The 56,685-nt window shown below is 74.2% G+C and carries 52 protein-coding genes (1 of these 52 running past the window's edge); 27 read left to right on the plus strand and 25 right to left on the minus strand.

Annotation, left to right across the window (positions count from 1 at the left end; translation table 11 throughout):
- Positions 1-169: 169 nt before the first annotated feature.
- Positions 170-826, plus strand: coding sequence for a response regulator (locus ACH436_RS13550; RefSeq protein WP_430560716.1), 657 nt, complete (start codon positions 170-172; stop codon positions 824-826).
- 80 nt (positions 827-906) lie between these two features.
- Entirely contained in the window at positions 907-1,557 is a 651-nt protein-coding gene (locus ACH436_RS13555) for a dihydrofolate reductase family protein (RefSeq protein ID WP_430560717.1), read from the plus strand.
- Here the strand turns inward: ACH436_RS13555 and ACH436_RS13560 are convergent.
- On the minus strand, positions 1,518-2,171 hold the full coding sequence (locus ACH436_RS13560; RefSeq protein ID WP_430560718.1) for a DNA-binding response regulator: 654 nt from the start codon (positions 2,169-2,171) through the stop codon (positions 1,518-1,520). The genes ACH436_RS13555 and ACH436_RS13560 overlap by 40 nt on opposite strands.
- 97 nt (positions 2,172-2,268) lie before the next feature.
- Here ACH436_RS13560 and ACH436_RS13565 point away from each other — a divergent pair, with 97 nt between their 5' ends.
- The 8 genes from ACH436_RS13565 (at position 2,269) to ACH436_RS13600 (ending at position 9,394) form a co-directional block, all read left to right on the plus strand.
- Positions 2,269-3,225, plus strand: a complete 957-nt coding sequence (locus ACH436_RS13565) for an aldo/keto reductase (RefSeq protein ID WP_430560719.1) — start codon at positions 2,269-2,271, stop codon at positions 3,223-3,225.
- 132 nt (positions 3,226-3,357) lie between these two features.
- On the plus strand, positions 3,358-3,723 hold the full coding sequence (locus ACH436_RS13570) for an ArsR/SmtB family transcription factor (protein ID WP_430560720.1): 366 nt from the start codon (positions 3,358-3,360) through the stop codon (positions 3,721-3,723).
- Positions 3,720-4,637: a cation diffusion facilitator family transporter gene (locus ACH436_RS13575; RefSeq protein WP_430560721.1), complete on the plus strand. Its 918-nt coding sequence runs from the start codon at positions 3,720-3,722 to the stop codon at positions 4,635-4,637. Before ACH436_RS13570 ends, ACH436_RS13575 begins: the two co-directional genes overlap by 4 nt.
- An 87-nt stretch (positions 4,638-4,724) precedes the next feature.
- Positions 4,725-5,342 (plus strand): helix-turn-helix domain-containing protein, encoded by a 618-nt coding sequence (locus ACH436_RS13580; RefSeq protein WP_430560722.1) that lies wholly within the window; start codon positions 4,725-4,727, stop codon positions 5,340-5,342.
- Positions 5,339-6,583: an MFS transporter gene (locus ACH436_RS13585; RefSeq protein ID WP_430560723.1), complete on the plus strand. Its 1,245-nt coding sequence runs from the start codon at positions 5,339-5,341 to the stop codon at positions 6,581-6,583. Before ACH436_RS13580 ends, ACH436_RS13585 begins: the two co-directional genes overlap by 4 nt.
- A gap of 61 nt (positions 6,584-6,644) precedes the next feature.
- Positions 6,645-7,379 carry a VIT family protein gene (locus tag ACH436_RS13590; protein ID WP_430560724.1) on the plus strand — a complete coding sequence of 245 codons (735 nt, stop codon included), beginning with the start codon at positions 6,645-6,647 and terminating at the stop codon, positions 7,377-7,379.
- A gap of 41 nt (positions 7,380-7,420) precedes the next feature.
- Positions 7,421-9,037, plus strand: coding sequence for an alpha-amylase family glycosyl hydrolase (locus ACH436_RS13595; protein WP_430560725.1), 1,617 nt, complete (start codon positions 7,421-7,423; stop codon positions 9,035-9,037).
- A 69-nt stretch (positions 9,038-9,106) separates the two neighbouring features.
- Positions 9,107-9,394, plus strand: coding sequence for a DUF1905 domain-containing protein (locus ACH436_RS13600; protein WP_430560726.1), 288 nt, complete (start codon positions 9,107-9,109; stop codon positions 9,392-9,394).
- Between the two features lie 184 nt (positions 9,395-9,578).
- Here the strand turns inward: ACH436_RS13600 and ACH436_RS13605 are convergent, their stop codons facing one another.
- From ACH436_RS13605 to ACH436_RS13630, 6 genes are all read right to left on the minus strand, one after another.
- Positions 9,579-10,565: an alpha/beta hydrolase gene (locus ACH436_RS13605; protein ID WP_430560727.1), complete on the minus strand. Its 987-nt coding sequence runs from the start codon at positions 10,563-10,565 to the stop codon at positions 9,579-9,581.
- A gap of 27 nt (positions 10,566-10,592) precedes the next feature.
- Positions 10,593-11,327 (minus strand): aspartate/glutamate racemase family protein, encoded by a 735-nt coding sequence (locus ACH436_RS13610; protein ID WP_430560728.1) that lies wholly within the window; start codon positions 11,325-11,327, stop codon positions 10,593-10,595.
- On the minus strand, positions 11,324-12,757 hold the full coding sequence (locus ACH436_RS13615) for an amidohydrolase family protein (RefSeq protein WP_430560729.1): 1,434 nt from the start codon (positions 12,755-12,757) through the stop codon (positions 11,324-11,326). Before ACH436_RS13615 ends, ACH436_RS13610 begins: the two co-directional genes overlap by 4 nt.
- Positions 12,754-13,545, minus strand: a complete 792-nt coding sequence (locus tag ACH436_RS13620) for an aspartate/glutamate racemase family protein (RefSeq protein ID WP_430560730.1) — start codon at positions 13,543-13,545, stop codon at positions 12,754-12,756. The genes ACH436_RS13615 and ACH436_RS13620 overlap by 4 nt, the downstream gene beginning before the upstream one ends.
- Positions 13,546-13,556: 11 nt before the next feature.
- Positions 13,557-14,909: an MFS transporter gene (locus tag ACH436_RS13625; protein ID WP_430560731.1), complete on the minus strand. Its 1,353-nt coding sequence runs from the start codon at positions 14,907-14,909 to the stop codon at positions 13,557-13,559.
- 161 nt (positions 14,910-15,070) lie between these two features.
- Positions 15,071-15,748, minus strand: a complete 678-nt coding sequence (locus ACH436_RS13630) for a GntR family transcriptional regulator (RefSeq protein WP_430560732.1) — start codon at positions 15,746-15,748, stop codon at positions 15,071-15,073.
- 123 nt (positions 15,749-15,871) lie between these two features.
- On the opposite strand from ACH436_RS13630, the gene ACH436_RS13635 reads away from it, so the two are divergent.
- The 3 genes from ACH436_RS13635 (at position 15,872) to ACH436_RS13645 (ending at position 21,519) form a co-directional block, all read left to right on the plus strand.
- Positions 15,872-17,416, plus strand: a complete 1,545-nt coding sequence (locus ACH436_RS13635; protein ID WP_430560733.1) for an alpha-N-arabinofuranosidase — start codon at positions 15,872-15,874, stop codon at positions 17,414-17,416.
- A 133-nt stretch (positions 17,417-17,549) separates the two neighbouring features.
- Positions 17,550-18,776 carry an MFS transporter gene (locus ACH436_RS13640; protein ID WP_430560734.1) on the plus strand — a complete coding sequence of 409 codons (1,227 nt, stop codon included), beginning with the start codon at positions 17,550-17,552 and terminating at the stop codon, positions 18,774-18,776.
- A 127-nt stretch (positions 18,777-18,903) separates the two neighbouring features.
- Positions 18,904-21,519: a polysaccharide lyase family protein gene (locus ACH436_RS13645; RefSeq protein WP_430560735.1), complete on the plus strand. Its 2,616-nt coding sequence runs from the start codon at positions 18,904-18,906 to the stop codon at positions 21,517-21,519.
- A 55-nt stretch (positions 21,520-21,574) separates the two neighbouring features.
- Here the strand turns inward: ACH436_RS13645 and ACH436_RS13650 are convergent, their stop codons facing one another.
- On the minus strand, positions 21,575-23,785 hold the full coding sequence (locus ACH436_RS13650) for a heavy metal translocating P-type ATPase (protein WP_430560736.1): 2,211 nt from the start codon (positions 23,783-23,785) through the stop codon (positions 21,575-21,577).
- Between the two features lie 182 nt (positions 23,786-23,967).
- Here ACH436_RS13650 and ACH436_RS13655 point away from each other — a divergent pair, with 182 nt between their 5' ends.
- From ACH436_RS13655 to galE, 3 genes are all read left to right on the plus strand, one after another.
- Complete coding sequence (locus ACH436_RS13655) at positions 23,968-24,963, plus strand: arabinan endo-1,5-alpha-L-arabinosidase (protein WP_430560737.1); 996 nt, start codon at positions 23,968-23,970, stop codon at positions 24,961-24,963.
- A 165-nt stretch (positions 24,964-25,128) separates the two neighbouring features.
- Positions 25,129-27,345 carry a HelD family protein gene (locus ACH436_RS13660; protein ID WP_430560738.1) on the plus strand — a complete coding sequence of 739 codons (2,217 nt, stop codon included), beginning with the start codon at positions 25,129-25,131 and terminating at the stop codon, positions 27,343-27,345.
- A gap of 108 nt (positions 27,346-27,453) precedes the next feature.
- The gene (gene galE, locus ACH436_RS13665; RefSeq protein ID WP_430560739.1) at positions 27,454-28,557 is read left to right on the plus strand and encodes a UDP-glucose 4-epimerase GalE; all 1,104 of its coding nucleotides are present in this window, start codon (positions 27,454-27,456) and stop codon (positions 28,555-28,557) included.
- A 17-nt stretch (positions 28,558-28,574) separates the two neighbouring features.
- Here the strand turns inward: galE and ACH436_RS13670 are convergent, their stop codons facing one another.
- The 5 genes from ACH436_RS13670 to ACH436_RS13690 form a co-directional block, all read right to left on the minus strand.
- Positions 28,575-29,564 carry a TAXI family TRAP transporter solute-binding subunit gene (locus ACH436_RS13670; protein WP_430560740.1) on the minus strand — a complete coding sequence of 330 codons (990 nt, stop codon included), beginning with the start codon at positions 29,562-29,564 and terminating at the stop codon, positions 28,575-28,577.
- Positions 29,561-30,952: an ATP-binding protein gene (locus ACH436_RS13675; protein WP_430560741.1), complete on the minus strand. Its 1,392-nt coding sequence runs from the start codon at positions 30,950-30,952 to the stop codon at positions 29,561-29,563. The genes ACH436_RS13670 and ACH436_RS13675 overlap by 4 nt, the downstream gene beginning before the upstream one ends.
- Before the next feature lie 36 nt (positions 30,953-30,988).
- Entirely contained in the window at positions 30,989-31,726 is a 738-nt protein-coding gene (locus ACH436_RS13680) for a response regulator transcription factor (protein WP_430560742.1), read from the minus strand.
- A 59-nt stretch (positions 31,727-31,785) separates the two neighbouring features.
- Positions 31,786-32,754 (minus strand): CorA family divalent cation transporter, encoded by a 969-nt coding sequence (locus tag ACH436_RS13685; RefSeq protein WP_430560743.1) that lies wholly within the window; start codon positions 32,752-32,754, stop codon positions 31,786-31,788.
- 198 nt (positions 32,755-32,952) lie between these two features.
- Entirely contained in the window at positions 32,953-34,233 is a 1,281-nt protein-coding gene (locus ACH436_RS13690) for an MFS transporter (protein WP_430560744.1), read from the minus strand.
- 79 nt (positions 34,234-34,312) lie between these two features.
- On the opposite strand from ACH436_RS13690, the gene ACH436_RS13695 reads away from it, so the two are divergent.
- A complete protein-coding gene (locus ACH436_RS13695; protein WP_430561025.1) occupies positions 34,313-35,275 on the plus strand; it encodes a DUF5937 family protein in 963 nt (320 codons plus the stop codon).
- Between the two features lie 4 nt (positions 35,276-35,279).
- On the opposite strand, the gene ACH436_RS13700 is transcribed toward ACH436_RS13695, so the two are convergent.
- On the minus strand, positions 35,280-35,852 hold the full coding sequence (locus tag ACH436_RS13700) for a TetR/AcrR family transcriptional regulator (protein WP_430560745.1): 573 nt from the start codon (positions 35,850-35,852) through the stop codon (positions 35,280-35,282).
- A 99-nt stretch (positions 35,853-35,951) separates the two neighbouring features.
- On the opposite strand from ACH436_RS13700, the gene ACH436_RS13705 reads away from it, so the two are divergent.
- Both ACH436_RS13705 and ACH436_RS13710 read left to right on the plus strand, forming a co-directional pair.
- On the plus strand, positions 35,952-36,266 hold the full coding sequence (locus ACH436_RS13705; protein ID WP_430560746.1) for a DMT family transporter: 315 nt from the start codon (positions 35,952-35,954) through the stop codon (positions 36,264-36,266).
- Position 36,267: 1 nt separating this feature from the next.
- A complete protein-coding gene (locus ACH436_RS13710; RefSeq protein ID WP_430560747.1) occupies positions 36,268-36,708 on the plus strand; it encodes a DMT family transporter in 441 nt (146 codons plus the stop codon).
- Here the strand turns inward: ACH436_RS13710 and ACH436_RS13715 are convergent.
- The 3 genes from ACH436_RS13715 to ACH436_RS13725 form a co-directional block, all read right to left on the minus strand.
- Entirely contained in the window at positions 36,662-37,411 is a 750-nt protein-coding gene (locus tag ACH436_RS13715; protein ID WP_430560748.1) for an SDR family NAD(P)-dependent oxidoreductase, read from the minus strand. The genes ACH436_RS13710 and ACH436_RS13715 overlap by 47 nt on opposite strands.
- A gap of 91 nt (positions 37,412-37,502) precedes the next feature.
- Positions 37,503-38,219: an aspartate/glutamate racemase family protein gene (locus tag ACH436_RS13720; RefSeq protein WP_430560749.1), complete on the minus strand. Its 717-nt coding sequence runs from the start codon at positions 38,217-38,219 to the stop codon at positions 37,503-37,505.
- A 29-nt stretch (positions 38,220-38,248) separates the two neighbouring features.
- The gene (locus ACH436_RS13725; protein WP_430560750.1) at positions 38,249-39,301 is read right to left on the minus strand and encodes a DUF6282 family protein; all 1,053 of its coding nucleotides are present in this window, start codon (positions 39,299-39,301) and stop codon (positions 38,249-38,251) included.
- Positions 39,302-39,542: 241 nt separating this feature from the next.
- On the opposite strand from ACH436_RS13725, the gene ACH436_RS13730 reads away from it, so the two are divergent.
- From ACH436_RS13730 to ACH436_RS13745, 4 genes are read left to right on the plus strand one after another with little or no spacing between them, the layout of a single operon-like run.
- The gene (locus tag ACH436_RS13730) at positions 39,543-40,886 is read left to right on the plus strand and encodes an ABC transporter substrate-binding protein (RefSeq protein WP_430560751.1); all 1,344 of its coding nucleotides are present in this window, start codon (positions 39,543-39,545) and stop codon (positions 40,884-40,886) included.
- Positions 40,876-41,820, plus strand: coding sequence for a carbohydrate ABC transporter permease (locus ACH436_RS13735; protein WP_430560752.1), 945 nt, complete (start codon positions 40,876-40,878; stop codon positions 41,818-41,820). Before ACH436_RS13730 ends, ACH436_RS13735 begins: the two co-directional genes overlap by 11 nt.
- A complete protein-coding gene (locus ACH436_RS13740) occupies positions 41,817-42,746 on the plus strand; it encodes a carbohydrate ABC transporter permease (RefSeq protein ID WP_430560753.1) in 930 nt (309 codons plus the stop codon). Before ACH436_RS13735 ends, ACH436_RS13740 begins: the two co-directional genes overlap by 4 nt.
- 21 nt (positions 42,747-42,767) lie before the next feature.
- Entirely contained in the window at positions 42,768-43,472 is a 705-nt protein-coding gene (locus ACH436_RS13745) for a GntR family transcriptional regulator (protein ID WP_430560754.1), read from the plus strand.
- Between the two features lie 110 nt (positions 43,473-43,582).
- Here the strand turns inward: ACH436_RS13745 and ACH436_RS13750 are convergent, their stop codons facing one another.
- On the minus strand, positions 43,583-44,236 hold the full coding sequence (locus ACH436_RS13750) for a transcriptional regulator (protein ID WP_430560755.1): 654 nt from the start codon (positions 44,234-44,236) through the stop codon (positions 43,583-43,585).
- Positions 44,233-44,643: a DNA-binding protein gene (locus ACH436_RS13755; RefSeq protein ID WP_430560756.1), complete on the minus strand. Its 411-nt coding sequence runs from the start codon at positions 44,641-44,643 to the stop codon at positions 44,233-44,235. The genes ACH436_RS13750 and ACH436_RS13755 overlap by 4 nt, the downstream gene beginning before the upstream one ends.
- 96 nt (positions 44,644-44,739) lie before the next feature.
- Between ACH436_RS13755 and ACH436_RS13760 the strand changes: the two genes are divergently transcribed.
- Positions 44,740-45,954 carry a PEP/pyruvate-binding domain-containing protein gene (locus tag ACH436_RS13760; protein ID WP_430560757.1) on the plus strand — a complete coding sequence of 405 codons (1,215 nt, stop codon included), beginning with the start codon at positions 44,740-44,742 and terminating at the stop codon, positions 45,952-45,954.
- Positions 45,955-46,013: 59 nt separating this feature from the next.
- On the plus strand, positions 46,014-47,108 hold the full coding sequence (locus ACH436_RS13765; protein WP_430560758.1) for an RDD family protein: 1,095 nt from the start codon (positions 46,014-46,016) through the stop codon (positions 47,106-47,108).
- Positions 47,109-47,114: 6 nt separating this feature from the next.
- Here the strand turns inward: ACH436_RS13765 and ACH436_RS13770 are convergent, their stop codons facing one another.
- The 5 genes from ACH436_RS13770 to ACH436_RS13790 form a co-directional block, all read right to left on the minus strand.
- A complete protein-coding gene (locus ACH436_RS13770; RefSeq protein ID WP_430560759.1) occupies positions 47,115-47,609 on the minus strand; it encodes a pyridoxamine 5'-phosphate oxidase family protein in 495 nt (164 codons plus the stop codon).
- 68 nt (positions 47,610-47,677) lie between these two features.
- Positions 47,678-49,846, minus strand: a complete 2,169-nt coding sequence (locus tag ACH436_RS13775; protein ID WP_430560760.1) for a catalase — start codon at positions 49,844-49,846, stop codon at positions 47,678-47,680.
- Between the two features lie 118 nt (positions 49,847-49,964).
- Positions 49,965-50,840, minus strand: a complete 876-nt coding sequence (locus ACH436_RS13780; protein WP_430560761.1) for a carbohydrate ABC transporter permease — start codon at positions 50,838-50,840, stop codon at positions 49,965-49,967.
- 2 nt (positions 50,841-50,842) lie between these two features.
- The gene (locus ACH436_RS13785; protein ID WP_430560762.1) at positions 50,843-51,796 is read right to left on the minus strand and encodes a carbohydrate ABC transporter permease; all 954 of its coding nucleotides are present in this window, start codon (positions 51,794-51,796) and stop codon (positions 50,843-50,845) included.
- On the minus strand, positions 51,793-53,214 hold the full coding sequence (locus tag ACH436_RS13790; RefSeq protein ID WP_430560763.1) for an ABC transporter substrate-binding protein: 1,422 nt from the start codon (positions 53,212-53,214) through the stop codon (positions 51,793-51,795). The genes ACH436_RS13785 and ACH436_RS13790 overlap by 4 nt, the downstream gene beginning before the upstream one ends.
- Positions 53,215-53,402: 188 nt before the next feature.
- On the opposite strand from ACH436_RS13790, the gene ACH436_RS13795 reads away from it, so the two are divergent.
- Positions 53,403-54,362: a sugar-binding transcriptional regulator gene (locus ACH436_RS13795; protein WP_430560764.1), complete on the plus strand. Its 960-nt coding sequence runs from the start codon at positions 53,403-53,405 to the stop codon at positions 54,360-54,362.
- Positions 54,363-54,445: 83 nt separating this feature from the next.
- Entirely contained in the window at positions 54,446-55,492 is a 1,047-nt protein-coding gene (locus ACH436_RS13800) for a YihY/virulence factor BrkB family protein (protein ID WP_430560765.1), read from the plus strand.
- 3 nt (positions 55,493-55,495) lie between these two features.
- On the opposite strand, the gene ACH436_RS13805 is transcribed toward ACH436_RS13800, so the two are convergent.
- A protein-coding gene (locus ACH436_RS13805) for a mannitol dehydrogenase family protein (RefSeq protein WP_430560766.1) crosses the window boundary here: on the minus strand, positions 55,496-56,685 show its 3' portion. 298 nt of this gene lie beyond the right edge of the window; the window shows 1,190 of its 1,488 coding nt (coding positions 299-1,488); the start codon falls outside the window, past its right edge — the gene reads right to left on this strand; its stop codon occupies positions 55,496-55,498.

Raw genomic sequence — 56,685 nt, forward strand, 5'->3', positions numbered from 1 at the left:
GCGGCCGCCCCCCCCGCGCCGCGCCCCGGCGCCGCCCGGGGCGGGCGGGGCCGCGGGGGGGGGGGCGGGGGGGGGCGGGGGGGGCGGGGGGCGGGGGGCGGGGGGGCCCCCCCGCCCCCCCCCCCCCGAAACTGCCGACGCGACGGGGCCGACCGGACAGACTGGGGCCATGATCCGGGTGGTGCTGGTCGACGACCAGGAGCTGGTGCGCGCCGGGCTGCGCCCGCTGGCGGAGCTCGACGGCGACATCACGGTGGTGGGCGAGGCTGCCGACGGCCGCGCCGGACTGTCGCGGGTGCGCGAGCTGCGCCCCGACGTCGTGCTCATGGACGTGCGGATGCCCGGACTGGACGGCCTGGAGGCCACCCGGGCGATCGTCGCCGACCCGGCGCTGCGCGACGTCCGGGTCCTCGTGCTCACCACGTTCGACGAGGACGAGCACGTGGTCGAGGCGATCCGCGCCGGCGCGGCCGGCTACCTGCTCAAGGACGTCTCCCCCGGCGACCTCCGCGCCGCGGTCCGCACGGTGGCCGCCGGCGACTCCCTGCTCTCCCCCGCCGTGACCGCCGCCGCGATGCGCGCCGTCGCCGCCGCGCCGCACCGGCTCGACGACGCCGCCGTCGCCGGCCTCACCGAGCGTGAGCGCGAGGTGCTCACGCTCGTGGGGCGCGGGCTCACCAACGACGAGATCGCCGCCGCGCTGCACCTCAGCCCGGCGACGGCACGCACGTACGTGAGCCGGCTGCTCACGCGGCTCGACGCGCGTGACCGTGCCGCGCTCGTCGTCCTGGCCTACGAGACGGGGCTGGTGCGACCGGGCGGGTAGGGGTTGTCGGCCTCCGAACAGAACTCGTACAGTGGTGTACGAGAAAACAGGGGGCGGCCCACCGACCGAGGGAGCTCACCATGGCCACGACCTACACGTTCGACGTCTTCTCCAGCCTCGACGGGTACGGCGCCGCCCGCGGCGACTGGACCGGCTACTGGGGCAAGCAGGGCCCCGAGCTGCTCGAGCACCGGCTCCACCTGTTCGACACCGCGCAGCACCTGGTCCTCGGGGCGACCACCTACCGGGCGTTCGTGGACATGCTCGCCGCGAGCACGGCGGACTCCGACGTGCGCGACCCGTGGGTCACCCGCATGGTCAGCACCCCCGCGACGGTGGTGTCGAGCACCCTGCGCGAGCCCCTGCGCTGGCTCGGCGGGGCGACCGTCGCGACCGGCGACGCCGTCGACGTCGTGGCCCGGCTCAAGGAGGAGTCGCCCGTGCCGCTGCGGTCGCACGGCAGCCTGTCGCTGAACCGGGCGCTGATGGCCGCCGGGCTCGTCGACCAGCTGCGCGTGACCGTGTTCCCCGTGATCACCGGCGAGACCGGCATGGACCCGCTGTTCCACGGCGCGGCCGACTTCGACCTCGAGCTGGTCGAGACGCGGACCCTCGACGGCCGCACCCAGGAGCTCGTCTACGTGCCGACGCGGCACCCCCAGCGCGGACGCGCCGCGCCGGTGCGCCGCGGTCAGACCAGGCCGAGCTCCCGCGCCCGCACGCCCGCCTGAAAGCGCGACTCCGCCCCGAGGGCGGCCATCAGCTCCGCCACGCGACGGCGGTAGGTGCGCACCCCCATCCCCATCGCGCGCGCCGCGCTCTCGTCCTTGACCCCCTGGGAGAGCAGGTCGAGCACCTGGGGCGCCATCGCGCGGATCTCGGCGAGGCGGGCGTCGAACACGGCGAGGTCCGTGGCCGACCGCCAGGCCGCGTCGAACAACGAGGTGACGCCCTGCACCGCCTCGGGCTGCGTGATCACGCTGTACGAGCGCCGGCCGGCCTGGACGTCGCCCGCGAGGATCACGAGCCGGCGGTCCAGCACGATCGTCTCGTTGATCTCGTCGGTGGTGATGCGCACCTGCGCGCCGTACCGGTCGCGGAGCAGCTTGATGTGGCGGGCGGCGACGGGGTCGAGGAGGACGCCGGACCGGTAGACCTTGCGGACGGTCGCGGCGCCCCGCGGCGGGCGCTCCGCCGCGAGCCCCTCCGCACGGTGCGCCGCCTGCCAGGTGAACAGGTCGTTGGCGGCGCACGCCACGTCGGTCGCCGTGGCGAACAGGTGCGACGTGCGGGCGAGGAGCTCCTCCTCGCCCCGGACGATCGTGACGGCCTCTCCGGTCTGCATGCCCTCGATCCTCCACCCGGTGGCAGGGTCCTGCCAGGGTCGGCAACAACCTGCCATCACCGTGGGCCGGGGGCGCAGCGCGCGGAGGCTGGACCGCATGACCACCACGACCAGCACGTCCGTCCCGCCCACCACCCCGTCCACCGGGTCCACCACCCCCGACGCCGGCGCGGCGGGCACGTGGCAGCTCGGCGACCGCACCGTGAACCGCCTGGGCTTCGGCGCCATGCGGCTCGTCGGCACCCTGGGCAACCCCGTGCCCCGCCCCCGCGAGGACTCGATCGCCGTCCTGCGGCGCGCCGTCGAGCTCGGGGTGAACCACGTCGACACCGCCGCGTTCTACTTCTTCCCCACCCGGTCGGCGAACGAGCTGATCGGGGCCGCCCTCCAGCCGTACGCCGACGACCTGGTGATCACCACGAAGATCGGCGCCTCCCAGTCGCGCGACGGCGCGTTCGAGCCCTACGCCCGGCCCGACCAGCTGCGCAGCCAGGTCGAGGAGAACATCCGGCAGCTCGGCCGCGACCACCTGGACGTCGTGAACCTGCGCTGGGGCAACGGCCTGGTGCGGGAGGCCGGGTCCGTCGCCGAGCACGTCGGCGCCCTGGCCGACCTGCGCGACGCCGGGCTGGTGCGGCACGTCGGCGTCTCCAACGTGCTGCCGGAGCAGCTCGAGGAGGCCCTGTCGGTCACGCCCGTCGTGTGCGTGCAGAACCGGTACGGCCTCACCGAGCGCGACGACGACGGCCTGCTCGCGCGGTGCGGCGAGCTCGGCATCGCGTTCGTGCCGTTCTTCTCCATGGGGGCGGCGATGCCCGGGGCGGTCCCGGGAGGCACCGCGGACGAGACCGGGGCGGCACAGGTGGCCGCCGTCGCGGCGCGGCACGGCGCGACGCCGGCCCAGGTGCGCCTGGCGTGGACCCTGCACCGCGGGCCGCACGTGCTCGCCATCCCGGGCACGGGCGACGTCGCGCACCTGGAGCAGAACGTCGCCGCGGCGGCCCTGGTGCTCGACGACGCCGACCTCGCCGTCCTCGACGCGATCGCCCCCTGAGCCCGACCGCCGAACAGGCGGTTGACACCGTTATCGCGCCGGAATCGGCCCGATAACGGTGTCAACCGCCTGTTCGGCACCTCGTTGTTCCGCTCCTGGCATGAGTACAGGAGGGCATGTACCGTCGCGGTCATGGAGACCGCGACGCTCACGCACACCGCCGCCCTGGCCCGGCTCGGGCACGCCCTGTCGGACGGCACCCGCGCGCGCATCCTGCTCGCGCTGCGCGACGCGCCCGCCTACCCGTCCGACCTGGCCGCGACGCTGGGCGTCTCCAAGCAGGTGATGAGCAACCAGCTCGCGTGCCTGCGGGGCTGCGGCCTCGTCGTGGGCCGCCAGGACGGCCGGCGCACCGAGTACCGGCTCTCCGACCCGCACCTCGCGCACGCGCTCGGCGACATGCTGCGGCTCGCGCTCGTCGTCGACCCCGACTGCTGCGGCCCGGACTGCACGTGCGCGACGCCGGCCGGCGGGACGAGTCCGGCGGACGCCGCATGACCCACGACCACGGCCACGCGCACGCGGGCGCCGACCACCGGGGCCGGCTCGCGATCGCGTTCGGCATCACGGCCACGATCCTCGTCGCGCAGGCCGTCGGGGCGCTGCTCACCGGCAGCCTCGCGCTGCTCGTCGACACCGCCCACATGCTCACCGACGCCGGCGGCCTCGCGCTGGCCCTGTTCGCCGCGCACCTGTCGCTGCGGCCGGCGTCGCCGCAACGCACCTGGGGCTACCGGCGCGCCGAGATCCTGGCCGCGCTGGCGCAGGCCGCCGTGCTGCTCGTCGTCGGCGTGTACGTGCTGGTGGAGGCGGTGCTGCGCCTCGCCGACCCGCCCGAGATCCCGTCCACGCAGCTCGTCGTCTTCGGCGTCATCGGGCTCGCGGGCAACCTGGCGTCGATGGCGGTCCTGGCGAGCCGCCGCGACGCCAACCTCAACCTGCGGGCCGCGTTCCTCGAGGTGCTCAACGACGCGCTGGGGTCGGTGGGCGTCATCGTCGCCGCGATCGTCATCGCCACCACGGGCTGGCAGCGGGCCGACGCCGTCGCCGCGCTGCTCATCGGGGCGCTCATCCTGCCGCGGGCGGTGCGGCTGCTGCGTGCCGCGCTGTCGGTGCTGCTGGAGTCCGCCCCGCCCGGCCTGGACCTCGAGGAGGTGCGCGCGCACCTGCTGCGCGTGGAGCACGTCCGCGACGTGCACGACGTGCACGCCTCCCTCATCGCGACCGGCCTGCCGATCCTGTCCGCGCACGTCGTGGTCGACTCGGGCTGCTTCACGGACGGCCACGCCGGCCGCATCCTCGACGAGCTGCAGGAGTGCGTGGCCACCCACTTCGACGTCGCCGTCGAGCACTCCACCTTCCAGGTGGAGCCGGACACGCACCCGGAGCACGAGCACCCCACGCACGCCTGAGCCCCCGCATCCGGCGGAGAATCCGCATGATTCCGGGGTATACAAGGAACCTTGTACTCCTCGCAGCGCCCGCCTAGCGTCGTCGGCATGGAGCGGATCGAGGCGATCACCGCCGTGCACCACCCGGTGCGGCGGCGCATCTACGACTACCTGAGCCTGCACGGCACCACCCAGGTGACGACCCTGGCGCGCGAGCTCGGGCTGCAGGTGGGCAGCGTCAGCCACCACCTGCGGATGCTGAAGCGGGCCGGCGTCGTGGAGCAGGCGCCGGACCGCACCGGGGACCGCCGCACCAGCTGGTGGCGCTCGTCGCGGCAGGGTCTGAGCTGGTCGGCCGACGATTTCTCCGACTCCCCCGCCGACGCGCTGCTCGCCCGCGAGGCGGAGCGCGCGAACGTCGAGACGCACGTCGGCCGGCTGCGCGCGTGGCACCGTCGCACCGTCCCGCTGCCGGAGTGGTCGCGCGCCGCGTTCAGCATCGACACCGTCGCGTGGGCCACGCCCGACGAGCTGGCGGCGCTCTCGGCGGCGATGCGGGAGACGGTCGCCGCCTGGCAGGCGGGTCTCGCCCAGGGCGACTCCCCCGGCGCCGACGACACCCCGCCCACCCACGACGCCGCGCACACCGACTCCGTCGGCACCGCGACGCGGAACCAGCGCATGCCGGTCTTCGTGTTCGCCCACGGCTTCCCCACCGTGCCGTGACCCCGCGCGCCCCGCAGCCCGTCCTGCTGCGCGAGCCGCCGGCGTTCTCCCGCGACCGCGCCGTGCACGCGTGGATCGGCGTCAAGGCGCTGTCCGACGCCGGGGACGCGATCTGGTCCGTCGCGCTGGCCTGGACGGCGGTGCAGATCACCACGCCCGCCGCGGCAGGCCTCGTCGTGGCCGCCGGCACGGCGCCGCGTGCCCTGGTGCTGCTCTTCGGGGGCGTGCTCGCCGACCGGGCCGACGCGCGCCGCGTGATGATCGTGTGCAACCTGCTGCGGGTGGCCGTGCTGGTCGGGGCGGCGCTGTGGGTCCTGGCCTCGCCTCCGACGGCGCTGCTCCTCACGCTCGCCGCCGTCGCATTCGGCGTGTGCGACGCGTTCTACGAACCGTCCGCGAGCACGATCGCGCGCCAGCTCGTGCGCACGGAGGACCTGCCCTCGTACACGGCGGTCGCCCAGACCGCGTCCCGGTTGGCGGCCATGGCGGGCTCCGCGGTGGGCGGCTTCCTGGTCGCCCGGGCGGGGCTGCTCGGGAGCGCGAGCGCCAACGCGGTCACCTTCGCCCTCGTCGTCGCGTTCGTCGCCATCTGGTTGCGCCCGCGCTTCGCCCTGCCGCGCGCCGACAAGGAGCCGGCGACCCGCGGGATCCGTCGCGGGTTCGCCCACCTGCGGGAGGTGCCCACCACCCGCACGCTCGTCCTCGCGCTCTCGGGGCTCAACCTCGCCGTCGGGCCCGCCGTCGGCATCGGCATCGCCCTGCGCGCTCACGACGCCGGGTGGGGCGCCCACGCCGTCGGCATCCTCGAGGCGTGCATCGGGCTGGGTGCCGCGCTCGGCGCGCTGTCGGTGGCTCGCTGGCGGCCCATGCACGAGGCGCGCGCCGGGTTCGTCGCCCTGGCCGTGCAGGGTGCGGCCGTCGTGGCGCTCGGCTCCGGCCCGGTCGGCGTCGCCGGAGCCGCGTGCCTCGTCGTCGGCCTCACCGCCGGCTACGCGTCCGCGCTCCTCGGCGCGACGTTCGCCGGCACGGTCGACCCGTCGTACCTGGGGCGGATGGCGTCGATCACCCGCCTGGGCGACGACGTCCTCATGCCTCTGGCGATGGCTGCCTTCGGGGCGCTGGCCTCGGCCACGGCGCTGTGGGTGCCGTTCGCCGTCTTCGGCGCCGCGATGGCCCTGCTGATGACGGTGCCGCTGCGCACCCCGTTGTTCCGCGAGCTCTCGCTCGGCACGCGCAGGTGAGGCGTGCCACGGCGCCCCGTCTCCCGTGGCGCCCCCTGACCGGCGGTGCTGTGCTGGGCACATGTCCACCCGCGCCGACACCACCGCAGCCGGCCACCCCGACGAGCCCCACGCCGGCAGCCTGGCCCAGCGGCTGAACTGGCTGCGGGCGGGCGTGCTGGGGGCCAACGACGGGATCGTCTCCGTGGCGGCCGTCGTCGTGGGCGTCGCCGGCGCGACGCCGGAGCGCGCGCCCGTGCTCACCGCCGGCCTCGCCGCCCTGGTGGGCGGCGCGATCTCGATGGCGCTGGGCGAGTACGTGTCGGTGTCCAGCCAGTCCGACAGCGAGAAGGCGCTCATCGCCAAGGAGAAGCACGAGCTCGCCACGATGCCGGACGAGGAGCTCGACGAGCTCGTCGGCCTCTACCGCGAGCGCGGCCTCAGCGAGGGCACCGCCCGCCAGGTCGCCACCGAGCTCACCCACCACGACGCGCTCGGCGCACACCTGTCCGCCGAGCTGAACATCGACCCTGACGACGTCGTCAGCCCCTGGCACGCCGCGTGGGCGTCGCTGCTCGCGTTCCTGTGCGGCGGCGTGCTGCCGATGCTGGCCGTGCTGTTCATCCCCGAGCCGTGGAAGGTCGCCGGCACGTTCGTCGTCGTCCTCGCCGCCCTCGGCGCCGCCGGCTCGATCGCCGCCTGGATCGGCGGGTCCTCGCGCGCACGCTCCGTCACGCGTGTCGTCGTCGGCGGCGCGCTGGCGCTCGGCGTCACCTTCGGCCTGGGCTCGCTGCTCGGCACCACCGGCGTCGTGTGACCCGCCCACCGTCCTCCGTCCCGACCCCGCAAGGAGCCTCCGTGCCGCACCCCGTGCCCGCGTCCCCGCACGCCGCCGCCGACCTCGCCCCGCGCCTCGGGCGCACCGTCCTGTACCAGCTGTACCCGCAGAGCTTCGCCGACGGGAACGGCGACGGGATGGGCGACCTGGCGGGGATCACCGCCAGGCTCGACTACCTGCAGTGGCTCGGCGTGGGGGCCGTGTGGCTCGACCCGTGCTTCGTGTCCCCGTTCGCCGACGCCGGGTACGACGTCGCGGACTTCCTGACCATCGCGCCGCGCTACGGCACGAACGACGACCTGGCGGAGCTCACCGAGCAGGCCGGGCGCCGCGGCATCGCCGTGCTGCTCGACCTCGTGGCGGGGCACACGTCCGACCAGCACCCGTGGTTCGCCGCGTCGGCGGACGACCCCGCCGACGACCGGTACGTGTGGAGCGACGCGCCCGTCGACGGCTTCGAGCCCGGCCCGGGCCGTCGCGGCGGGTTCTACCTGCCGAACTTCTTCCCCGTGCAGCCGGCGCTCAACTTCGGGTACGCGCGCCCCGACCCGGCACAGCCGTGGCGCAGCCCGGTCGACGCCGAGGGCCCGCGCGCCAACCGGGCCGCGCTGCGCGAGATCATGGCGCACTGGTTCGACCTCGGCGTCGCGGGCTTCCGCGTCGACATGGCGGCGTCGCTCGTCAAGGACGACCCGGGCCTCGTGGAGACCGGAAGGCTGTGGCGCGAGAACCGCGAGTGGCTGGACGCCACCTACCCCGGGCGGGTGCTGATCAGCGAGTGGGGCGACCCGCGCGTCTCCGTGCCGTCCGGCTTCCACGCCGACTTCTTCCTGCAGTTCGGGGGCGACGACGACGGCCTGCCGCTGCGCTCGCTGTGGAACAACGGCGCGGGCACGGTGCAGCCGTCGTGGGGCGAGGTGCCGAGCTGGGCCGACGCCGAGGCGCAGGGCGACGCCGGCACCTTCGTCCGCGCCTGGCAGGAGGCCACCGGGGCCATCGAGGCGGCCGGCCGCGGCGGCCTCACCGGGCTGCCGACGTCGAACCACGACTTCACGAGGCTCGTGGCCGGGGCGCGTGACGCCGAGCAGGCGCGGGCCGCCCTGGTCCTCACGCTCACCTGGCCGTCCATGCCGTCGGTCTACTACGGCGACGAGATCGGGATGCGGTTCGTCCCCGAGACCCCGACCCTCGAGGGCTCCCGCCTCAACCCGACCTACGACCGGGCGGGCTCGCGCACCCCGATGCAGTGGGGCGACGTGCCCGCCGGGCGTCTCGGCCCGGACGTCGCGGAGTCCCGGTACCTGCCGCAGGACCCGGACCCCGACCGCCCCACCGTGGCGGCCCAGCTCGACGACGAGGGGTCGCTGCTGCACCTCGTACGCCGCCTCGCGCACCTGCGCACCTCCGACCCGCGGCTGGACGCCGCCGCCGACGTCTCCGTGCTGGCCACCGGCTACCCGTTCGCGTACCTGCGCGGCGGCACCCTCGCCGTCGTCCTCAACCCCGGGCGGGACGCCGTGTCGGTCGCGGTGCCCGGGGCGGCCACGGCCCGCGAGGTCGAGGTGCGCGGGCTGCGCACCGAGGGCGACGTCGTGCACCTCGCCGGCCACGGGTACGCCGTCCTCGACCTCGCGTGAGCGCCTGCTCCCCTGCCGACGGCGTCCGCCCGGCGGGCCGCCGTCAGCGGCGAGGGGCACCCTGGGCGCATGGAGCTCGAGGTGCGCGGTGAGGTCTTCCAGTGGCGCGGCCCTGCGCCGTACTACTACGTCGCGGTGCCGGACGCGGAGGCCGAGCGGATCGCGGCGGTCGCGGCCCTGGTGTCCTACGGCTGGGGCGTCATCCCCGTGACGGGCCGCCTCGGCGGCACGACGTTCACCACCTCCCTGTTCCCCAAGGACGGCGGCTACCTCGTCCCGCTCAAGGACGCCGTCCGCCGGCCCGAGGGTGTGACCGACGGCGACGAGGTCGTCGTGCGGCTCACCCTCGAGGTGTGACCCGGCGAGCAGCGCGGCCACGAGCGCGGTGCCGTGCCCCCTGCCGAGGTAGTTCGGATCCTGCCGAGGTAGTTCCGATCGCGCCGAGGTAGTTCCGATCGCGCCGAGGTAGTTCCGATCGCGCCGAGGTAGTTCCGATCGTGCCGAGGTAGTGGTCTGGTCCACTACCTCGGCAGGGCTGGAACTACCTCGCGGAGGAGAGGCGGTCGACGAACGCGACGGCGGCGGCGGAGATCTGCGCGCGGGCGTCGTCGTGGGAGATCGTCGGGGTGCCGTCGCCGGGCTGCGGCCCGTAGTCGCCGAACTGGGCGTGGGCGGCGCCCTCGACGACGGTGAACGTGCTGTCCGCGGGCAGGTCGGCCCGCGACGCGTCGATCTTCGCGGGGGTCGACAGCCCGTCCCGGCTGCCGGAGACGGACTCGACGGCGGCGGTGAGCGTGCCGCTGACGTCGCCCGCGGGGTACGACGCGAACAGCAGCAGGCCCGCCACGGGGGCGTCCCCGTCGTCGGCGGCGTCGGCCTCCATCGCCGCGACGGTGCCGCCGAGCGAGTGCCCGCCGACCACCCAGCGCTCCTCCTCGGGGAACGCGGCACGCGCGTCGTCGAGCGCGCCCACGGCGAGGAACCCGATCCCCAGAGGCTGCTTCCCGACGACGACGGTGTGCCCCGCCTCGGCGATCGGGCGCAGCACGGCCGCGTACGCGCGGGCGTCGACCCGGGCGCCGGGCTGGAAGAACACCGCCGTCCCGTCGCCGCCGCCCGCGGGCGCCAGCACGTACCGGGTGGCGCTCTCGCTCACGGTCACGGCGTCGTCGGGACGCATCGCGGCGAGCGCCGGCTCGACGGCGACGAACGGGCGCAGCCACGCGAGCAGCACCACCCACGCCGCACCGCCGACGAGCAGCACCACGCGCCCCGCCCGCCGCCAGCCCGGCCGCGCGGGACGGGCCCGCAGCGCGCGGACGCCGGCGAGCACCGCGCCCGCGAGCGTCAGCACCAGCAGCACCGCGTACGCGGGGTGGCCGTGCACGACGGCGCCCCAGGCGGTCGCGCAGGCCCACGCGACGACGAGCACGGCGCCCGCGACGACGACGAGCGTGGCCGCGCGGAGCCACGGCGGGGCGGCGGGCGGCGTGACGGGGTCGGCGGGCGGGACCAGGGCGTTCGGCACGCGAAGAGTCTGGCACCCGCACCCCGGTCACGCCGCCGCCGGACCGCCCAGCAGCCGGCCCCAGCGCGGGTCGAGCAACGGCGCCCCCACCATGTCGAGGCACCTCCACAGCGTGACCGCCACGGAGTCGAGCACCGGCGTCGCGGTCTCCGCCTCCACCCGCTCCACCACCGGCGCGCCGTACAGGTTGGTGCACAGGTAGGCGACCGCCTGGGCGCGGCCGCCCTCGACGACGTCGTGGGCAAGCGGCACCAGGTCCTCCGGCGGCACGCGGGCGAACTCCTCGTTCACGTGCAGCCCGACGTGCCGCTCGGCCACGACCTCGATGCCCTCCGTCGCCCACGCCGTCGCCACCGCCTGGTTGACGTCGGCGGTGTACGGCGTGACGAGGCCGATCCGCTCGAGCCCGAACCTGGCGAAGGCGTCCAGGTACGCCAGGGTCGACGTGGTGGCCGGCACGCCGGTCGCGGCGGTGATCTGCCGGACCATCTCCCGGTCGTGCCCCGCGCCGAGCCACGACCCGGCGGTGCCGTTCCACGCGACGACGTCCACGTCGGCCGTCCGCAGCAGGCGTGCCGCGTCCACCATCGCGGCGTGGTCGAACTGGGTGTCGGAGTCCGCGTCGAGCACGATGCGCGTCACCTCGATCCGCGTCGAGTGCACGGTCACGTCCTCGCGGGCGCCGAGGATCCTGGCCGTCTGCGGCTCCAGGCACGTGTTGGACGACGGGACGATCATCCCGATCCGCACGGGCCGCGTCACCGCGCCGCTCCCACGACCGCGCCGAGCACGGGGTCGGCCGACCGCCGCGCCGGGTCCCGGAACGCTGTCCGCTCCCGGTACCGGCCCACCGGTCCGGGGTCGTGGAACGTCCCTTCGTCGAGCACCACGCTGCCCCCCGCCACGACCGTGCTCGGCCAGCCGCGCAGCTCCATGCCGTCGAAGGGCGAGAAGTCGGTGCCCTGGTGCAGGCGCGAGCCGTCCACCACCCGGGACTCGTCCGGGTCGAGCAGCACGAGGTCCGCGTCGTACCCCACCGCGACCGCGCCCTTGGTGGGCAGCCCGTGCACCCGCGCGGGTGCGGTCGAGAACGCCTCCACGAACCGCTCGACCGGCAGGCCGGCCCGGGTCACCATCGCCGTGTAGGCGGCGGGCATGCGCGTCTCGACCCCGGGGAGGCCGTGCGGCATGCGGCGCACGTCGTGGCGGTGCTCGCGCTTCTGGGCGAGGTCGTAGCAGGAGTGGTCGGACGAGACCACGTCGACGGCGCCACGCCCCAGCCGGGCGAGCAGCCCGTCCGCCGCGGCGCGCGGCCTCACCGGGGGGCAGCACGCGTACTTCTCCGGCGTGGCCGACGAGTAGACCGCGTCGTCGAGCAGCAGGTAGTGCGGACAGGTCTCGCTGAGGACGACCTGCCCCCGGGCGCGGGCCTCCGCGACGGCGTCGACCGCGCCCGGCGTGGTCTGGTGGACGAAGTAGACCGGGGCGCCCGTGTACGACGCGACGGCCAGGATCTCGCGGACGGACGCGTCCTCGGAGATCTCGGGCCGGGTGCGGTGCAGGTCCTCGATGCCGACGTGGTCGTCCGCCGCGCACGCGGCCGTGCGGTCGACCACGATCGCGTCGTGCTCCGAGTGCACGATCGCGAGCCCCCCGAGCCGCACCATCTCGCGCATGACGCGCAGGATCGTGTCGTCGTCGGCCATGGTCGTGCCGCGGTTGGTCGTGTACAGCTTGACCGACCGCACCCCGAGCCCGGCCATCTCGTCGAGCTGGCCCGGCACGGTGTCGTCCCAGGTCACGACGGAGCCGTGCAGCCCGACGTCGCACCGGGCGCCCCGGGTGAGGTCGAGCTTGCGGCGCAGCGCGTCGATCGGCCGTTCCCCGGCGTCGGCGGGGATGCCGAAGTCGAGGATCGTCGTCGTGCCGCCGTGCAGCGCCCCGACGGTCGCGATCTCGTACGTGTCGAGCGACGCGTACGCGCCGGTCACCTGGTCGACGTGGCAGTGTCCGTCGACCCCGCCCGGCAGCAGCAGCCGGCCGGCGGCGTCCAGGGTGCGCACGGCGGCGGGCGGCGCCGAGCAGGCCGACAGCAGGGCCGTGACGACGCCGTCGGTGACGCCGACGTGCGCGCGGGTCCGGCCGTCCGCGTTGACGACGGTGGCGTCGGTGACGAGCAGGTCGAAGGTCATCGGGCGGCTCCAGCGGTGCGGTGGTCGTGGTCGTGGTTCTCCGACGGGCGGTCGGCGAGGCGCGCGGCGAGCGCCGGCGACAGCCCGGCGTGATCCTTGGCGGGTGGCCGGGCGCAGCTCCCGGCGCGTGCGACGCCGGGCGCGAGACGCACCAGGGCCTCGGCCTGCGCGACGCCCGCGGAGATCCCGTCGACGACGGGGACCGGGAGCCGGTGCGCGACGTCGCGGGCCATGCCGGCGAGCGGCGCGCCCGCGAGGATCACGACGTCGGCGCCGTCCCGCTCGACGACCTCGTGGGCCAGGCGCACGAGGTCCTCGCGGAAGTCCTCCTGCACCGTCCCGATGGCCCGCAGCGGGTCCCGCAGGGAACGGATCGACGCCAGCCGCGACGTCAGGCCGGCCCGGTCCACGCAGTCGCGGTACCAGGCGGTGATGCGCTCGGAGATCGCGACGATCGAGAAGCGCACGCCGAGCAGCGACGCCGTCGCGAGGGCGGCCTCGGTGATGCCGACGACGGGCACGTCGACGAGCTCCTTGAGCCCGGGGAGCCCGGGGTCGCCGAACGCGGCGACCACGACGGCGTCCGCTGCGGCCCCCTCCGCGGCGACGATCTCCGCCACCGCCGGGGCGGCGAGACCCGCCTCGAGGCGGGTCTCGATGTAGGCCACGCCGGAGGCCGCCGTCCGCGTCGTGACGGTGGTGCCCGGCGACGCGGCCCGGCGCGCCTCGGCGTCGATGAGCGTCGTGACGGACTCGCTGATGTTGGGGTTGATGACGAGCAGGTGCACGGTTCCTCCGATCAGACCGGCAGGCGGCGGCCGTAGTCGAGGCAGAGGACGGAGATCAGCATGACGGCACCGGCTCCGACGAAGTAGGCCAGCGCCCACGCGTACCCGCCGGTGGCACCGACGATGAAGCCGACGGCCATCGGGGTGATGAAGCCGTTGATGTTGCCGAACAGGTTCATCGCGCCGCCGAGGAGCCCGGCGTTCGCCCGCCCGCCGAGCTGGGCGGGGACGGCCCAGAACAGCCCGACCCAGCGCAGGAAGAACAGCACCACGGACAGGAGGGCGACGGCCATGATCGAGCCGTCCACGAAGATGACGGCGACGAGACCGGCCACGACGATCACGCCGGCCGTGCCGAGCATCGTGCGCATGACGAGGTTGGCGGAGGCGCCGGCGGCCTTCCACCGGTCGGAGAGCGCGCCGCCGAGCAGCTCGCCCACGAAGCCTGCGCCGAAGATGACGAAGGTGCCCCAGCCGACCTCGGCGAGGTCGAAGCCCTTAGCCTCGGAGAGGTACAGCGGGCCCCAGGTGAGCAGGCCGTAGAAGACCCCGTTGAACCCGAACCAGCCGAAGCACATCGCCCAGAACGACCGGAACCGCAGGTAGTCCAGGAGCCCGCGCCAGCCCTGGTGGCGGCGCCCCTTGGCGGCGTGCATCTCGGCGGCTCGCGCGGCCGCGGCGTCCTCCTCCTCGAGCGCCTTCTCGATGGCGGCGGCCTCGGCCTCGTTCACCTTCGGGTGCTGGCGGGGCGAGTCACGGATGTACCACCACGCCAGGATGCCGAAGAGCGCGGTCACGACGCCCGCGATGACGAAGGCCGCACGCCAGCCACCGCTGACGGCGATGAGCCAGGCGATCGCGACGCCGCCGATGCCGGCGCCGAGCGGGGCGCCGGCGTCGAGGATGGTCGCTCCCCGGCCGCGCTCCTTGGGTGCCATCCAGGCGGCGTTGAGCTTGCCGCCGGCGGGCATGATCGGTGCCTCCGTGATGCCGATCGCGGCGCGCGCGACGAACAGGCCGGCGAAGCTGCCCGCGAGGCCCGTGGCGGCCGTGGCGGCGCCCCACCCGACGGTGGCGGCGGTGGCCATCTTCCGGGGGCCGAACCGGTCGATGAGCAGGCCGCCGGGGATCTGCATGAGCGCGTAGGCGAAGAAGAAGGCGGAGAGCAGCAGGCCGGTGGCCTCGGACGAGAGGCCGAACTCCTCGCGGATCATCGGCATCGCGACGGAGATCGAGCCGCGGTCGATGTAGTTCAGCGTGACGAGGGCGAGGAGGAGCGCGAAGAGCTTCCAGCGCACCCGCGTCGGCTTCTCGTCGAGATCGTGGGCGAGCGGTACCCCGCTCGAGGTACGGGAGAGGGTCATGGCGTCCTCGGATTCGGTAGTCGGCGTTCCAGCGGCGCTGCTGGTCGGCGTCGACGCGTCGTCGCGTCTTGGGATCCCACCGAGGAAGGTATTGGGATCCCAAGTCGCTGTCAACAGGTGCCCCGGGCCCGACGACGGGCGCACGGCCGCGGATCCCCGGCCTATGCCTCCGTGGCGCCGTCGCCCTCGAAGAGGTACGCGAGCGTGTGGGAGCGGTACGCCAGCACGTGGGCCCGGGCCAGCGCGGCGGCACGCTCCGGGTCCCCCGAGACGATCGCGTCCCGGAGCCGCTCGTGCTCCTGCACCACGACGTCGACGTCGAGGATCTGGCGGAACAGCCAGTGCAGGCGCCCCAGCAGGGGCTCGAGGATCCCCTGCAACAGCTCGTTGCCCGTGAGCACGATGATCTCGTCGTGGAACCGGGCGTTCGCCTCGTGGGCCGCGCCGACGTCGCCCGCCTCGATCGCGGCCCTGGCCTGGGCGAGCGTGCGGTCCAGGTCGTGCGGCGCGCCGGCCGCCACCTGCTCGGTCGCCTCGCGGACCGCGAGGACCTCGAGCGCCTCGCGGATGCCGAACAGGTTGACCACCTGGCGCCGGTCGAGCGTCGTCACGACGACGCCGCGGGACGGGAGGCTCTCCACCAGCCCCTCGCGCTGCAGCTCCCGCAGGGCCTCGCGGACCGGGTGCCGCGACGCGGCGAACTTCTCGGCGAGGTCACGCTCGACGAGCCGGTCGCCCGGCTGGAACCTGCCGTCGAAGATCCGGGCACGGATCTCGTCGCCGACGATCTCCCGCAGCGGCTTGTCGTTCCTGTACAACCGGCTCGACGACTGCTTCATCGACCGACCAGCTCCGCTCTCGCACGCACGGTGATCGCGCCGGACGGCGCGGAACGACAGGCTAACCACACGGCCGCCGCTATCGTGTCACCGCTCGCCCCCTACAACGATGCAGGAGTCTCCGTGCCCGACCCGTCCGCGACCTCGACCGTTCTCGCCCTCGACGCCGTCGTCGACATCGACGTCCCCGGCCCCACGATCAGCCGCCACCTGTACGGGCACTTCGCCGAGCACCTCGGCCGGTGCATCTACGAGGGCTTCTGGGTGGGCGAGGACTCCGACATCCCGAACGTCGGCGGCATCCGCACCGACGTGGTGGAGGCGCTCCGCGAGCTCGCCATCCCCAACCTGCGCTGGCCGGGCGGCTGCTTCGCCGACACGTACCACTGGCGCGACGGCGTGGGCCCGGCGGCCGACCGCCCCCGCATCGTCAACACGCACTGGGGCGACGTCGTCGAGGACAACTCCTTCGGCACGCACGAGTTCATGGCGCTGTGCGACCTGCTCGGCACGGCCCCGTACATCTCGGGGAACGTCGGCTCCGGCACGGTGCAGGAGACCGCGGACTGGGTCGAGTACCTGACGCGCGGCGACGACTCGCCGATGGCGCGGCTGCGCCGGGAGCACGGTCGTGACGAGCCGTGGGGCGTGTCGTTCTTCGGCATCGGCAACGAGCCGTGGGGCTGCGGCGGCAACCTGCGCGCCGACCAGTTCGCGTCGCTCGCACGCCAGCACGCCACGTACGCGCGCGACCACGGCGGCAACCGCCTGGTGCGGGTCGCGGCGGGCGCCTCGGACGACGACTACGCGTGGACCGAGACGCTCATGCAGCAGGTGGCGAAGCTCGGCGACGCGGAGCCGCGCGACCTGTGGCAGATGGTGTCGTTCCACTTCTACACGTTCGCCGGGACCTGGGGGGACAAGGGCGCCGCCACCGAGTTCACGCGCGACGAGTACTGGGCCACGATGCGCAAGGCGCTCGACGTGCGCCGCATCATCGCGGGCCACTCGGCCGTGATGGACGCCTACGACCCCGAGGCCAAGCTCGGCCTGGCCCTCGACGAGTGGGGCACCTGGTGGAACGTGGAGCCCGGCACCAACCCCGGGTTCCTGTACCAGCAGAACGCGATGCGCGACGCCCTCGTCGCGTCGGTGCACTTCGACGCCTTCCACGACCACGCCCGCCGCCTGCGCCTGGCGAACATCGCCCAGACGGTCAACGTGCTCCAGTCGATGCTGCTCACCGACGGCGCGAAGATGATCAAGACGCCCACGTTCCACGCCTTCGCGATGAGCGCCGGCCACCACGACGCGGCGAGCCTGCCGGTGCGCGAGCGGTCGCCGCGGGCCACGCACGACGTCGACGGCACCGCCGTCGGCACCGTGTCGGCGTCGGCGTCCACGAAGGACGGCGCGGTGCTGGTGTCGCTGACCAACCTCGACCCGGACGCCCCCGCCACCGTGCGCGTGGACCTGCGCGGGCGCTCGGTGAGCGACCCCGTCGCCACGGTGCTCGCCGCCGACGACCCGGCCGCGCACAACACCTTCGACGCGCCGGACGCCGTCGCGCCGCGCCCGCTCGACGGCGTGCGCCTGGAGGGCGGCGTCCTCACGGCGGAGCTGCCGCCCGCGGCGTTCGCGACGGTGCGCCTCTCGCTCGCGTCGTAGGCCCGCGCGCCGACGTAGCGGTGCGTCGTCGTCCCGGTCCAGGACGGCGACGCACCGCTACGTCGGCCACTCACCTGACCATCATATGAGACACATGGTCCCATTGACCGGACAGCGGGTGTAGACCTGGGCCATGACCACCACCGCCGTCGAGGGCACGGACACCGAGCACCGGTACTGGCGGCGCAACCTCGCCGTCGGCACGGCCGGGTCGTTCACCACCCTCGTGGCGATGACCCTGCTGGTGCCGTTCCTGCCCGAGTACGTACGGCAGCTCGGCGTGGACGACCCGGCCGCCGTGGTGCGCTGGTCGGGCGTCGCGTACGGGGCCACGTTCCTCACCGCGGCGCTCACCGCGCCGCTGTGGGGGGCGCTCGGCGACCGGTTCGGCCGCAAGTCGATGCTGGTGCGCGCGAGCCTGGGCATGGCGGTCGCGATGACCCTGCTGGGGTTCGTGCAGAGCGTCGAGCAGCTCGTCGCCGTGCGGCTCCTGGTGGGCCTGCTCGGCGGCTACTCCTCGGGCGCCACGATCCTCGTCGCGGCCCAGACGCCGAAGGGCCGCAGCGCCTGGGCGCTCGGGGTGCTGTCGTCCGGCATCCTGGCCGGCAACGTCGTCGGACCGCTGGTCGGCGGGTTCGTGCCCGCCTGGGTGGGGATCCGTCCGACGTTCGTCGCGTGCGGTGCGGTGATCTTTCTGGCGTTCCTCGCGACGACGTTCCTGCTGCGCGAGCCGCGGACCGGGCCACCGCCGCCCCGGGTGGCCGCCCGACGCCGCGGCGTGTGGGCGCAGGTCCAGCGCCCGGGCGCCGTCGTGGCGCTCCTGGCGACGTCGAGCCTGCTGCTGTTCTCCACGATGTCGATCGAGCCGATCGTCACCGTCTACGTCGAGGACCTGGGGCAGCTCTCGCACGCGGCCGGCGTCGCGGGGATCCTCGTGGCGCTGACCGCGGTCGGCAGCGTCGTCGCGGCGCCCCGGGTCGGGCGGCTCGCCGACCGGGTCGGCCCCACCCGGGTGGTGGTCACGTGCCTCGCCGCGGCGGGTGTGCTGGCCCTCGCGCAGGCCCTCGTCACGAACGTCTGGCAGCTCGGCGTCCTGCGCGTGCTGCTCGGGCTCAGCCTCGGCGGCCTGCTGCCGTCGATCACGGCGGCCGTGCGCCACCTCGCCCCGCCCGACGCCGTCGGCAGGGTCCTCGGGCTCGGCGTCTCGGCGCAGTACGTGGGCCAGGTCGCCGGGCCGGTGCTCGGCGGGCTGGTGGCCGCGCAGGCGGGGGTGCGCGCCGTCTTCGTCGCCACCGCCGTCGTGCTGCTCGCGGCGGCCGCCCTGAACCTCGTGATGCTGCGCCGCGGCCCCGCGCTCTGAGTTCGGTCATCTGGTACGAGATCGGTCCACATCCGTACCGACTTCGTACCGGATGACCGACCTCAAGCGTCCAGTCGTCGGATGAATCCTTCCAATCGGCGATTGAATCGTGCTAATTTCCCGTGGCATGACCACATCGGCCGCAATGACGCGGCGCACGTTCGGGAAGCTGGCCGGGATCACCGCAACGGCGTTGCTGCCGTGGGCACAGGCGCCGCGCGCCGCCGCCTCGGGTCCGCCTGAGGTCGTCGAGTCGGCGACGCACGTCGTCGTCGACAACGGGCTCGTGCGGCTCACGGTGGACAAGTCGAATGGTCGGACCACCTCGCTCGTCTACGACGGCGTGAACCTGGTCGGCCGCGGCAACTACGACATGAACACCGTCCGTGAGGGCGGGGGCCTGCCGCTCCCGCCGGCGGACAACCACCTCACCGTCCGGGTCGAGCAGGACTTCGTCGACGTCGCCTACCACCACAGCCCGTCGGGCGACATGCCCTGCTGGCTGGTCCGCCACCACGTCGTGCGTTCCGGCGAGGCGGGCATCCACCTCGCCTACAGCTACGACCACCCGGCCGCGCTGCACGGCTTCCGCACCGACCAGCACCGGTACGTCTTCTACACGGCCGGCGGCGTCTTCACGCACGCGTCGGTGGAGGACGACGCCGACGCCGTCCGGTGGCGCGAGTCCGCGGCCCGCATGCCCACCGGCGCCGAGATCTCGCGCGCCGAGATGGTGATGGACGCGACCTACGACCTCGAGGGCACCGGCTCCGCCTACCCGCGCCGCTACTACACGAAGTACGACTGGGCCGTGTCCATGAAGGACCACAGCCTGCACGGGCTGTACGGCGGCGGCTTCGGCATGTGGGCGGCCCTGCCGAACCTCGAGGGGTTCAGCGGGGGCCCGGTGCGCCAGGACCTGATCCTGCACCAGACCGGCGACACCCCGGTGCTGCTCGTCGAGCCGCAGGCCACCCACTACGGCGCCCCGCCGGTGCGCGTCGCGGCCGGGCAGGCGTGGCAGAAGACGTACGGCCCGTACTTCGTCTACCTCAACCGGGGCGACGACCCGCGGGCGATGCGCCGGGACGCGGCCCGCCAGGCGCGGTTCGAGCGGCACGCGGAGTTCTACGACCGGCTCGCGATCGAGGGCTGGTCGCCCTCCACCGAGCGGTCCCGCGTGCGCGGCACCGTGCGGGTCCCGGGGGTGCCGAACCTCGACGGCGCCGTCGTGGTGCTGTCCGACAACGGCACGGCCATGCAGGACTCCGTGCTCGGGTACAACTACTGGGCGGACGTCGCCGAGGGCGGCCGCTTCGTCCTCGACCACGTGCGGCCCGGCACGTACCGCCTCACCGTCTACGGCGGCGGCCTGTGGGGCGAGTACGTGATCGACGACGTCGAGGTCGGCGCCGGCCAGGAGGTGACCCTCGGCCGCATGCTGTGGGAACCCACGAGCCACGGGCGCACGGTGTTCCAGCTCGGCACGCCCACGCGGGACTCCAGGGAGTTCCGCCACGGTCGCGAGTTCCGACGCTACGGCCTGTTCGAGTCGTTCCAGGACGACTTCCCCGACGGGGTCACCTACACGGTCGGCAGGAGCGGTCCGCAGGACTGGAACTACCTCCAGTACCAGCGGTCGTACCCGGTGCAGGCGCCCGAGGGCACCGTGCTGCCGGAGGGCGCCGAGGGCGTCTGGCTGTTCGACTTCGGCACCGCGTCGAGCCCCGTCGCCGACGGGTACCAGCGGGTCGCCCAGAACACCCTCTACGCCGCGGGCGGCGGGTTCGGTCTCGACCGCTCCGTCGACTCCCGGGACCGCGGCGCCGACGGCGACCTCCAGCGGGACTTCGTCGTCGGGTCCGGCTACACGTTCTCGGTGGACCTCCCCGACGGCGTGTACGAGGTCACGGTGCTCTCGGGCGACGACATCGCGGCGAACAGGTCGACGGTGTCGTTCGCCGGCGGCGACCCCGTGGCCCTCGACTCGGGGCGCGGCGAGTACGCGGTGCACACCGCGGAGGTGACCGTCACCGGCGGCCGGCTCGACCTGCTGGCGGGCGGCGACGGCCGCCTCAACGCCGTCGAGATCCTGGCCGCGGACGCCGCGCTGCCGGTGCTGGGAAGCCTGACGGTCGACGGCGCGGACCTGGTGCCGGGCTTCAGCACGTTCCGCTCCGACTTCGCGGTCGACCTGCCGTGGGACCAGGAGTCGGTCACGGTCCGGGCCACCGGCCGGGGTGGGGCGCAGGTGACGATCGGGGGCGACGTCGTCCCCGAGGCCGGGCTCGCCGTGCCCCTGTCCGCGCAGCGCACCGTCCTCGAGGTCGGGGTGAGCGACGGCGAGGCGGCCACGACGTACCGGCTGCACGTCACCCGGCAGGAGAGCCCGTGGCGCATCCTGTTCGACCTCGACCGCGCGCCGGCGGCGGCTGCGCAGGCCACCCTGACGATCGCACTGGCGGCGTGGGCCATGGGCTCCGCGCTGCCGGTGCCGCCCGAGGACAGCAACCTCACGATCACCGTCAACGGGGAGCCGTTCGTGTGGACCTTCGGGCCCGAGGACGCGAAGGGGGCCACGTACCGCAGCGCGCGCGGCGGGCGGAACTACACCCGCGAGATCACCTTCGACGCCGCGCTGCTCCGGCCCACCGGCAACGAGATCACGCTGCAGATCAACGCCGGCGCCGAGCACCTGTGGAACGAGGCGGCCTACGACGCCATCCGGCTCGAGATCGGCTGATCGGGACGGGCCCGGCCTCCGGTCACGCGGACCGGGGGCCGGGCCCCGTCGTGCCTCAGCGGCCCAGCACGTCCCGCGTCGCGACGTCGGGCCGCAGGTCGAGCCGGCGGAGGAGCTGGGCGTTGAGCGCCACCACCACCGTCGACAGCGACATCAACAGCGCGCCGACGGACATCGGCAGCACGAACCCGACCGGCGCGAGCACGCCCGCCGCCAGCGGCACCGACAGCAGGTTGTAGCCCGCCGCCCACCACAGGTTCTGCGTCATCTTGCGGTAGCTCGCCCGCGACAGCTCGATCACGGACAGCACGGACCGGGGGTCGTCGCTGGCGAGGATGACCCCCGCCGACGCGATGGCGACGTCCGTGCCGGCGCCGATGGCGATACCGACGTCCGCCTGCGCGAGCGCCGGGGCGTCGTTGACGCCGTCACCGACCATCGCGACCCGCCTCCCCTCGGCCTGCAGCTCCGCGACCCGGGCCGCCTTGTCCTCGGGCCGCACGCCCGCGAAGAACCGGTCGACGCCGAGGTCGTCCGCCACGGACCGCGCCACGGCCTCCGCGTCGCCGGTGATCATCACGACCTGCACGCCCCGCCGGTGCAGCGCCTCGACCGCCTCGGCGGACTCCGGCCGCACCTCGTCCGCGAGCTTCAGCCCGCCGACGACGACGCCGTCGCGCAGCACGTGCAGGATGATCGCACCGTCGGCGCGCCACGCCTCGGCCTGCGGGACCTCGCCGGAGTGCAGCTCCCCGAGCTGCTCCTCGAGCAGCCGCGGCCCTCCGACGCGCAGCTCGTGCCCGTCGACGGTCGCGACGACGCCGACGGCGGGCGACGACGAGAAGTCGGTCGCGCGCGGGACGTCGAGCCCGCGCTCCCCGGCCGCCCGGACGATCGCCCGGGCCAGCGGGTGCTCGCTGTCCGCCTCGGCGGACGCGGCGAGAACGAGGACCGTGTCGGCGTCCACGTCGCCGACCGCCGCGACGTCCGCGACCGTCGGCTCGCCCTTGGTCAGCGTGCCGGTCTTGTCGAAGAGGACGGCGTCGACGGTGCGCATGCTCTCGAGCGCCAGGCGGTCCTTGACGAGGACCCCGCCGCGGGCGGCACGCTCGGTCGCGATGGAGACCACCAGCGGGATGGCGAGGCCCAGCGCGTGGGGGCAGGCGATCACGAGGACGGTGATAGTCCGGACGACGGCGTCGTCCGGCAGGCCGAGCGCGGTCCAGGCGATCGCCGTCACGACCGCGGCGCCCAGCGCGAACCAGAACAGCCAGCCCGCCGCGCGGTCGGCGAGCCGCTGGGCCCGCGACGACGACGCCTGCGCCTCCGCGACCAGGCGCTGGATACCGGCGAGCGCCGTGTCGTCGCCGGTCGCGGTGACCTCGACCCGCAGGGCGGAGTCGGTCGCGACGGTGCCGGCGGTGACGGCGTCACCCGGCTCGCGGGCCACCGTGCGCGACTCGCCGGTGACCATCGACTCGTCCATCTCCGCGCGGCCGTCCACCACGCGCCCGTCCGCGGGGACGCTGCCGCCGGGGCGGACGAGGACGACGTCGCCCACGCGCAGGTCCGACGGCGCGACGGTCACGACCTGATCGCCCTCGACCCGCTCGGCCTCGTCGGGCAGCAGCGCGGCCAGCGAGTCCAGCGCCGAGGTGGTCTGCGCCAGGGACCGCATCTCGATCCAGTGCCCCAGCAGCATGATGACGACCAGCAGGGCGAGCTCCCACCAGAAGTCGAGCTGGTGGTCGAGCACGCCGAGGCTGGCGCCCAGCGACGCGACGAACGCGACCGTGATCGCCAGGCCGATGAGCAGCATCATCCCGGGCTTGCGCGCCTTGAGCTCCGACACCGCCCCCGTGAGGAACGGCCGGCCGCCCCACACGTAGATCACCGTGCCGAGCACCGGCGAGACCCAGTCGACCCACGCCGCGGCGGGGAGCTCGTACCCGAGCACCATCGCGAACATCGGCGACAGCGCGACGGTCGGCACCGCCAGCACCAGCATGATCCAGAACAGCCGCCGGAACTGGCCCACGTGATCGGCGTGATCAGCATGGCCCGCATGACCTGCGTGCCCACCATGGCCGGCCATGTCGTGACCGGCCATGTCGTGACCGGCGTGGGCCGTCATGTCGTGCGCGTCGTGCTCGTGCTCCAGGACGGGCGCGCCGTCGGGGCGCCGGTGCCCCGCGTGCTGGTCGTGAGAGGAGTGGTCCACAGCTCGATCCTTGCCTCGAACGGTCGGTGTCGCGAGAGATCGCATACCCCACTGGGGTATCTCTCACTCCCCGGAACGTTATACCCCCACCCCGTATTTCGCGACCTCTGGCGCACCCGCCCCGCCCCGCGGGCCGCACCGCGATCCCTTGCGAGACTTCTACAACGATGGAAACATTCCCGGGGCACGCGATCGCTCACTGAGGACCCTCGACGAAGAGGAGCACCATGAACGCCCGCACCGTCTGGACCACCGCCATCTCCGCCGCGACAAGCGCCGTGACCGCCGCCGCGCTGGTGGTCGGCTCGGCCGCCGTGGCGACCGCCCCCGCAGGAGCCGCCGACTACCCCGGCCCCGGCGTCGTCACCGGCGACACCGGGGTGCACGACCCCGAGGTCGTCAAGAAGCCCGACGGCACCTACCTCGTCGCCAGCACCGGCGAGGGCATCCGTCTCAAGACGTCCACCGACCGCACCCACTTCACCGAGATCGGCGCCGCGTTCCCGGGCGGCACCCCCTGGGCCGACCCGTACACCGGCGGCAGCACGCACCTGTGGGCGCCGGAGATCCACCACGCGAACGGCCAGTACTACCTCTGGTACTCGGCGTCGTCGTTCGGCGTGAACACGTCGGCGATCTTCCTGGCCACGAGCCCGACCGGTGATCCGGGCACGTGGACGCACCGCGGCAAGGTCGTCGAGTCCTCAGGGTCGGACGACTTCAACGCCATCGACCCCGCGCTCGTGGTCGACGCCGACGGCCGGTGGTGGCTGAGCTTCGGCTCCTTCTGGTCGGGCATCAAGATGATCCGCCTCGACCCGCAGTCCGGCCTGCGCTCGGGCAGCGCGTTCCACTCCATCGCCGGGCGCGGGGGCGGCGCGATCGAGGCGCCCACCATCCATCGCCACGGCGGCTACTACTACCTCTACGTCTCGTTCGACTCCTGCTGCCAGGGCGCCGCCTCCACGTACCGCGTCATGGTCGGACGCTCGACGTCGGTCACGGGCCCGTACCTCGACCGCGCCGGCGTCCCCATGACCCAGGGCGGCGGCACGCAGGTGCTCGCCGGGCACGGGTCGATCCACGGGCCCGGTCACCAGACCGTCTTCTCCGACGTCGACGCGGACGTGCTGATGTACCACTACTACGCCGACTCGGGCGCGTCGTTCCTCGGCATCAACCTGCTCGGCTACGACAGCGCCGGCTGGCCGTACGTCTACTGACTCCCCCACCACCGCCGAACAGGCGGTTGACACCGTGATCGAGCTGCTCGCCGCCTCATAAGGGTGTCAACCGCCTGTTCGGCACACGGGGCGGGTGGGGGCGGGAACAATCGCGCGGGGCGGCGCGTTGCGGCAGGGCCCGTACACCGTACGAAACGAGGTTCCGTGCCCCAGCCCACCTCCCCGCACACCCCCGCCACGGCACTCGATCGCGTCGCCGCCGACGCGATCGAGGAGGAGCAGGCCGCCCTCGACGCCGCGTGGTCACGACGCGCCGCGATACTCGAGGACCTGGAGCACACGCTGGCCACCACGCGTCCCGAGGACGTCGCGGCCCGCGCGCGGGTCGCGCAACTGCGGACGCGACGCGCGGAGGTGCAGGCGGCGGACCACGGCCTGGTCTTCGGCCGGCTCGACGCCGACGACGGCGCGGTGCGACGCCTCGGTCGCGTCGGGCTGCCCGGCGCGACGGAGGACGACGAGCCGCTGGTCGTGGACTGGCGGGCCGCCGCCGCACGCCCGTTCTACACCGCCACCCCGGTGGACCCGCAGGGCGTGCGTCGCCGGCGCCACGTGCGCACCCGGGGGGCGCAGGTGGTCGGCGTCGACGACGAACCGCTCGACGGCGGTCTCGACGACTCCGGGCTGGTCGGCGAGGGCGCGCTGCTCGCCGCGCTCGACGAGCGCCGCACCGGCCGGATGGGCACCGCCGTCGCCACCCTGCAGCGCGAGCAGGACGACGTCGTGCGCGCGGACACCCGCACGCCCCTGGTGGTGCAGGGCGGCCCGGGCACCGGCAAGACCGTGGTGGCGCTGCACCGCGTCGCCTACCTGCTGTTCGCGCAGCCGCACCTGGCGGAGCGGGGCGTGCTCGTGCTGGGGCCGTCGACGCGCTTCCTCGACTACATCGCGCAGGTGCTCCCGGCGCTCGGCGAGACGGCGGTCGTCTCCGCCACGTGCGACACCCTCGTGCCGGGGGTGCGGCCCGCGCGCGCCGAGGGGCGCGCCGTCGCGGAGCTCAAGGGGCGGTCGTCCTGGCTCCCGGCGCTGCGCCGGTTCGTCGCGTCGCTCGAGCCTGCCGACGGACCGCTCGCCCTGGTGCTCGACGGCGAGGAGCACGTCCTGACGGCGGCCCAGGTGGCCACCGCGCGCCGCGGCGCGGCAGGGGCCGGCTCGTACCACCGCGCCCGCGACCGGGTGGTCGAGCGCCTGCACGACCTCCTCGTCGACGCCGTCGCCGACCGCCAGGCCGAGCTGCTCGCCCGCGCCGAGGAAGGGTTCGAGGACGTGCTGGGCCAGCTCGACGCACGGCTCGCCGCCGCCGACGACCGCGCGCTGCCCACCGGCGCGACCGGCTCCGACGTCGACGGCGTGCTGTCCGAGTCCGACCTCGAGGCGCTGCGCGACCGCGTCGCCGCCGACCGCGGGGTCGCCGCGTCGCTCGACGCCTGGTGGCCGCGCCGCGACCCGGCCGCGGAGCTCGCCCGGCTGCTGCACGACACCGAGCTCCTGGCCGGGCACGCCTCGGACCTCACGGCCGCCGAGGTGGCGCTCGTCGCCGCCGAGCCGGCCGGAGGCACGGACGGGTGGGCGAGCAGCGACGTCCCGCTCCTCGACGCCCTCGCCGACCTGCTCGGCGACCCCGAGGAGACCACGGCGGCCGTCGCCCCGGGCCGGGCGCCCGACGTCGAGGGCGTCTTCGTCGCCGCGCGGGCCGCCGCCCGCCGGGACTGGACCTACGGGCACGTGGTGGTGGACGAGGCGCAGGAGCTCTCCGGCATGCAGTGGCACATGGTGGTGCGACGCTGCCCCACCCGGTCGGTCACCGCCGTCGGCGACATCGACCAGGCGTCGTCGGCGCACCGGCAGACCGACTGGGCCGAGGCCGTCGGCGACGCGCTCGGCGACCGCTGGCGCCGGGCCGACCTGACGATCTGCTACCGCACCCCCCGCGAGGTCATGGAGCTCACCGTCCCCGTGCTGCGCCGGGCGGGCAGCCGCAACGACCCGCCGCGCGCAGTCCGCTCCGCGCCGGTCGCCCCGTGGCGGGTCGAGGCCGTCGGCGCCGCCTGGCCGGGGACCGTCGCCGGGATCGTCGCCGGGATGGGCGCGCGGTACGACGGCGGCACGGTCGGCGTGGTCGCGCCCGCGTCCCGGCTCGCCGCGCTGCGCGACGTCCTCCCGGACGGCGTGCCCGCGCTCACCGCGACGGACGCGAAGGGCCTCGAGTGGGACGCCGCCGTCGTGGTCGACCCGGACGGCATCGCCGCCGAGCCGCGCGGCTGGAACGGGCTGTACGTGGCCCTCACCCGGTGCACGCAGGAGCTGGCGCAGGTGACCGTCCCGGCGCCGCCCGCCGACGGGCCCGTGCCGTCGCGGTGACGGTTCGCACCCTCTGACCTTCCTCAAATCACCTGCGGGCACGGCGCACGGGCCACGAGGATGACGACGCGACACCGCCCGCCGCGACCAGTGAAGCGAGGAACTCCCATGCGCGTCCTGGTGACCGGAGGCGCCGGGTACGTCGGGTCTCACACGGTGCTCCGGCTGCTCGCGGCCGGGCACGACGTCGTCGTGGTGGACGACTTCTCCCGGGGCGCACCGGCGGCCCTGGAACGGGTCGAGAACCTGGCGGGGCGGCCCGTGCCGGTGCACGTCTTCGACGGGGCGGACATCGACGCCCTCGAGCGCCTCTTCGACGCCGAGGGTTTCGACGCCGTGCTGCACCTCGCCGGCATCAAGAGCCCGAGCGCGCGCGGCGTCCGACCGCTCGACAGCTACGAGACCAACCTCGGCACGACGTTCACCCTGCTGCGCTGCATGGCCTGGTACGGCGTCGACCGCCTCGTCGTGTCGTCGTCCGCCGCCGTCTACGGCGAGGGCCGCGACCTGCCCCACGCGGAGGATGCGCCGCTCGCGCCCACCGGCCCGGTGGGCCGCAGCCACGCGATGAACGAGCAGATCCTGCGCGACGTCGTGGCCGACGCCGGGCCCGCCCTGCGGGTGGGCGTGGTGCGGCACTTCTCCGCCGCGGGCGCCCACCCCTCGGGCTCGCTCGGCCCCGACCGCACGGGCGCGTCCGCGAGCCTGCTCACCGCCGTCGCGGAGGCCGCCGCCGGGCTGCGCGACGGGCTCGAGGTGTACGGCGCCGACCACCCGACCCCCGACGGCACGACCATGCGCGACTACGTGCACGTGGACGACCTGGCCGCCGGCCACGTCGCCGCCCTGGCGGCGCTCGGCGACGCCGATGAGCAGCTGTCCACCTGGAACCTCGGCAGCGGGCGCCCCACCAGCGTGCTCGAGCTGGTCCGCGCCTTCGAGTCCGCCACCGGCCGCACCGTCCCGTACCGCGTGGCCGGCCGCCGGGAGGGCGACGTCGCCGTGTCGTACGCCGACCCGGCCCGCGCGGAGGCGGAGCTGGGCTGGAGCGCCTCGCGCGGCATCGAGGACATCTGCCTGGACCTGTGGCGCTGGCACCAGCGCAACCCCGCCGGGTACCCCACGTCGCTCGCCCCCTCCGCCCCGTGGCGCGGCGGCGTGGGCCACCGCCTGCGTCTCGTCTCCGCCGTGCCGGCGGCCGCGGCCTGGTAGGCCGGGCCCGCGAGCGGTCAGTCCTTCGTGTCCCGGTAGTACCGCAGCGCCCCGGGGTGCAGCTCGACCGGGTCGGTGAAGATCGCCCGCACCCGGTCGAGGTTGGCCGCCGACGGCACCTGCGCCGCGATCTGCGCCCGCGCGTCGAACAGGGTGGACACCAGGGTCCGGGCCTCGGCCTCGGGCATGTCGGCGCGCACCATGAGGAAGTTCGGCACCGCCAGGGTCTCGACGACCTTCGACGACCCGTACATCCCCTCGGGCACGATGCCGTGCCGGTAGCCGCTGCCGTACCGGGACCGCACCGCCTCCACCAGGTCCCCGAGGGGCACCAGGCGCACCGGCACCTCGTCGGCGAGCGCCGTCAGGCCCGGGGTGCGCAGCCCTCCGGACCAGAAGAACGCGTCGATCTCCCCCGCCCGCAGCGCGTCGATCGAGCCGTCCAGGCCGAGGCGGACGTCGGTGAGGTCCTCGGCGGGGACGTCGGCCGCCGCGAGCAGCCGGTGCGCGATGAGGGCCGTGCCGGACTGCGGCGCCCCGAGGGAGACCTCCTTGCCCCGGAGGTCGTCGATGGTGCGGATCCTCGAGCCGGCCGGCACGACCAGGTGCAGGAAGTCGTCGTAGACGCGGGCCAGGGCGCGCACCTGGAGCGGCTGGTCGAACTCGCCGTCCCCCGCGACGGCGTCCCGGGCGGCGTCCGCGGCGCTGAACGCCACCTGCGCCCTGCCCGCCTCGAGGCTCTCGAGGTTCTCCACCGACCCGCCCGACCCGACGACCTCGACCGGCAGGTCGTACCGGTCCTCGACCACCTGGGCCAGCGCCGTCCCGTAGGCGTGGTAGATGCCGGTGGAGCCGCCGGTCGCCACGGTGAGCGCGTCGGGGCGCTGCCCGTCCCACGGGTCGCCCGCCGTGTCGTCGCCGACGCACCCCGCCAGGACCGGCAGCGCGACCAGCGCCGCGACCAGCAGCCCCGCGAGCCGTGCCGCCCCCTTGCGCGCCGCCGTCACGACGTCGCCTCCACCCCGGCGTCGACGGGCGCGCCGGAGCCCGCGGCGAGCCCGGGCACCCGCAGGCGCACCTCCAGCCCGCCGCCGTCCGGCAGGCCCAGGCGCAGCCCGCCCCCGCCCGTGGCGAGCAGCTCCGAGGCGATCGCCAGGCCGAGCCCGGAACCCCGCACGGTGCTGTGGCCGGGAGAGCGCCAGAATCGCTCGGCGAGGCGGTCCAGCTCCTCGGGCGGGACGCCCGCGCCGTGGTCGCGCACGACCACCTCGACCGCGCCGCCGTCGGGCCCGCTCGCCGCGGTGACCGTGACGTCGACGCGGCCGCCGTCGGGCGAGAACTTCACCGCGTTGTCGAGGACGGCGTCGAACGCGCACTCGAGCACGATCGGGTTCAGCTCGGCCCAGGCGGCGCCGTCGTGCCCGTCGTCGCCGCGGTCGAAGGTGAGCTCCCGCCCGACTGCGAGCAGCCGCCAGCTGTCCACCCGCCGCGCGACGAGCTCGGCGACGTCCAGCGGGTGCGCACCGGCGGCCAGGTTGGCGTCGTCGGCCAGGAGCAGCAGGGCGTCGAGGATGTGCGCCATGCGGATCGCCTCGGCGCGGACGTGCGCCACCTCGGTGGCGTGCTCGGGCGGCGTCGACAACGCCAGGTCCTCGACGCGCAGCATGAGCGCGTTGAGGGGGTTGCGCAGCTCGTGCGACGCGTTCGAGACGAACTCCTGCTGGCGGTGCATGGAGTGCTCCACCTGGCCGGCCATCGCGTTGAACCGGGTGACCACCTCGCGGAGCTCGGGCGGGCCCGTGGACGGGGGGATGCGGGCGTCGAGCCGCCCGCGCCCGATCTCGCCCATCGCCGTGTCGACGGCGCGCACCGGCCGCAGCACCCAGCCCGCGGTGCGGTGCGCGATGACGACGGCCAGCACGCACATCGCCGCGCCCGCCGCGACGAGCAGGCCCCAGCTCGACCAGATGCTGCGGGAGACCTCCTCCGCGTCGGACACGGTGACGACGGCGCCCACCAGGTCGCCGCCGTCGTACACGGGCTCGGCCACGACCACCCGCTCGGCCTCCCAGGGCAGCGAGCTGAGGTCCGCCTCGCCGCGACGGCCCGCGAGCGCCGCGTGCCGCTCGTCGACCCCCTGCGGGTCGATGCCGTTCGTGGCCCACGTGGCCCCCGACTGGTCGACGACGGCCGCCGCCACCCCGTACACCTCGCGGTAGCGGTCCAGGTCGCCCTGGACGATCGCCGGGTCGTCGACCGTGAGCGACTGCCGGGCCGTGATGACGAGGTACCCCGCGTCGGCGAGCCGGTCGAGGTAGACCGCCTGCTGGTTCGCCCGCGCGACGTTGCCCGCGTAGGCGGTGCCGAGCAGCGCCAGCACGAGCACGCAGGGCACGAACAAGATGATCGCCAGCCGGGTCCGCATCGGCGCCTACGCCCCCGCGCCCGTGGGACCACCGCCGTCGGGCGCCGCCACCCGGTAGCCGACGCCGCGCACCGTCTCCACGACGTCGGGCTCGCCGAGCTTGCGGCGCAGGGACGCGACGTGCACCTCGAGCGTGCGGCCCAGGCCCTTCCAGCTGGAGCCCCACACGTCGCGCAGGATCCGCTCGCGCGTGAGGACGGAGCCCTGCTGGCGCACCAGCAGGGCGAGCAGGTCGAACTCCTTGCGGGTCAGCTCGACGACCGCGTCGACGGCGCCGCCCACCCGGTCGCTCGTGCGTCGCACCTCGCGCCGCGCGAGGTCCACGACGAGGCCGCGCACCCGGACGCGCGCGTCGGCGGCACCGGGGCGGGCGTCGTCCCACTCGCGGCCGCGGCCGCGGCGCATCACGGCGTCGATCCGGGCGAGCACCTCGCGCACGTCGTACGGCTTGGTCACGTAGTCGTCGGCGCCGAGCTCGAGGCCGCGGATGCGCGCGTCGAGCCGGGTCCGGGCGGTGACCATGATGATCGGGGTGTCGGAGACGCGGCGGATGCGCCGGCAGACCTCGAACCCGTCGATGTCGGGCAGGGACAGGTCGAGCAGCACCATGTCGGTGCGCGGGCTCAGCTCGCGCAGCGCGGACGCGCCGTCGCGCGCACGGACCACCTCGTAGCCGTGCCGTCCGAGCACGGACACGAGCGCGCCGGCGACATGGTCGTCGTCCTCGACCACGAGCAGCTGCACGGGATCGTCCCTCCGTCGGGCGCCTGGAGCGCACAGGGTAGCGGAGCCGCTACCGGTGGTCAGAGCCAGCCCACGCGCCGGAAGACGCGGAAGAGCACCACGCAGCCGACCACCATGAGCACGAGCGCGAACGGGTAGCCGAGCAGCCAGTGCAGCTCCGGCATGTGCGCGAAGTTCATGCCGTAGATCCCCGCGACGACGGTGGGGTAGACGAGGATCGCCGCCCACGCCGAGATCTTGCGCATGTCCTCGTTCTGCCGCACCGACACCTGCGACAGGTGCACCTGCAGCATGTCGGAGAGCAGGTCGTCGTGGGCGTCGAGGTGCCGGTCGATGCGTTCGACCGTGGACGCCACGCGTTCCAGCGCGCGCCGGTCGGCGACGACGCGCCGCCCGTCGGTGGTGAGCTCGGGCAGCTCCGCCGCCACCGGCAGCAGCGCCCGCCGTGCCTCCGTGATCTCTCGCTTGAGGTCGTAGAGGCGCTGCACCGGGTCCGCCGTCGTCCGGTCGAAGACGACGCGCTCGGCGTCGGCGACGGCGTCGCCCAGCGCCACCTCGACCTCCGACGCGACGCCCACCAGGCCCAGCACGACGGCGAGCGCCACGCGCTGCGCTCCCGACCCGTGCGTCGGGCCGGGGCCACGCAGCCGGTCGAGCGCGTGGGCGTGCACCCTCGCCCGGCCGGTCTCGAAGCTGAGCACGGCGTCCGGGCCGGCGAGGACCCCCAGCTCACCCGTGTGCACCTGCCGGTCGTCCTCGGTGAACCAGACCGTCGGCGTGAGCACCGCGACCCAGTCGTCGTCGAGCCAGCGCACCGCGGCCACCGGCCGTCTCGGCACGTCCCCCGCGGAGAGATGGACGTGCCCGAGCCGCTCCCGCAGCCCGGGGTCGATCTCGCCCGCCGCGGCGAGGAACGACTCCTTGTCCGTGACGTGGCGCCAGCGCGCCGGGTGGTCGCCGTCCGGCGCGTCGGCCGGCGCGCCGTGCGGGCCGACGAACCACTCTCCCGCCGTCTCCTCGTCCGTCACTCCCGCATTCTCGGACGAACCGGGCCGAACGGCACGGCGACGGCCTCCCGCCCGCGTCACGGCGGCAGTTCGCGTTCGCGGCGGCAGTTCGCGTTCGCGGCGGCAGTTCGCGTTCGCGGCGGCAGTTCGCGTTCGCGTCGGCAGTTCGAACTGCCGACGTGAGCCAAAACTGCCGCGCCGACCGTCACACCGCGAGCGTCAGGCTCCGACCGGCACGTCCTGCGGAGCCGGCTCGGGCCGCGCGTCGGCGGCCCGGCGCGCGACCCACGCCGCACCCGCACCGGCGACGACGAAGATCCCGCCGAGCGCGAGCCAGCCGGGGGTGCCGTACCGGATGGGCAGGGCGGTGACGACGACGGGCGCCGCCATGCCGGCGAGGGCGTAACCGGTCTGCGACAGGCCCTGGTAGGCGCCGGCGCGGCGCGGGTCGGCCAGCTCGAACGCCATGCCCCAGCCGCCCGCCTCGGACAGCACCTCGCCGAGCGAGTGCGCGACGGCGGCGAGCACCAGCAGGGCGGTGGCGGCGACGAGGCTGCCGTACCCGGCCGCCGCGTAGAGCACGCACGCGGCGGCGAGGAGCACGGCGCCGCGGCGCACGGCACGCCCCGCCGCCCGCACGTCGTGCGTGCCCCGCGACGCCCGCACCTGCAGCAGCGCCACCAGCACGGTGTTGACCACGAGCAGCGCGGAGACGACGGCGGTCGGCGCGTCGGTGGTCGCGACCCACAGCGGCACGCCCACCGTCATGACACCGAACTGCATGGCCACGACGGCGTTGAGCACGACGCTGGCGACGTACGTGCGGTCGCGCAGGGGGTGCGGTGCGGCGGCGACCGGCGCCGGGGCGTCGGCGCTCGCCACCGGGGCGGGCGCGTCGGCACGCAGCCGCTCCCCCAGCTCGGGCACGCGACGCGGGAGCAGGACGAGCGGCACGACCGCGCCGAGCAGCAGCACCGCCGTCGCGACCATCGCCGTGCGGTACGCGAGCGCGGTGTCCGCCAGGAGCGCCACCGCGGCGGCGAGCGTGCCCACCCCGATGAACACGTTCATGACGACGCGCAGCCGCGCCCGCACGTCGACCCGCTCGGGCCCGGTGAACCAGCGCGCGAGGAGGGCCTGCCGCGCGGTCGAGTGCACGCCGCGCGCTCCGACGGCGACGATGGCGGCGAGCGTGAAGCTCACGGCGTCCCCGGTGAACGAGTAGGCGGCGAGGGCCACCGCCTGCGCGCCGACGCCCCACACCTGCACGACGTGCGGCCCGAGCCGGTCGGACCAGCGGCCCGCGAGGAACGCGCCGAGCACCCCCGCGCCGCCCGCGATCCCCAGGCCGAGCCCGACCGTCCCGGCGGAGAGCCCGACCACGCGCGTGAAGTACAGGACGGACACCGCGTAGAACACGCCGTTCGACATGGCGAGAGCCGTCGTCGAGATGGTGAGGGCGCGCGCCACGGGGTCGCGCGGCAGGAGGGTCTGGAGCACGCGTCCAGTAGGCGGCACACGTCGCCGACGACGAACGGATGTAGCGCTCCCCTACATCTAGGATCACCTCGTGGGATGGATGCACTACGAGCTGGCGGGCATGGACCTCGCCGACGTCCGCTTCGCCGTCTCCCCGATGAACGAGCTGGTCCTGTCGCTGCGGGCATGGCGCGACCCGGGCCGCTACCCCATGCACCTGCCGTGGCTGCGCCGGGTCGAGGAGGCGCGGCCGTCGCTCGACGACGAGATGCTGCTGGCGCTGACCAACGAGTCGCTGTGGACGCCGGACTACCTCACGCCGCGGCCCGGCAGCCCGCTGACCCGCATCGACGACGAGCTGGCAGCGGTGGCCGCCGTCGACGACGCGACCGTCGCGCACGACCTGGCGGTGGTGCACCCCCGCGGCCTCCCGGCCGCGCTGCAGGGCCCGGTGTCCCGGGTGCGCCGCCGGGTGGACGCCGCGCTCACGGCCTACTGGGACGCCTGCCTCGCGCCCGTGTGGCCGCGGATGCGCGCGGTGCTGCAGGCCGACGTCGTGTACCGCAGCACGGTGGTCTCGGCGCGCGGCGCGGGCGCGATGTTCGCGGACCTGGCGCCGCGGGTGTCGTTCGCCGACGGGGTGGTGAGCGTGCAGCTCACCTCGCTGGCGGCGGCGCGCCGGCGCTCCACCACGGGCGCCGGGCTCACCCTGGTGCCGACGCTGTTCACGCGGGGAGCCTCGTGCCCGATCGACCCCGAGGAACCGCCCGCCATCATGTACGGCGCGCGCGGCACGGGCACCCTGTGGCAGGCGCAGGAGCACGTCGCCGCCGACGCGCTGGTCGCCGTCCTGGGCCGGGCGCGGGCGGGGCTGCTCACCGCGCTGGAGCGGCCGGCGTCGTCCACCGAGCTCGCCCGGCGCCTCGACGTCACGACCAGCGCCGTGAACCAGCACCTGCGCGTGCTGCGCGACGCCGGCCTGCTGACCTCGGCCCGCTCCGGCCGGTCGGTGCTGTACCTGCGCTCGGAGGTGGGCGACGCGCTGGTGGGCCCGGCCCGCTGACCGGTCAGCCGGCCACGCGCGCCAGGTGCGCCAGGTGCGCGTCGAGCACGTCGAGCGCCCACGCGGCGTCGTCGCCGGGCTCCTGCCGCACCACGTGCAGCGCCAGCCCGTCGACGAGGGCGTGCAGCTCACGCACCTCGACCTCGGACGGCGGCCCCCCGGCCAGGACGGCCAGCGCCCGCGCGCAGACGTCGCGGATCGCGTCCTGCGCGGCGCGATGGCCGTCGCGCAGGGCGGGGTCGGTCATGGCCGCGGTGCCGAGCGCGAGGTACGCCTCCATCTCGGTGCGGCGCTCGGCGTCGAGCGGGAGGAGCTGCGCCAGCACGGCGCGCGACCAGCCGTCACCGTCCTCGACGGCATCGACCCGCTCCTGCAGCCGCTCCAGGACCAGGGCGACGGCCCGCTCCCGCACGCTCGCCACGGTCGGGAACGTGTAGCGCAGGGAGCTCTGCGGCAGCCCGGCCTCGGCGGCCACGTTGCGCACGGAGAGGGCCTCGAGACCGTCGCGCACGAGGACGCGCCACGCGGCCTCGGACACCTGGCGGCGGCGTTCGTCACGGTCGAGCTTCTGGGGCACGGCCCTATGTTCGCACAGTCGTGCGAAGTGTGCTAGAACTGTCTTCGCACGATCGTGCGAAGACCTGTGCAGATCCCGACCGAGAGGAAGTGACGTGCCGTGGACTGGCTGATCCTCGTCGCCGCCGGCGTGATGGAGGCCGTGTGGGCGACCGCGCTGGCCGCGTCGCGCGGCTTCCGGCGGCCGGTGCCGACGGCGGTGTTCGTCGTCGGCCTGGCCCTGAGCATGTGGGGCCTCGCGCACGCGATGCTCACCATCCCGGTGGGCACCGCCTACGCCGTGTGGGTGGGCATCGGCGCGGTGCTCACCGTGGGCGTCGCCATCGTGCGCGGCGACGAGCGGCTGACCGTTCCCCGCGCCCTGCTGCTGGTCGGCCTTGTCGGGTCGGTCGTCGGACTCAAGGTGGTGAGCTGACATGAGCGCCAAGAACGTGGGCACGAGGAAGAACGTGACCACCGTGGCCTGGGTGGTGCTGCTGGCCAGCGCCGTCCTCGAGGCCGTCTGGGCCACGGCCCTGCACGCCAGCCACGGGTTCACCGTGCTGCCCGACACGATCGTGTTCGTCGTCGCCCTGTCGGCGAGCATGCTCGGCCTGGGTTACGCCGCGAAGCACATCCCCATCGGCACCGCGTACGCCATCTGGACCGGCGTCGGCGCCGCGCTGACCGTCGCGTGGGCGATGCTCACCGGCACCGAGACGGCGTCGCTCCTCAAGGCGCTGTTCCTCGTCGGCATCATCGGCTGCGCCATCGGCCTCAAGCTGGTCGGGCACGACGACGCCCCGCAGGACGCCGCCTCCGACAGCGACGTCACCGCCGGTGGACCACCTGCGCCGCGGCCTGGTCACGGGGCATGAGCAGCACCTGGTCGACGTTGACGTGCGCCGGGCGGGTGGCGATCCACGCCACCGTCTCGGCGACGTCCTCGGCCGTGAGCGGCTCGACCCCGGCGTAGACGGCGTCGGCCTTCTCCTGGTCGCCCTTGAAGCGCACCAGGGAGAAGTCGGTGTGCACCATGCCGGGGTCGATCTCGCTGACCCGCACCGGCTGGCCGAGCAGCTCCAGGCGCAGCACCCGCGTGAGCGCGGCCTCGGCGTGCTTGGCCGCGTTGTACCCGGCCCCGCCCTTGTACGGCTCGCGGCCCGCGATGGAGCCGATGGTGATGACCTGGCCGTCGCCGCTCGCGACCAGCCTCGGCAGCAGGGCCTTCGTGACGCGCACCGTGCCGAGCACGTTGATGTCGTACATGCGCTGCCAGTCGGCGAGGTCGGCGTCGGCCACCGACTCCGTCCCGAGCGCGCCGCCGGCGTTGTTGACGAGCAGGTCGCACCGCCCGAACCGCTCGTCGACGCCGGCGGCGAAGGCCGCGACGGACGCGTCGTCCGTGACGTCGAGCGGGATCGCGGTGCCGCCGGTCTCCGCGGCCACCTGCTCGAGGCGGTCCATCCGGCGGGCGCCGAGGACGACGTGGAAGCCCGCCGCCGCGAGGGCGCGCGCGCTCGCGGCACCGATCCCGCTGCTGGCTCCGGTGACGACGGCGACACGCTGGTCGTTCGACATGCCTCGTTACTCCTCGCGCTCGGGCGAGGGGCCCCGTCGGCCCCCCGCCCGATGCTATCGAGGCCGGCGGGCGCTCCCCCGCCGGCGGGGCTCACCCGACCGGCCGCGCGGTGCGCGCCTTGACCAGTGGCCGCGAGTACGGCCCCTGGCTGCTCGTCGATGCACCGCTGCGCACCAGCCCCTCGGCCAGCACGACCCCCGCGGCGACCGGGTCGACGACGGGCACGGGCAGGGCGTCCCGCAGGGCCGCGTGGAGCGACGTGAACCCGGCGCACCCGAGGACGATCGCGTCGGCGCCCGCGGCCAGGGCACGGTTCCCCGCGGCCACGAACGCGTCGACGGTGCGGGCCAGGTCGTCACCGACGTCGAGGACGGCGACGTCGGTCGCCTCCACGGCGACGCACCGGTCGTGCAGACCGGCGGTGCGCAGGCTGTCGCGGACGAGACCCCGCACCCGGGCCAGCGTGGTCACCACGCCGTACCGGTGGCCGACCAGCATCGCGTGCATCGCGGCCGCCTCGGTGATGTCCACGACAGGCACGTCGAGCAGCTCCCGCGCCCCCTCCCGCCCGTGCTCGCCGAAGCCCGCCATGACCACCCCGTCGACCGTGCCGTCGAGCTCCGCGAGGCGGTCCAGCACGGCCGCGGCCGTGACGTAGCTGTCGTAGAACCCCTCGGCGGACGCCGCGCCCCACCGTGGCTGGACGGCGACGATCTCGGTGCCCGGCCCGGCCACCGCCCGGGCACCCGCCGCGATCTCGGCGGTCATCCGTTCGGAGGTGTTGCAGTTGACCACCGCGAGGCGCACCGGACGGTCGACCGCGCCCCGCCGTCCGTTCAGGACTGCTCCGGGTACAGCGCGACGCGGCTGCGGCCGGGCTCGGGGTCGTCGTCCAGGCCGATCAGGCGCGCCGGGTTCTCGGACGTCATCTGCCGCACCTGCTCGACCGTGAAGCCGTAGTCGAGCAACAGGGTGATCCAGGTCCGCATGCCCTGGACCGCCGTCGGGAGGTTCCGGACGCCGTAGTCGGTGCCGAGGACGACGTGCTGCGGGCCGACCTCCCGGAGCGTCTCCATGTACGTCGGCACGGGCCGGCTCTGCCTCGGCACCTCGTGGCCCCGGTCGATGTACTCCTTCTCGACGTAGTAGTGCGTGAGCGGCACCGCCGTCGCGAAGATGTCGACGAGCGCGCCCTCGAGGAACACGCCGCGGGACGCCAGGTCCTTCTGCTCGGCGACGCTGAGCAGGCCGCGCGCCGGGTGCGAGACGAGGACCTTGCGGATGCCGTACTCCTGCGCGAGCTCGACCACCCGGAACACCTCGTCGTGGCCGACGTGGCCGGTGTTGAGGTACACCTCGGGGCGCTGCGCGACCAGCTCCAGGATCTCCGCCAGCTCGTCGGTGGGCTCGCCGTCGGTCGGGATGCGGATCGCGCGGGACAGCTCCTCCTCCGCGAACCTCGGGTACGCCTCGTGCAGCGGGACGAGCCTGCCGTCCACGACGGTCGACTCCCGGGACGCCTGGTGGTGCGTGCAGTGGGACCCGAAGCTGATCATCCGGCACCCGCCCTCGATGTTCAGGGCGGTCTTGATCGCGCGGGGGTTCATCCCCCCGTGCCCGGAGTTCATGAGGTACCCGCCGTACGTCCGGATCCCGGGGACGTGCCGGTTGACCATCCACGCCGTCCCGGACGCGCCGCCGAAGACGTCGTAGTACACGAGGGCGCGCATCCCCGCCGACCGCGCCTCGATCGCGATCTCGATCGGGTCGGTGTGCCCGGGGTTCGACGACAGCACCGGCCCCGCGTGGACGTGCGTGTCGATGGCACCGACCAGCAGCTCGTCGGGCAGCTCCATCGACCGGCGGTAGAAGTCCTCGGCTCCGTTCATCGACGTCCCGTCCTTTCGGTTTCGGCCAGCCTCTTGCCGGCCGCTGTAGTTCTGTATACCGTATCGCTCACCGCTCGTCCATCACTTCAGTGGGAACAGTGGCCCCGGGCCACTCAGGATCGTTGTTACATCTACGTTTCCAGCGTTTCCACGAGCGCGTCATCGCCGACGCGCAGCTCGGCGCGACAGCGATGTCGCCGCAGTTGCAGGCCATTCTGTATACGAGTCTGAACGGAGCGTCATGCGTAGACAGCACCAACCGCGGTCGGCCGTCATGCCGTCCGCCCCCGCAGGACCGAGCCGCCGGGCGTTCCTCGGCGGCATGGCCGCCGCCGGCGCGGCGGTGCTCGGGGCGTGCGCGCCCCAGAGCCCGGACGGCCGGAAGGTCGTCACCGTCTGGGGCGGGTTCGAGTCGATGAACGCCGACCTCGTCCGACACTTCAACGCGACCCACGACATCCAGGTCCGGTGGGTCGACAACGGCTGGGGGATCGGCCAGTACTACCAGAAGTTCATGACCGCCATGCACGCCGGGACCGGCGGCCCCGACGTCTTCATGACGGACCTCAGCCTCGTCCCCCACTTCGTGGTCCAGGACCATCTGCTCGACCTGGGCCGGTACGGCGCCGCCGAGGACGCGGGCACCTACGACCCGCAGGCCTGGGCGCAGCTGGCCCAGCACGACCACGTCTACGCGATCCCGGTGGACTCCGGGCCCCTGACGTTCTTCCACCAGTCCGACCGGCTGGGCGAGGCCGGCATCGACGTCCCCACCGACTGGGACGCGTTCGCCACCGCGGCCGACCGGGTGCGCACCCTCGACGACGACGCCTATCTCGCCGTCGCGGGCCCCTCGACCTGGTTCGCGGCGCTCGTCGCCCAGGCGGGCGGGTCCTTCTTCTCCTACGACCTCACCGACCCGGCGACGCTCGGGATCACCGTCGACACCGAGGCGGGGAACCGGGTCCTGGAGTTCTGGGGAGAGCTCATCGACGCCGGCGCCGTCGACACGACGGCGATGTTCTCGACCGAGATGGACGCGCGGCTCGCTCGCGGCGGCTACTGGGGGCTCGTGTCCGCGAGCTGGTACAGCTGGCAGATCGAGACCAAGGCCGCCTCGACCGCCGGCGGCTGGCGCGTCGCCGCCGTCCCGCGGTGGAGCGCGGGCGACACGGTCTCCGGGAGCTGGGGCGGGTCCGGCTACGCGGTGAGCAGGACGACCGCCGACCCCGAGGCCGCGGCGTACGTGGCCCGCCACCTGTTCGGCGCCGACCGCACGGCGTGGGACATGGCGCTCTGGACGGCGCGGCTGTTCCCGGCGCGACTGGAGACCCGGGAGTCGGACGAGTTCCGCGGACGCCCGTCGGACTTCTACGGCGGGCAGGCCGTGAACGAGGTCTACGCCGAGTCCGGCAGGAACGCCGTCATCCCCGACTACTCACCGTTCGACCGGTACTTCAGCGACGCCTTCGACCAGGAGATCTTCCGCGCGCTGCACGGCAGGATCTCGTGGTCGGACGTCCTGCCCGCCACGCGCGACCGCGTGGTGGCCTACGCGAAGGAGCAGGCGTTCGATGTCCACTAGCACCTCCACGCGGCCGTCCCCCGGCGCGTCCCCCGGCACACCCTCCGGGTCGTCACCGGGACGCGTTCGCGCGTCCCACCGCAGCCCGGCCACGATCGCGCGGCACCGGGCCGGCTGGCTGTTCGTCGCGCCGTTCACGGTGCTGATGGTCGGCCTCATCGCGGTCCCGGTCGTCTGGGCGGCACGCATGAGCCTCTACACCGACACCCTGGCGCGCGGACCGCAGTTCACCGGGCTGAGCAACTTCCTCAAGGTCGCCCAGGACCCCGAGTTCCTCGGGAGCCTGCGCCGCATCCTCGTGCTCGGCGCGGTCCAGGTCCCGCTGACGCTGGGCCTGGCGCTCGTCGCGGCGCTGCTCCTCGACCACTTCTCCGGCCGGTACGCCAAGGCGTTCCGACTGGCCGTGTTCCTGCCCTACGCCGTCCCCGGCGTCGTCGCCGTCCTCATGTGGGGGTACCTGTACAGCCCCACCTTCGGCCCGCTCGGGACCAACCTGCTCACCCCGTCGACCGGGCTCGGCGCGATCGGCAACATCCTCGTGTGGGGGGCGACGGGGTTCAACATGATCATCATCCACTCCGCGCTGCAGGGCGTCCCGCAGGAGATCTACCAGGCCGCGCGGGTCGACGGCGCGGGCGCGCTGCGGCTCGCAATCTCGATCAAGATCCCGATGATCGCCTCGTCGCTCGTCCTCACCGGGCTGCTGTCGGTGTTCGGCGCGATGCAGCTCTTCACCGAGCCGAACATCCTCAGTGCCCAGGCGCCGGACGTCTTCGTGCCCTCGTACACGCCGAACACCTACGCCCACAACCTGGCGTTCTCGTACGCCCAGTTCAACTACGCGGCGGCGGTCTCGTTCACCGTGAGCTTCCTCGTCTTCGTCGCGTCGTTCGTCCTCCTCCGCCTGACCCGAAAGCGAAGTGGCCTGTCATGAGCGCCGTCGTCACTCCGTCCCGCACCCGCCGGCCGGCCGCGGTCACGTCCGGGGCGCCCCGCGCGTCGGGCGCCCCGTCCCGGGGCCGCAACGTCGTCGTCCTCTACGCCGTCATGGCGCTGATGATCGTCTACTACCTGCTGCCCGTGTGGTGGCTGGCGGTCAACGCCACCAAGTCGAACGCCGACCTGTACACCTCGTCCGCGCTGTGGTTCGGCGGGCAGAACGTGCTGGTCGACAACGTCGTCGCGACGTTCACCGAGGACGGCGGCGCGTTCGCCCGCTGGCTCCTCAACACCGTGCTCTACACGGTGGGGGGCGGCATCGGGTCGCTGGTGGTCTCCGCCCTGGCCGGGTACGGCTTCGCCAAGTACGACTTCCCCGGCAAGCGGCTCGTGTTCGCCGGGCTCCTCGGGGTCATGATGATCCCGCTCACCGCCCTCGTGATCCCGCAGTACCTGCTGATGTCGACCGTGGGCCTGGTCAACACGCCGTGGGCGGTCATCATCCCGTCGATGCTGAACCCGTTCGCCGTCTACCTCATCCGGGTCTTCGCCCAGGACGCCGTGCCGGACGAGCTCCTCGAGGCCGCGCGGCTCGACGGGGCGAGCGAGCTGCGCGCGTTCCGGTCCGTCGCGCTGCACATCCTGCGCCCCGCGCTCGCCACGGTCCTCGTCTTCTCGCTCGTCGGCGTCTGGAACAACTACTTCCTGCCTTTGCTCATGCTGTCGGACAGCCGGCTCTACCCGATCACCGTGGGACTGGCCGACTGGTACGCGCGCGCCGAGGCGACGGCGGGCGCCTCGACACCGCTGTTCAACCTGGTGATCACCGGGTCGCTCATCGCCCTGGTCCCGCTCGTCGTGGCCTTCCTCGCGCTGCAACGGCACTGGGTGGGCGGGCTGACCCTCGGCAGCGTGCGATAGGGGCGGCATACCATGAGCACCGTGTCACTCCCCGACCAGGACCACGCCCTCGACGCTGCGGGCGCGGTGCCCGCACCGCAGGTCGTCTCCCGGCCGGGCCAGCTCTACCGGACGCTGCGCGACCGCATCATCACCGGGGTGTACGCCCAGGGCGAGCGCCTGCCCGAGCAGCGGCTGGCGACCGACCTCGACGTCTCGCGGATCCCCCTGCGCGAGGCGCTGCCCCGCCTCGAGTCGGACGGGCTCATCACGACCCTGCCCCGTCGCAGCGCCGTGGTGACGACGTGGACGACGGACGCCGTCCACCACCTGTTCGACGCGCGGCTCGCGATCGAGGTCGCGGCCGCCGGGCACGCCGCCCGCATCGCCCGGCGGGACGGGACGCTCGAGCTGGTCGAGCGCGCGCTGCTCGCGTCGGAGGAGCAGACACGGCTCAGCAACGAGCTCGGCTTCGCGGACGCCAACGCCGACTTCCACGCCGCGCTGGTCGAGGCGTCCGGCAACCCGATCCTCTCGGCGCTCATGCGCGGGCTCACCAGCCGGATGGCCTGGCTGTTCCTGCTCACGGCCCAGCGCGACCACGAGACCGCGTGCCGGGAGCACCGGGAGATCGTGGAGACCGTGCGGTCCGGGAACGAGCGGCTCGCGGAGGCGACGACGTACACCCACATCGAGGCGGGTCGGGAGCCGTCCATCACGTCGCTGCGCGACCGCCTCGGATCCTGACGCCCCCCGCGGCTTCGTTCGGCAGTCCCGCGCTTGTTCGGTCCCTGGAGGTGCCGACCAAGCGCACGACTGCCGAACGAAGCCGGGTCGGGGTGGGCGCGGCCGTGGCCTCAGCTCCCCGGGACGCCCGACCCGCGCGGCACCCCGGCGGTGGCGAGCAGGTCTTCGTGCAGCTCCATCCACACCCCGTGGACGGAGGTCGCACCCACCCCCGCCACCCGTGCGCCGTCGCCGGCCCGCGCGGCGGCCAGGGCGTCGTCGAGCCGCCGGTCGTACCCGGCGAACCGGGCGAGCTCGCCCGCCAGGGCGGCGAGCACCGGACGCACGCCGTCGACGGCGGCGGCGAGCTCGTCCAGCACCCGCCCGTCCCACGACGCGTCCCGATGGTCGTTGACCCCGAGGCGACCGTCGTCGGCGGGCCGCAGCTGCCAGTCGGTGCAGGCCCGCAGCAGCCGGTCGTTCAGCGGGGCGAACGCGGTGAGGGCATCGTGCACGACAGCGGCGGCGCGGCCGGTCGGGTCGGCGGCCAGCTCGGCGGCGAGCCTGCGCTCGTCCTCCCCCCGGCCCCGCTCGGTCAGCGACCAGCCCCCGGCCCCGGCGAACTCCGCCCAGGTCACGTGCCCGGACGCCTCCAGGTCGAGGAGGAGCTCCCGGGCCACGGCGGCGACGACGCCGGACCGCTCGGCGACAGCGTCGTCGTCCCCCGTGCCGAGCACGCGCACGGCGTGCAGCACGAGGAGCTCGGGCTCCGACGCGCGGCTCACTGCTCCTCCCCCACGCCTCCGCCGGACCGTGCGACCAGCCGGTCCAGACGCTGCTGCACGGCCTGGGGCGACCCCAGACCGAGCGCGCCGGCCATGCGCCCCCACGTGTGCCCGGCCCCTCGGGCGGAGAAGAGGGCGGCGGTCTCGAGCTGCTCCGCCTCGGCGCGCGCCGCAGGCACGAGCGCGAGCGCCGCGAGCGCCCCGGCGGCGTCCTGCTCGGGCGTGAGCTCGCCGCGCGCCGACCGCCACAGGTAGTGGCGTACGAGGTCGGTCGCCGACGGCGGCACGGACGGCGGCTGCCAGGGCCGGGGCGCGAGCGCGTCGGCACCCAGCTCGAGGAGCACGCGCCGGGCGCGCGCCTCGTCGGCGGCGGCGCCCTGGTCTGCGGCGTGGGGCTTGCGGTCCATCCCGCGACGGTCCACCATCAACGAAGCATTGTCAACATGATGTTGAGGCGGTGCGGGGCCGGCAGGCCCGACCACGAGAGACGACGGAGGTGGGTGGTGCCCCTCACGGTCCCGCTGGACGACGCGACACCGGCACACGGCGGCAAGGCCGCCGCCCTGGGTGCGCTGCGACGCGCCGGCCTGCCCGTCCCGGACGGGTTCGTCGTGCCCGCCGGTATCGCCCACGCCGACCTGCCGGACGCCGTCGCCGCCGGGACGGCGGCCCTCGCGGCCCGGGTCGATGTCCCGGCGGACGCGCCCGTCGCGGTGCGGTCGTCGGCTGCGGACGAGGACGGCGCGCACGCGTCGGCGGCGGGCCAGTACGACTCAGTGCTCGGCGTGGCCGCCGTGGAGCGCGTCGTCGACGCGGTCGCGGCCTGTCGCGCCTCGGCCACCGGACCGCGGGCCACGGCCTACCGGGCCGCGACGGCGGGCGACCCGGGGCGGTCCGACGTGTCCGTGATCGTGCAGCGCATGGTCGATGCCCGGGCGGCGGGCGTGCTGTTCACGGGCGACGGGCGCACCGTCGTCGAGGCGTCGTGGGGGCTGGGCGAGAGCGTGGTGCAGGGCGCCGTGGACCCCGACCGGTGGACCGTCATGCTCGGTCCTGTCGACGGCGGCCGCGTCGTCGAGCGCGTGACCGGGTCCAAGCGCACCCGGGTCGACCTCTCCCCCGGCGGTCCCACCACCCGCGACGTCCCGGCGTCGGACCGCGACCGCCCCTGCCTCGACGACGAGACCGTGCTGCGCCTCGCCGGCCTCGGCGCGACGGTGGCCGCCCTGCGAGGCGGGCCGCAGGACGTGGAGTGGGCGGTGGACGACGCCGGCACGATCTGGCTCCTGCAGGCCCGCCCGGTCACCGCCGCCCTCCCCTCGCCCGAGCGTTGTGAGCGCGATTTCGGGGACAATTCACGGCCGAATAGTCCCCGAAATCGCGCTCACAACACCTCGGTGGTCGCGCTGCGGGGCACGGGGGCGAGCGGTGGCCGGGCGAGCGGACCGGCGCGGGTGGTGCACGGGCCGGACGACTTCGGCACCGTCCGCCCCGGCGACGTGCTGGTGTGCCGCGAGACCGACCCGGCGTGGACTCCGCTGTTCGGCGTGGTGGCCGCCGTCGTCACGGAGACGGGCGGGCTGCTCTCCCACGCGGCGATCGTCGCGCGGGAGCTGGGCCTGCCCGCGGTGCTCGGGGTCCCTGATGCGACGGCCGTCCTGCGTGACGCCGGGAGGGTCACCGTCGACGGCGACGCCGGCGACGTCCGACCGGCCTGACCTGGACACGGGCTGGACGGCCCGTGGACGGCGGCGCCCGGTCGTGGAACCATCCGGACATGACGACGACGGCTCCACCGCGCGTCGACCACTCCGTCGGGCCGTTCACGGCGGACCGCCCTGCGGCGCCCTGGGGTCTACGCGTCCTCGCGACGCTGCTCGACTCCTCGATCGTGGCGTCCGTGGCCTTCCTCGCCGCCGGGGCGAGCCCGTCGCTCGCGACGCTGCCCGGCCTGGGCAACCCCGACGGGACGGACGGCGGGGCCTGGACGGCGGGCACGCTGGTCGTGCTCGCCGTCCTCCAGGCGTACACGGGCATGACGCCGGGCAAGCGGGTGGCGGGGATCTCGGTGGTCGACGACCGCTCGGGCACGCCGATCGGGCTGCCCGGCACTGTCCTGCGCTGGTTCGCGCACCTCCTCGACGCGCTCCTGCTGATCGGCTACCTGCGCGCCGCCTTCCATCGCGAGGGCCGCACGTTCGCGGACTCGCTGCTCGGCACCGTCGCCGTCCGCACCACCACGCCCGAGGCGCACCCGCTCGTCGCCCGGCTCCGCCGCGCCCGCGACGCGGGGGCGCCCTGGCTGCGCTGGCCCCGGCGCGTCACCGGCGCCGTGGCCCTGGTGGTCTGCGCCGCTGCCGCGGCGGCGAGCCTCACCCCCGGCAGCGGCGGCGGCACCACGATGGCGGCCTCCGAGCCCGCGTGCGACATCAGCGACCCCACCGCGCCGTACCTGGCGCAGGTGGGCGCCTCGTTCAGCGAGAGGGGCGAGAGCCGGCTCGGGATCTGGCGGCTGTCCGAGCGGGGCTGGACCACGGTCGTCGCCTGGTCGAGCGCCCCCGCAGGCACGGACGGGCACGAGCCCCTGCCGGACGGCGCCACGGCCACGCTCGTGCTCCGCTCGCCGGAGGGCGGGGAGGTACGGACCGGGGAGACCGTCTCCGATCCGTTCGGCCCCGACGGACCGTGGTGGTCGATGCCCGGCGACGAGCCCGCGTCCGCCTCCCTCGAGACGGCGGAGGACCCGGCCGGATGGACCGTGCGGTCGGCCCTCGTCGACGCCGGCGGCGTGACGGTCGCCGAGTGCTCGGGCACGGTCCCACCGGTCGACCGGTCCTCGCGGCCGTGGGTCACGCCGCCGTTCTCCGACTGACGGGCCTCAGGGCCGGAACGTCGTCTGCCCGTGCGGCGCCTTGGCGAAGGCGATCACCTTGGCCGGCACGACGCGGTAGACGAGCGCGCGCTGGCCGTGCGGGTCGAACGACTCGTCGTCGTTCTCGAAGTCCCAGGCGTCGCCGTACTTGGCGCGGAAGGCGTCGGCGAGCCGGCGCAGCTCGGGCCCGCCGGTCGCGCGCACGACGACGCCCTCGACGACGACGTCGAGGCCGGAGTCCCATGCCGGGGACGCGATCGTCACCGCCGCGTGCGGGCCGTGCGCGAGGTTGCGGGCCTTCTGCTCGTCGGGGCCGGTGCAGAAGACGAAGCCGTCGTCGACCCACAGCCCGACGAGCGGGGTGACGTGCGGGCGCCCGTCGGCGCGCACGGTGACGAGCTGGTAGCCGGTGGCCGCCGTGAGCGCGGCGTCCACCTCCTCCCAGGGCGTGGGCGCGGTGGCCTCGCTGAAGCGGGCGTCGAGAGTGCCGGTGGTGGTCATGACAGGGCAGACCCGCCGGGCCGACGGAACTCGTCGGCCCGGCGGGTCCAGGATGCGTCGGCGGCCGGTCAGGTTCCGGCGAGCATCGCGAGACGCTCCCAGGAGCGGTGCATCCCGAGCGCGTCGCGCAGGGTCGGCGCCAGGGCGGCCCCGGGGTCGCCGAGCGTCACGCCGGGCGCGCCGTCCGGCATCCCGGCGGCCACGAGGACGTCCCGCCCGGTGCCGACGGCGGCGATCGCCTTGCCGTGCCGGAACGCCTCCTGCAGCAGGACGACGACCCGCGGGTCGGTCCCCGCGGGCGTGCCCGCCGTGCCGTCGGCGACGACGACCGCGTCGTACTCGACCGATCGCGTCGTGAGCAGGGTCCGCTGCACGGTCTCCCGCGCGGACCCCGACACGACCTCGCCGCCGTGCGCGGCCACCACCCGGACGACGACGCCCTCCTCGCCGAGGGCCGACCGCAGCTCGCCCACGACGCCGAGGTCGCCGCCGTCCGCCACGACCACCCCGACGACGCGGCCGTCGACGCGGCCGGGCTCCGAGGGCCGCTGGGACAGGGCGGGTGACGGCTCCACGTCGGCAGGCTCGGGAGCCTCGGGGGGCTCGAGGCCGAGGCCGACCGCGACGCGGCGCGAGAGGTCGTCGTCGACGTGGGCGAGGCTGGCGAGCATGCGGGCACGGACCTCGTCGGAGGCGCACTTGCCCAGCTCGAACGTGTACGCCTCGACCTCGTGCGCCTGCTCGACGGGCGAGAGCGACAGCCAGAACAGGCGGGCCTGGGTGAAGTGGTCGGCGAACGACACCGGGTTCTCCCGGACCTTGGTGCCCTCCACGGGCGTGGGCACGGTGGCGAACCCGTCCTCGGGCGACGCCACCGGCCGGTCGTCGTCGATCCCGTTCGGCTTGTAGGCGACGACGCCGGAGTGCACGGCCGTCTGGTGCATGCCGTCGCGGAGCATGTCGTTCACCGGGGCGTGCGGGCGGTTGATCGGCAGCTGCGCGAAGTTGGGGCCGCCGAGCCGCGTGAGCTGGGTGTCCAGGTAGGAGAACAGCCGGCCCTGCATGAGCGGGTCGTTGGTGACGTGGATGCCCGGCACCAGGTGGTCGACGTGGAACGCGACCTGCTCGGTCTCGGCGAAGAAGTTCGTGGGGTTGGCGTGCAGCGTCATGACGCCGACGCGCTGCACGGGGCACAGCTCCTCGGGCACGATCTTGGTCGGGTCGAGCAGGTCGATCCCCTCGAACGTCTCGTCCGGGGTGTCGGGCATGACCTGCAGGCCCAGCTCCCACTGCGGGAACACCCCGGCGTCGATCGCGTCCGCCAGGTCCCGGCGGTGGAAGTCGGGGTCGGCGCCCTGGGTGATCTGCGCCTCCTCCCACACCTGCGAGTGCACCCCCAGCACCGGCTTCCAGTGGAACTTCACCAGCGACGTCGACCCGTCCGCCGCCTGGAGGCGGAACGTGTGCACGCCGAAGCCCTCCATCGTGCGGTAGCTGCGCGGGATCCCCCGGTCGGACATCGCCCACATGGCCATGTGGGTGGACTCGGTGTGCGAGGAGATGAAGTCCCAGAACGTGTCGTGCGCGCTCTGCGCCTGCGGGATCTCCCGGTCCGGGTGCGGCTTGCCCGCGTGGATGATGTCCGGGAACTTCACGGCGTCCTGGATGAAGAACACCGGCATGTTGTTGCCCACCAGGTCGAAGACGCCCTCGTCGGTGTAGAACTTCGTGGCGAAGCCGCGCACGTCGCGCACGGTGTCGGCCGACCCGCGGGACCCGAGCACGGTCGAGAAGCGGACGAAGACGTCCGTCTCACGGTCGGCCTCCGCGAGGAACGCCGCCCGGGTGACGCTCGCCGCGTTGCCGTAGGCACGGAACGTGCCGTGCGCGCCGGCTCCCCGGGCGTGCACCACCCGCTCCGGGATCCGCTCGTGGTCGAAGTGCGTGATCTTCTCGCGGAAGTGGTGGTCCTCCATCAGCAGCGGGCCGCGCGGGCCCGCCGTGAGCGAGTGGTCGGTGTCGTCGACCCGGAGTCCCTGCGCCGTCGTCAGCCGGTCGCCCGCCTGGGCGCGCGGGTCGGGGCCACCGCCGGCCTCGCCGGCCTCACCGCCCGGGTGGAACGGGCAGCCGGTCGGTCCGCGCCGCGCGGGCGCGGCGGTACGAGGTGCGGGCGCACCCGGCACGACGCCGCCGGGGACGGGCTGGTGCGCATCGTTCGAGGTGCCGTTCGCGGTCATCGGGAGTCTCCTCCACAGGTCGGGAACACGGTCGCGCCCCTTCACGGGCCGGCGTCCCCCCACCCTCGGGCAGGCCCCCGTTGCTCGCAGCAGCGGTGCCGCAGCGTGCCGTTCCCCGCTACTTGATCGCGCCCATCGACAGGCCGCGCACGAGCTGCTTCTGCGCGATCCACCCCGCGAGGATCACGGGCAGCGACGCCAGCAGGGCCGCCGCGCACAGACGGGCGAGGAACAGGCCCTCGCTCGTCATCGTCGAGACGATGAAGATCGGCACGGTGGCGGCGCGCGACGCCGTGAGGTTGAGCGCGAAGAAGAACTCGTTCCACGCGAAGATCACGCAGATCAGGGCCGTCGCGGCGATGCCCGGCGCCACCATGGGGATGAGCACCGAGCGCAGCGTCTTCATCAGCCCCGCGCCGTCGACGGCGGCGGCCTCCAGCACCTCGGCGGGGATCTCCTGGAAGAACGACCGCATCATCCACACCGCGATCGGCAGGTTCATCGCCGTGTACAGGACGACGAGGGTCCAGATGTTGTCGAGCACCTTGAGCTGCCCGGCGATGACGTAGATCGGCACGATGACGGCCACGACCGGCAGCATCTTCGTGGAGATGAAGAAGAACAGGACGTCACTGACCTTCTCCACCGGCCGGATCGACAGCGCGTACGCGGCGGGGATGCCCAGTAGCAGCACCAGCACGGTCGAGACGCCGGTGGCGATCGCCGAGTTCGCGACGTACGACCCGGACTCGCCGATCACCGCACGGAACTGGTCGAGCGTGGGGCTGAAGAACCACGTGGGCGGGTCGGACGACGCCTGGTTCTCCTGCTTGAAGGCCGTCATCGCCATCCACAGGACGGGGAAGAAGAACCCGAGAGCGAGGATCCACGTCAGCGTGGTGAGCAGGCCCCCGGCGACGCTGCTCCGGCCGGAGCGGCGCGCGGCGGCGGACGGAGCGGCAGACGTGCGCGGAGCCGTGGTGGTGGCGGTCATGCTCACTCCTTGACGTCGAAGCTGCGGAAGATGAGCCGCAGCGCGGCGGAGGCGACGATGATGGTGGCGATGACGACGACGACGCCCATCGCGGCGGCCTGCCCGACGTCGAAGCCGAGGAAAGCCCGCTGGTAGATGTAGAAGGGCAGGTTGGCGCTCGCCGTCCCGGGACCGCCGGCGGTCATGAGGTAGATCTGGTCGAACGTGTTGACCACGTAGATGATCCCGAGCAGCACGCCCAGCTCGATGTACCGGCGCAGCTGCGGCAGCGTGATCGACCCGAAGGTGCGCCACCAGCCGGCGCCGTCCATCGCCGCGGCCTCCAGCACGTCCTTCGGCTGGGCCTGGAGCCCGGCGAGCACGAGCAGCATCATGAACGGCGTCCACTGCCACACCAGGGCCATGAGGATCGCGACGATCGGGTACGTCGAGGTCCAGTCGACGGGGTCGATGCCCACCAGCCCGAGCGTCCAGTTGAACAGCCCGTACGTGGGGTTGAGCATCGCCATCGACCACAGCACGGAGCTGGCCACCGGCATGATGAGGAACGGCGTGATGAGCAGCGTGCGGGCCACCCCGCGGCCTCGGAACGGCCGGTCGAGCAGGATCGCGAGCACGATGCCCAGCACCATCGCGACGAGCACGCAGCCGAGGGTGATGACCACCGAGTTGACCGCCGTCTGGCGGAACACGGAGTCGCGCGCGATGTCGAGATAGTTCGACAGCCCCACGAAGATGTCGGACTCGGGGCGCAGCAGGTTCCGCGAGTGCAGCGAGTACCAGATCGTCACGAGGAACGGGATCTGCGTGACGACGATCGTGAAGATCAGCGCCGGCAGCAGCGGTCCGCGGCGGCGCCACCGCTCGGCGCGCGAGTACTGGTGCTTGTCCGCGCGGGCGGCGCGCTGGGCCTGGGCACGCCGGAGGTTGCCGGCCTGCGCGGTGACGGCGGTCATGGCTTTCCTCCGGCCTCGCTGTCGGGTGCGCTGTCGGATGCGCTGTCGGGTGCGGCGTCCTGCTGGTCGCGGTACGTCTGGGCGACGGTGTCCGCGTACCGCTGGGACTGCTCGAGGGCGTCGGCCACGGACTTCTGGCCCGCGATGGCGGCGGACATCTGCTGCCCCACCCGGGTGCCGAGGTCCTGGAACTCGGGGATGCCGACGAACTGGATGCCCGGGTAGGGCACCGGCGCCACCATCGTCGCGTCCTGCGTCGCCTCGCTCATCGCGGAGAGGGTCGCGTCGGCGTAGGCCTCGGAGACCTCCGCGTACTCGGGGATCTCGTACGTGGACAGCCGGCTGCCGGGCGGCACCCGCTCCCACGACAGCCGGTCCCCCACGAGCCTGATGTAGTCCTTGTCCGTCATCCAGGAGACGAAGTCCCAGGCGGCGTCCTTGTGCTCGCTGGTGGACGGGATCGCCAGCGACCAGGAGTACAGCCAGCCCGCCGCGTCGGTCTCGTCGACCGGCGCCGGCGCGTACCCGGTCTTGCCGGCGACGGTCGACGACGCCGGGTCCTCGATCGAGGAGACCATCGACGTCGCGTCGTACCACATGGCCGCCTGGCCCTGCGCGAAGCGGGTGAGGCAGTCACCGAACCCGGACGTCGCGGCTCCCGGCTGCCCGTACTGCTGCACGGTGTCGACGTACGTCTCGACGGCCTCGCGCACCTCGGGCGAGTCGAGGCGGGCGTTCCAGCCCTCGTCGAACCACTGCCCGCCGTACGTGTTCATCACGGTGGACATCGGCGCCATGACCTCGCCCCACCCGGCCAGGCCGCGCAGGCAGATGCCGGCGAAGTCCTCGGCGGGATCGTCCAGCTCGGCGGCCAGCTCGCGGACGTCGTCCCAGGTGGGGCGCTCCGGCATGGTCAGCCCGGCCTCCTCGAAGAGGTCCTCGCGGTAGGCGAGGAACGACGACTCGCCGTAGAACGGCACCGAGTAGAGGTCGCCGTCCACCGACAGCGCCTCGCGCACGCTGGGCACGAAGTCGTCGGGGTCGTAGCCCTCCGTGGCGTCCGCGTACGGCTGCAGGTTCTCGATCCAGCCGTTCTCGGCCCACATCGGCGTCTCGTAGTTGGAGATCATCACGACGTCGAACTCCCCGCCGCCCGTGGCGACGGACGCCGTGATCTTGGCGCGGGCCTCGTTCTCCGGCAGCGACACGAAGCGCACGTCGATGCCGGGGTGCTCCTTGCGGAACTCGTCCTGCAGCGAGATCGCATCCTGCATCTGCGGGTTCGAGACGATCGCGACGACGATCTGCTCCCCGTCTCCGCCGCCGACGGCGCCCGCTCCCGCACAGGCGGCCAGGGAGAGCCCGAGGACGGCGGCGCCGCCCGCGGAGGCGAGCCGCCGGGTTCGTGGTCGGAACATCGCTGTCCTCACGTCGGTGGGTCGGTTCGATCGGTGGAGCTCCACGAGCACCGGCGCGCACAGATGAGATGCGGCGCTGCGCTCATCTGTCTGGACAGTAGTTCGTTATGCTCAGGTGAGCAAGAGCCACCCGCTCAGAGTGGCGCGGACCAGGGCTTCGCCAAGCCTCGACCAGCAAGGGTGGTCCCGTGACCGACGCCGATCACGCCCGGCTCCTCGTGGAGGTCAGCCGCGACTACTACCTCGACAACCGCTCCAAGGTGGACATCGCGTCCGCCCGCGGCATCTCCCGGTTCCAGGTGGCCCGGCTGCTCGCCGAGGCGCGCGAGACCGGCGTCGTGCGGATCGAGATCTCCCCGCCCGCCCACCTCGACACCGATCGGTCGCGGCGCCTGGCCGACCGGCTCGGCGCGCGCGAGGTGGTGATCGCCGGGTCGGGGGGCTCGCCCGCCGCGACGCGCGAGTCGGTCGCGCGCGCCCTCGCCGCCGTCGTGGCCGCCCACGTGCGCGAGGGCGCCACCCTCGGCGTCTCCTGGTCCCGCACCATCGAGCTGGCCGTGCGGCACCTCGACCCCCTGCCGGCGTGCGACGTCGTCCAGCTCGTCGGGGCGCTGCCCGTCGACGGCTCCGGGGACTCGCTCGACATGATCCAGGCCTTCCGCCGGATGCCCGCGGTGCGCACCTGGCCCGTGTGGTCCCCGCTGCTGGTCGCCGACCCCGGCACCGCCGCCGGCATGCGCCGCCAGCCCGAGATCGCCGCCGCCCTCGACCGGGCCGACGGCCTCGACGTCGCCGTCGTCGCGGTCGGCGCCTGGACCCCCTCGGGGTCCACCGTGTTCCCCCAGGTCACCGGGGACGAGCGCCGGGCCGCCACCGCCGCAGGGACGGTCGCCGAGTGCTCGGGGAGGCTCTTCGACGCGGACGGCCGCCGCGTCGTCACGCCGCTGGACGCCCGGGTGGTGGGCGTGACCTTCGACCAGCTCGTCCGCACGCCCGAGGTCGTCACCGCGGGCTACGGGCGTGAGGCCGCCGCGGGCCTGCGCGCCGCCGTCGCGGGCGGGATCGCCACGACGGTCGTGTGCGACGAGGCCGCGGCGAGCGCCCTCGAGGAGCTGGTCGGGGAACCGGTCGAGGAGCCGCCGCGGTAGACCGCCTTGCGGGCATCCCCGGTCGCGTCGAGCCTGGTGGTGACCCTGGCGGCCCCCCCGCCGTCGAGCCCGAGGAGGTTCCCGTGACGGAGACCCACGACGCCCGCACCGAGCCGGCACCCGACGACCCGCGCAAGCCTCAGTCCCCGCCGGACCTGAAGAAGCCGTCGTGGAAGCTCGCGTCCAAGGGGGCCGTCCGGGAGTTCATGGACGACCAGTGCACCGACCTGGCCGCCGGCCTGACCTACTACGCGGTCCTCGCGGCCGCCCCCGCCCTGCTGGCGCTGGTGTCCCTGCTCGGCTTCGTCGGCGACGCCGAGAAGGCGATCGACTCGATCCTGAACACGGTCAGCGGCTTCCTGCCGGAGGAGACGCTCAGCATCGTCGAACCCCTGGTGGAGAACCTCGTGGGATCCACGGGCGCGGGGCTCGCGCTCGTCGTCGGCCTCGTCGTCGCGCTGTGGTCGGCCTCCGGGTACGTGACGGCGTTCGGCCGGGCGATGAACCGCGTGTACGAGGTCGAGGAGGGGCGCCCGATCTGGAAGCTCCGCCCGCTGCTGCTGCTCGTGACGCTCGTCGTCGTGGTGCTCGCCGCCGTCATCGTGGCGTCCCTCGTGCTGTCCGGTCCGGTGGCGCGCTCCATCGGCGAGGCGATCGGGCTGGGCGACGTGGCGCTCACGGTGTGGAACATCGCCAAGTGGCCCGTCGCGCTCCTGCTCGTCGTGGTGGTCGTCGCGCTGCTGTACCACCTGACGCCGAACGTGAAGCAGCCGAAGTTCCGCTGGATCAGCGTGGGCGCGCTGGTCGCGATCGTCGCGTGGGTGATCGCGTCGGCGGCGTTCGGCTTCTACGTGGCGAACTTCGGCAGCTACGGCTCCTACGGGATGCTCGGCACGGTCATCGTGTTCCTGCTGTGGCTGTGGATCACCAACCTGGCGCTCCTGTTCGGCGCCGAGCTCGACGCCGAGCTGGAGCGCAGCCGTGAGCTGCAGGGCGGGATCGCGGCCGAGGAGTCCATCCAGCTGCCACCCCGCGACACCAGGGCCAGCGACAAGAAGGCCGGCAAGCGGCGCGACGCCGTCGCGGAGGCCCGCAAGATCCGGGAGACAGCGGCCCGCGACGACGCGTGAGGGTCAGCCGCCGGCGACGAGGCGCTCCACCGTCGCCCGCGCGCCCAGCGTGTGCAGCGAGTCCAGGGCGGCGGAGTACGCCTCGACGAACCGCGGCTCCGCGGCCAGGTCGCCGAACAGCTCCTCGTCCCGGACGAAGGCGAGCGGGTCCTGCCGGTTGCGGGCGGCGGCGGCCTTGAGCCGGTCCGCGAGCCGGTCGACGATCTCGATGGGCTCGCCCTGCTCGTCCACGGCCTCGTCGTACCGCGCCCAGGCCGCGACCACGGCGGCCGAGCGGTGCACCTCGCCGCCGGAGGCGAGGTTCGCCCGGACGACCGGGACCAACCACTTCGGGATGCGGTCCGACGACTCGGCGCACAGGCGGGCGAGCGTGTCGCGCACGTGCGGGTTGGCGAACCGCTCGATCAGCGTGGCCTGGTACTCCTCGAGGTCCACGCCCGGCACCGGCCGCAGCGTCGGGGCGCCCTCGCGCGCCATGTAGTCGCGCAGGAACGCCGTGAACGTCTCGTCCGCGCAGACCTCGTGCGCGTACCGGTACCCGGCCAGGTAGCCGAGGTAGCACAGCGCCTGGTGGCTGGCGTTGAGCAGGCGCAGCTTCATCAGCTCGTAGGGCTCGACGTCGTCCACGAGCTGCGCCCCGACGTCCTCCCACGCCGGGCGGCCGACGGCGAACCGGTCCTCGACCACCCACTGCGTGAACGGCTCCGCGACGACCGGCCACGCGTCATCGACCCCGAACCGCTCGGCGACCATGGCGCGGTCGTCCTGGGTGGTGACGGGCGTGATGCGGTCGACCATCGAGTTGGGGAACGGGACCTGCTCCTCGATCCATGCCGCGAGCCCGGGGTCCTTGAGCCGGGCGAACGCGGCGAACATGCGGTGCGCGACGTCGCCGTTGCCCTGGATGTTGTCGCAGCTCTGCACGGTGAACGGCGGGACGCCGCGGTCGCGACGACGGCGCAGCGCCTCGGTGACCAGCCCGAACGTCGTGGCGGGCACGGCCCCGGGCTCGAGGTCGGCCCGCACGGCCGGGTCGTCGGCGTCGAACTCCCCCGTCACCGGGTTGACGTTGTACCCGCCCTCGGTGACGGTCAGCGACACGATGCGGATCTCGGGCGACGCCATCCGCTCCAGCACCGCCTCGGGGTCGTCCGGGGCGAGCAGGAACTCGACGATCGAGCCGATCACCCGGC

The organism is Isoptericola sp. NPDC019693 (assembly GCF_044389085.1).
Classification (GTDB): Bacteria; Actinomycetota; Actinomycetes; order Actinomycetales; family Cellulomonadaceae; genus Isoptericola.

Excerpts from the sequence above, each read along its gene's own strand:
- ACH436_RS13550 (WP_430560716.1), top strand. The coding sequence starts at position 170 with ATGATCCGGGTGGTGCTGGTCGACGACCAGGAGCTGGTGCGCGCCGGG.
- ACH436_RS13770 (WP_430560759.1), bottom strand. The coding sequence starts at position 47,609 with ATGACCACCACCGGCACTCTCGACGCCCGCTTCAGCGAGGCCACCGCG.
- ACH436_RS13580 (WP_430560722.1), top strand. The coding sequence starts at position 4,725 with ATGGAGCGGATCGAGGCGATCACCGCCGTGCACCACCCGGTGCGGCGG.
- galE (WP_430560739.1), top strand. The coding sequence starts at position 27,454 with ATGCGCGTCCTGGTGACCGGAGGCGCCGGGTACGTCGGGTCTCACACG.
- ACH436_RS13655 (WP_430560737.1), top strand. The coding sequence starts at position 23,968 with ATGAACGCCCGCACCGTCTGGACCACCGCCATCTCCGCCGCGACAAGC.
- ACH436_RS13765 (WP_430560758.1), top strand. The coding sequence starts at position 46,014 with ATGACGACGACGGCTCCACCGCGCGTCGACCACTCCGTCGGGCCGTTC.
- ACH436_RS13570 (WP_430560720.1), top strand. The coding sequence starts at position 3,358 with ATGGAGACCGCGACGCTCACGCACACCGCCGCCCTGGCCCGGCTCGGG.
- ACH436_RS13775 (WP_430560760.1), bottom strand. The coding sequence starts at position 49,846 with ATGACCGCGAACGGCACCTCGAACGATGCGCACCAGCCCGTCCCCGGC.
- ACH436_RS13615 (WP_430560729.1), bottom strand. The coding sequence starts at position 12,757 with ATGACCTTCGACCTGCTCGTCACCGACGCCACCGTCGTCAACGCGGAC.
- ACH436_RS13755 (WP_430560756.1), bottom strand. The coding sequence starts at position 44,643 with ATGGACCGCAAGCCCCACGCCGCAGACCAGGGCGCCGCCGCCGACGAG.
- ACH436_RS13640 (WP_430560734.1), top strand. The coding sequence starts at position 17,550 with ATGACCACCACCGCCGTCGAGGGCACGGACACCGAGCACCGGTACTGG.
- ACH436_RS13625 (WP_430560731.1), bottom strand. The coding sequence starts at position 14,909 with ATGACCCTCTCCCGTACCTCGAGCGGGGTACCGCTCGCCCACGATCTC.
- ACH436_RS13695 (WP_430561025.1), top strand. The coding sequence starts at position 34,313 with ATGCACTACGAGCTGGCGGGCATGGACCTCGCCGACGTCCGCTTCGCC.
- ACH436_RS13730 (WP_430560751.1), top strand. The coding sequence starts at position 39,543 with ATGCGTAGACAGCACCAACCGCGGTCGGCCGTCATGCCGTCCGCCCCC.
- ACH436_RS13725 (WP_430560750.1), bottom strand. The coding sequence starts at position 39,301 with ATGAACGGAGCCGAGGACTTCTACCGCCGGTCGATGGAGCTGCCCGAC.
- ACH436_RS13575 (WP_430560721.1), top strand. The coding sequence starts at position 3,720 with ATGACCCACGACCACGGCCACGCGCACGCGGGCGCCGACCACCGGGGC.
- ACH436_RS13790 (WP_430560763.1), bottom strand. The coding sequence starts at position 53,214 with ATGTTCCGACCACGAACCCGGCGGCTCGCCTCCGCGGGCGGCGCCGCC.
- ACH436_RS13650 (WP_430560736.1), bottom strand. The coding sequence starts at position 23,785 with ATGCGATCTCTCGCGACACCGACCGTTCGAGGCAAGGATCGAGCTGTG.
- ACH436_RS13630 (WP_430560732.1), bottom strand. The coding sequence starts at position 15,748 with ATGAAGCAGTCGTCGAGCCGGTTGTACAGGAACGACAAGCCGCTGCGG.
- ACH436_RS13785 (WP_430560762.1), bottom strand. The coding sequence starts at position 51,796 with ATGACCGCCGTCACCGCGCAGGCCGGCAACCTCCGGCGTGCCCAGGCC.
- ACH436_RS13590 (WP_430560724.1), top strand. The coding sequence starts at position 6,645 with ATGTCCACCCGCGCCGACACCACCGCAGCCGGCCACCCCGACGAGCCC.
- ACH436_RS13740 (WP_430560753.1), top strand. The coding sequence starts at position 41,817 with ATGAGCGCCGTCGTCACTCCGTCCCGCACCCGCCGGCCGGCCGCGGTC.
- ACH436_RS13645 (WP_430560735.1), top strand. The coding sequence starts at position 18,904 with ATGACCACATCGGCCGCAATGACGCGGCGCACGTTCGGGAAGCTGGCC.
- ACH436_RS13555 (WP_430560717.1), top strand. The coding sequence starts at position 907 with ATGGCCACGACCTACACGTTCGACGTCTTCTCCAGCCTCGACGGGTAC.
- ACH436_RS13715 (WP_430560748.1), bottom strand. The coding sequence starts at position 37,411 with ATGTCGAACGACCAGCGTGTCGCCGTCGTCACCGGAGCCAGCAGCGGG.
- ACH436_RS13560 (WP_430560718.1), bottom strand. The coding sequence starts at position 2,171 with ATGCAGACCGGAGAGGCCGTCACGATCGTCCGGGGCGAGGAGGAGCTC.
- ACH436_RS13600 (WP_430560726.1), top strand. The coding sequence starts at position 9,107 with ATGGAGCTCGAGGTGCGCGGTGAGGTCTTCCAGTGGCGCGGCCCTGCG.
- ACH436_RS13710 (WP_430560747.1), top strand. The coding sequence starts at position 36,268 with ATGAGCGCCAAGAACGTGGGCACGAGGAAGAACGTGACCACCGTGGCC.
- ACH436_RS13735 (WP_430560752.1), top strand. The coding sequence starts at position 40,876 with ATGTCCACTAGCACCTCCACGCGGCCGTCCCCCGGCGCGTCCCCCGGC.
- ACH436_RS13565 (WP_430560719.1), top strand. The coding sequence starts at position 2,269 with ATGACCACCACGACCAGCACGTCCGTCCCGCCCACCACCCCGTCCACC.
- ACH436_RS13780 (WP_430560761.1), bottom strand. The coding sequence starts at position 50,840 with ATGACCGCCACCACCACGGCTCCGCGCACGTCTGCCGCTCCGTCCGCC.